The 57,671-nt window shown below is 37.9% G+C and carries 47 protein-coding genes and 1 pseudogene (1 of these 48 only partly in view); 30 read left to right on the forward strand and 18 right to left on the reverse strand.

The window, feature by feature from the left end; all coding sequences use genetic code 11:
• Positions 1-527: 527 nt before the first annotated feature.
• The 3 genes and pseudogenes from A6E06_RS03875 to A6E06_RS03885 all read left to right on the forward strand — a co-directional run bounded on the left by A6E06_RS03875 (position 528) and on the right by A6E06_RS03885 (position 8,719).
• Complete coding sequence (locus tag A6E06_RS03875) at positions 528-2,132, forward strand: BCCT family transporter (RefSeq protein WP_065591721.1); 1,605 nt, start codon at positions 528-530, stop codon at positions 2,130-2,132.
• 132 nt (positions 2,133-2,264) lie between these two features.
• Positions 2,265-2,641 (forward strand): annotated as a pseudogene (locus tag A6E06_RS19935) (type II toxin-antitoxin system HigA family antitoxin).
• Positions 2,642-2,995: 354 nt separating this feature from the next.
• Positions 2,996-8,719, forward strand: a complete 5,724-nt coding sequence (locus tag A6E06_RS03885) for an ATP-binding protein (RefSeq protein ID WP_065591722.1) — start codon at positions 2,996-2,998, stop codon at positions 8,717-8,719.
• Positions 8,720-8,953: 234 nt separating this feature from the next.
• Here A6E06_RS03885 and A6E06_RS03890 read toward each other — a convergent pair whose 3' ends face one another.
• Together A6E06_RS03890 and A6E06_RS03895 are read right to left on the reverse strand one after the other, a co-directional pair.
• Positions 8,954-9,916, reverse strand: coding sequence for a phosphotransferase (locus A6E06_RS03890; RefSeq protein WP_065591723.1), 963 nt, complete (start codon positions 9,914-9,916; stop codon positions 8,954-8,956).
• Between the two features lie 34 nt (positions 9,917-9,950).
• Positions 9,951-10,409, reverse strand: a complete 459-nt coding sequence (locus A6E06_RS03895) for an RNA methyltransferase (protein ID WP_012550001.1) — start codon at positions 10,407-10,409, stop codon at positions 9,951-9,953.
• Between the two features lie 94 nt (positions 10,410-10,503).
• Between A6E06_RS03895 and A6E06_RS03900 the strand changes: the two genes are divergently transcribed.
• Both A6E06_RS03900 and A6E06_RS03905 read left to right on the forward strand, forming a co-directional pair.
• Complete coding sequence (locus A6E06_RS03900) at positions 10,504-10,977, forward strand: NYN domain-containing protein (protein WP_065591724.1); 474 nt, start codon at positions 10,504-10,506, stop codon at positions 10,975-10,977.
• Positions 10,978-11,141: 164 nt separating this feature from the next.
• Positions 11,142-12,524, forward strand: a complete 1,383-nt coding sequence (locus tag A6E06_RS03905) for an alpha-amylase family protein (RefSeq protein ID WP_065591725.1) — start codon at positions 11,142-11,144, stop codon at positions 12,522-12,524.
• A gap of 71 nt (positions 12,525-12,595) precedes the next feature.
• On the opposite strand, the gene A6E06_RS03910 is transcribed toward A6E06_RS03905, so the two are convergent.
• Together A6E06_RS03910 and A6E06_RS03915 are read right to left on the reverse strand one after the other, a co-directional pair.
• Positions 12,596-13,618, reverse strand: a complete 1,023-nt coding sequence (locus tag A6E06_RS03910) for an OmpA family protein (protein WP_065591726.1) — start codon at positions 13,616-13,618, stop codon at positions 12,596-12,598.
• 121 nt (positions 13,619-13,739) lie between these two features.
• Complete coding sequence (locus A6E06_RS03915; protein WP_065591727.1) at positions 13,740-15,731, reverse strand: methyl-accepting chemotaxis protein; 1,992 nt, start codon at positions 15,729-15,731, stop codon at positions 13,740-13,742.
• Positions 15,732-16,036: 305 nt separating this feature from the next.
• Here A6E06_RS03915 and hinT point away from each other — a divergent pair, with 305 nt between their 5' ends.
• The 5 genes from hinT (at position 16,037) to A6E06_RS03940 (ending at position 19,382) form a co-directional block, all read left to right on the forward strand.
• Entirely contained in the window at positions 16,037-16,387 is a 351-nt protein-coding gene (gene hinT, locus A6E06_RS03920; RefSeq protein WP_065591728.1) for a purine nucleoside phosphoramidase, read from the forward strand.
• Between the two features lie 65 nt (positions 16,388-16,452).
• Complete coding sequence (locus A6E06_RS03925) at positions 16,453-17,850, forward strand: COG3014 family protein (protein WP_065591729.1); 1,398 nt, start codon at positions 16,453-16,455, stop codon at positions 17,848-17,850.
• A complete protein-coding gene (locus A6E06_RS03930) occupies positions 17,850-18,239 on the forward strand; it encodes a YcfL family protein (protein ID WP_065591730.1) in 390 nt (129 codons plus the stop codon). The genes A6E06_RS03925 and A6E06_RS03930 overlap by 1 nt, the downstream gene beginning before the upstream one ends.
• Positions 18,240-18,297: 58 nt before the next feature.
• A complete protein-coding gene (gene lpoB, locus A6E06_RS03935; protein WP_065591731.1) occupies positions 18,298-18,888 on the forward strand; it encodes a penicillin-binding protein activator LpoB in 591 nt (196 codons plus the stop codon).
• 155 nt (positions 18,889-19,043) lie between these two features.
• Complete coding sequence (locus tag A6E06_RS03940; RefSeq protein ID WP_065591732.1) at positions 19,044-19,382, forward strand: YggL family protein; 339 nt, start codon at positions 19,044-19,046, stop codon at positions 19,380-19,382.
• 85 nt (positions 19,383-19,467) lie between these two features.
• Here A6E06_RS03940 and A6E06_RS03945 read toward each other — a convergent pair whose 3' ends face one another.
• The gene (locus A6E06_RS03945; protein ID WP_065591733.1) at positions 19,468-20,211 is read right to left on the reverse strand and encodes a class I SAM-dependent methyltransferase; all 744 of its coding nucleotides are present in this window, start codon (positions 20,209-20,211) and stop codon (positions 19,468-19,470) included.
• A 281-nt stretch (positions 20,212-20,492) separates the two neighbouring features.
• On the opposite strand from A6E06_RS03945, the gene A6E06_RS03950 reads away from it, so the two are divergent.
• From A6E06_RS03950 to A6E06_RS03970, 5 genes are all read left to right on the forward strand, one after another.
• Positions 20,493-21,329, forward strand: a complete 837-nt coding sequence (locus A6E06_RS03950; RefSeq protein ID WP_065591734.1) for a phosphotransferase — start codon at positions 20,493-20,495, stop codon at positions 21,327-21,329.
• 119 nt (positions 21,330-21,448) lie between these two features.
• Entirely contained in the window at positions 21,449-22,000 is a 552-nt protein-coding gene (ycfP, locus tag A6E06_RS03955) for an alpha/beta hydrolase YcfP (RefSeq protein WP_065591735.1), read from the forward strand.
• Between the two features lie 381 nt (positions 22,001-22,381).
• Positions 22,382-23,671 carry an NAD(P)/FAD-dependent oxidoreductase gene (locus tag A6E06_RS03960; protein ID WP_065591736.1) on the forward strand — a complete coding sequence of 430 codons (1,290 nt, stop codon included), beginning with the start codon at positions 22,382-22,384 and terminating at the stop codon, positions 23,669-23,671.
• A gap of 173 nt (positions 23,672-23,844) precedes the next feature.
• A complete protein-coding gene (locus A6E06_RS03965) occupies positions 23,845-25,149 on the forward strand; it encodes a DEAD/DEAH box helicase (protein WP_065591737.1) in 1,305 nt (434 codons plus the stop codon).
• 9 nt (positions 25,150-25,158) lie between these two features.
• Positions 25,159-25,608 carry an exoribonuclease R gene (locus A6E06_RS03970; RefSeq protein WP_065591738.1) on the forward strand — a complete coding sequence of 150 codons (450 nt, stop codon included), beginning with the start codon at positions 25,159-25,161 and terminating at the stop codon, positions 25,606-25,608.
• A 135-nt stretch (positions 25,609-25,743) separates the two neighbouring features.
• On the opposite strand, the gene A6E06_RS03975 is transcribed toward A6E06_RS03970, so the two are convergent.
• The 3 genes from A6E06_RS03975 to A6E06_RS03985 form a co-directional block, all read right to left on the reverse strand.
• The gene (locus A6E06_RS03975; protein ID WP_065591739.1) at positions 25,744-27,210 is read right to left on the reverse strand and encodes a carbon starvation protein A; all 1,467 of its coding nucleotides are present in this window, start codon (positions 27,208-27,210) and stop codon (positions 25,744-25,746) included.
• A gap of 181 nt (positions 27,211-27,391) precedes the next feature.
• Entirely contained in the window at positions 27,392-28,108 is a 717-nt protein-coding gene (btsR, locus tag A6E06_RS03980) for a two-component system response regulator BtsR (RefSeq protein ID WP_065591740.1), read from the reverse strand.
• On the reverse strand, positions 28,101-29,783 hold the full coding sequence (locus tag A6E06_RS03985; RefSeq protein ID WP_065591741.1) for a sensor histidine kinase: 1,683 nt from the start codon (positions 29,781-29,783) through the stop codon (positions 28,101-28,103). The genes btsR and A6E06_RS03985 overlap by 8 nt, the downstream gene beginning before the upstream one ends.
• Positions 29,784-30,028: 245 nt before the next feature.
• Here A6E06_RS03985 and A6E06_RS03990 point away from each other — a divergent pair, with 245 nt between their 5' ends.
• On the forward strand, positions 30,029-30,619 hold the full coding sequence (locus tag A6E06_RS03990; RefSeq protein WP_065591742.1) for a GPR1/FUN34/YaaH family transporter: 591 nt from the start codon (positions 30,029-30,031) through the stop codon (positions 30,617-30,619).
• Positions 30,620-30,694: 75 nt separating this feature from the next.
• Here the strand turns inward: A6E06_RS03990 and A6E06_RS19515 are convergent, their stop codons facing one another.
• Positions 30,695-30,856: a heat-shock protein HtpX gene (locus tag A6E06_RS19515; protein ID WP_083190273.1), complete on the reverse strand. Its 162-nt coding sequence runs from the start codon at positions 30,854-30,856 to the stop codon at positions 30,695-30,697.
• A 306-nt stretch (positions 30,857-31,162) separates the two neighbouring features.
• Here A6E06_RS19515 and htpX point away from each other — a divergent pair, with 306 nt between their 5' ends.
• Together htpX and A6E06_RS04000 are read left to right on the forward strand one after the other, a co-directional pair.
• A complete protein-coding gene (htpX, locus tag A6E06_RS03995) occupies positions 31,163-32,038 on the forward strand; it encodes a protease HtpX (protein WP_065591743.1) in 876 nt (291 codons plus the stop codon).
• A gap of 141 nt (positions 32,039-32,179) precedes the next feature.
• Positions 32,180-32,674: a DUF1456 family protein gene (locus A6E06_RS04000; protein ID WP_065591744.1), complete on the forward strand. Its 495-nt coding sequence runs from the start codon at positions 32,180-32,182 to the stop codon at positions 32,672-32,674.
• Positions 32,675-32,863: 189 nt separating this feature from the next.
• Here the strand turns inward: A6E06_RS04000 and A6E06_RS04005 are convergent, their stop codons facing one another.
• Together A6E06_RS04005 and A6E06_RS04010 are read right to left on the reverse strand one after the other, a co-directional pair.
• Entirely contained in the window at positions 32,864-33,376 is a 513-nt protein-coding gene (locus A6E06_RS04005; RefSeq protein WP_065591745.1) for a hypothetical protein, read from the reverse strand.
• 114 nt (positions 33,377-33,490) lie between these two features.
• Positions 33,491-34,774, reverse strand: a complete 1,284-nt coding sequence (locus tag A6E06_RS04010) for a dicarboxylate/amino acid:cation symporter (protein WP_065591746.1) — start codon at positions 34,772-34,774, stop codon at positions 33,491-33,493.
• A 392-nt stretch (positions 34,775-35,166) separates the two neighbouring features.
• Here A6E06_RS04010 and A6E06_RS04015 point away from each other — a divergent pair, with 392 nt between their 5' ends.
• The 3 genes from A6E06_RS04015 to A6E06_RS04025 all read left to right on the forward strand — a co-directional run bounded on the left by A6E06_RS04015 (position 35,167) and on the right by A6E06_RS04025 (position 38,988).
• Positions 35,167-36,576, forward strand: a complete 1,410-nt coding sequence (locus A6E06_RS04015) for an amidohydrolase (protein ID WP_065591747.1) — start codon at positions 35,167-35,169, stop codon at positions 36,574-36,576.
• 142 nt (positions 36,577-36,718) lie between these two features.
• On the forward strand, positions 36,719-38,260 hold the full coding sequence (locus A6E06_RS04020) for a murein L,D-transpeptidase (RefSeq protein ID WP_065591830.1): 1,542 nt from the start codon (positions 36,719-36,721) through the stop codon (positions 38,258-38,260).
• Positions 38,261-38,454: 194 nt separating this feature from the next.
• Positions 38,455-38,988: a YcbK family protein gene (locus A6E06_RS04025; protein ID WP_255310644.1), complete on the forward strand. Its 534-nt coding sequence runs from the start codon at positions 38,455-38,457 to the stop codon at positions 38,986-38,988.
• A gap of 122 nt (positions 38,989-39,110) precedes the next feature.
• On the opposite strand, the gene asnS is transcribed toward A6E06_RS04025, so the two are convergent.
• Complete coding sequence (asnS, locus tag A6E06_RS04030; RefSeq protein ID WP_065591749.1) at positions 39,111-40,511, reverse strand: asparagine--tRNA ligase; 1,401 nt, start codon at positions 40,509-40,511, stop codon at positions 39,111-39,113.
• A 267-nt stretch (positions 40,512-40,778) separates the two neighbouring features.
• On the opposite strand from asnS, the gene queD reads away from it, so the two are divergent.
• Positions 40,779-41,141: a 6-carboxytetrahydropterin synthase QueD gene (queD, locus tag A6E06_RS04035; RefSeq protein ID WP_065591750.1), complete on the forward strand. Its 363-nt coding sequence runs from the start codon at positions 40,779-40,781 to the stop codon at positions 41,139-41,141.
• Between the two features lie 54 nt (positions 41,142-41,195).
• Here queD and A6E06_RS04040 read toward each other — a convergent pair whose 3' ends face one another.
• Positions 41,196-42,173, reverse strand: coding sequence for an endonuclease/exonuclease/phosphatase family protein (locus A6E06_RS04040; RefSeq protein ID WP_141676886.1), 978 nt, complete (start codon positions 42,171-42,173; stop codon positions 41,196-41,198).
• Positions 42,174-42,396: 223 nt separating this feature from the next.
• On the opposite strand from A6E06_RS04040, the gene sbcD reads away from it, so the two are divergent.
• From sbcD to A6E06_RS04075, 7 genes are all read left to right on the forward strand, one after another.
• On the forward strand, positions 42,397-43,641 hold the full coding sequence (gene sbcD, locus A6E06_RS04045) for an exonuclease subunit SbcD (protein WP_065591752.1): 1,245 nt from the start codon (positions 42,397-42,399) through the stop codon (positions 43,639-43,641).
• A complete protein-coding gene (locus A6E06_RS04050; protein ID WP_065591753.1) occupies positions 43,638-47,318 on the forward strand; it encodes an AAA family ATPase in 3,681 nt (1,226 codons plus the stop codon). Before sbcD ends, A6E06_RS04050 begins: the two co-directional genes overlap by 4 nt.
• A 57-nt stretch (positions 47,319-47,375) precedes the next feature.
• Positions 47,376-47,861: an acyl-CoA thioesterase gene (locus A6E06_RS04055; protein WP_065591754.1), complete on the forward strand. Its 486-nt coding sequence runs from the start codon at positions 47,376-47,378 to the stop codon at positions 47,859-47,861.
• Positions 47,862-48,309: 448 nt separating this feature from the next.
• Positions 48,310-49,464: an amino acid permease gene (locus tag A6E06_RS04060; RefSeq protein ID WP_065591755.1), complete on the forward strand. Its 1,155-nt coding sequence runs from the start codon at positions 48,310-48,312 to the stop codon at positions 49,462-49,464.
• A gap of 100 nt (positions 49,465-49,564) precedes the next feature.
• Positions 49,565-50,731: an amino acid permease gene (locus A6E06_RS04065; RefSeq protein WP_065591756.1), complete on the forward strand. Its 1,167-nt coding sequence runs from the start codon at positions 49,565-49,567 to the stop codon at positions 50,729-50,731.
• A gap of 69 nt (positions 50,732-50,800) precedes the next feature.
• Complete coding sequence (locus A6E06_RS04070) at positions 50,801-51,160, forward strand: DUF2799 domain-containing protein (RefSeq protein ID WP_065591757.1); 360 nt, start codon at positions 50,801-50,803, stop codon at positions 51,158-51,160.
• A gap of 49 nt (positions 51,161-51,209) precedes the next feature.
• Entirely contained in the window at positions 51,210-51,569 is a 360-nt protein-coding gene (locus tag A6E06_RS04075; RefSeq protein WP_065591758.1) for a DUF2799 domain-containing protein, read from the forward strand.
• A 68-nt stretch (positions 51,570-51,637) separates the two neighbouring features.
• On the opposite strand, the gene A6E06_RS04080 is transcribed toward A6E06_RS04075, so the two are convergent.
• The 5 genes from A6E06_RS04080 to pabB form a co-directional block, all read right to left on the reverse strand.
• Positions 51,638-52,189 (reverse strand): hypothetical protein, encoded by a 552-nt coding sequence (locus A6E06_RS04080; RefSeq protein ID WP_141676880.1) that lies wholly within the window; start codon positions 52,187-52,189, stop codon positions 51,638-51,640.
• A 176-nt stretch (positions 52,190-52,365) separates the two neighbouring features.
• The gene (locus tag A6E06_RS04085) at positions 52,366-53,727 is read right to left on the reverse strand and encodes an L-serine ammonia-lyase (RefSeq protein ID WP_065591759.1); all 1,362 of its coding nucleotides are present in this window, start codon (positions 53,725-53,727) and stop codon (positions 52,366-52,368) included.
• A 97-nt stretch (positions 53,728-53,824) separates the two neighbouring features.
• Positions 53,825-55,075, reverse strand: a complete 1,251-nt coding sequence (locus A6E06_RS04090) for an aromatic amino acid transport family protein (protein ID WP_065591760.1) — start codon at positions 55,073-55,075, stop codon at positions 53,825-53,827.
• 191 nt (positions 55,076-55,266) lie between these two features.
• Positions 55,267-55,848 carry a CoA pyrophosphatase gene (locus A6E06_RS04095; RefSeq protein ID WP_065591761.1) on the reverse strand — a complete coding sequence of 194 codons (582 nt, stop codon included), beginning with the start codon at positions 55,846-55,848 and terminating at the stop codon, positions 55,267-55,269.
• A 28-nt stretch (positions 55,849-55,876) separates the two neighbouring features.
• Positions 55,877-57,247, reverse strand: coding sequence for an aminodeoxychorismate synthase component I (gene pabB, locus A6E06_RS04100; RefSeq protein WP_065591832.1), 1,371 nt, complete (start codon positions 57,245-57,247; stop codon positions 55,877-55,879).
• 171 nt (positions 57,248-57,418) lie between these two features.
• On the opposite strand from pabB, the gene A6E06_RS04105 reads away from it, so the two are divergent.
• Positions 57,419-57,671 carry the beginning of a fumarate hydratase gene (locus A6E06_RS04105; RefSeq protein WP_065591762.1) on the forward strand. The gene runs 1,292 nt beyond the window's last position, so only the first 253 of its 1,545 coding nucleotides appear in the window; the start codon lies at positions 57,419-57,421; its stop codon lies beyond the right edge, outside the window.

Here is a 57,671-nt window from a genome sequence, read left to right on the forward strand (position 1 = left end):
TAAATAGTTTAATAATTAACCATTAGGTAAATCTAATTTAATCGCTTAATTAAGTGTCTTATAGGTTAAGTAGGTTGCTGAAATATTGGAATATAATATTAATCGTGTGGTTTATTTGTATTTACGCGTAATAAAAAGCATTAGATTTACTAATCAATGGTGGTTGTTTTTTAATGCGTATCAAGGTCGAGTGCTGCTAGCATAAGGTTTGGGTATTTAGAGTGAGATAGATATTCATTAACTTGCCGCTTTTTTGATGCCATAATTTGGTCATACCAATTGACCAGAAGCCATGATTCTAGCCTTAGCACCGTCCACTAAGATGCTCTAATCACCAATTACGACCTCATTTGTGCTACAATACGTCGCTTGGGATTGAGAAAAAGAGCAATTAATCACCTACAGTGGTGATTCTTATCATGTTTATTTATATGGTACCGCTACTCAATCAAACAGTAATTGGATAAGGAGTTGTCCTTATATTCGTCTAGCTGTTCGCTTAGCCGGATATGTGAACATTATCGTTTATGAGTTTTAAATCAAAAAAATACAGTATTGAATCGACGGATTATGAAGTCGGTCAAGATAACATTAGCAAGTGGGGCATGGATGTCCACAACACCGTTTTTGTAGCCTCAGTCGGCTTATCTCTTCTCTTCATTATCACACTTCTTGCACTACCTCCTACAGACGCAAAAGCCGCCATTGATTCCCTTAAAGGCGCTGTATTATCAAATTTTGACTTCCTCTTTATGTGGGGAGCTAACATATTATTAATTTTAGCCATTATTATCGCGTTTTCACCTTTGGGTAAAATTCGTTTAGGTGGTGAAGGTGCAAAACCTGATTATTCCAAAGCCTCATGGATCTCGATGCTATTTGCAGCCGGTATGGGTATTGGGCTTATTTTCTGGGGTGTTGCAGAGCCAACCGCGTTCTTTACCAACTGGTTTGGAACCCCGCTTAATGTAGAACCTTTCACAGAAGCAGGTCGTGAATTAGCTCTGGGTGCAACAGTCTTTCACTGGGGCTTACATGCGTGGGCTATCTATGGCATGACAGCACTTTGCCTTGCTTATTTTGTTTACAACAAAGGGCTGCCATTATCAATGCGCTCGGTGTTTTATCCACTATTAGGTGATCGCGTGTGGGGTAAAATTGGCGATGTGATTGATATCTTAACCGTATTAGTGACCTTGTTTGGTCTTGCAACGTCTCTTGGTTTAGGCGGCTCGCAAGCGGCGAGTGGTATTAGCCATGTTTTCGGAATGGAAAATAACATCTATCTTCAACAGGCCATTATTGTATTGATAATGGGTTTAGCTATTATCTCTGTTCTACGTGGTATGGATGGGGGCGTTAAGTTTCTTAGTAACCTAAATATGGTTATTGCCTTTATCTTCCTTGGTCTGATTGCTGTTCTGAATTTCACTACCGTATTAGATTCTCTAGTTACTGCGGTAACAGGCTATGTGAAAAACATTATTCCATTAAGTCAAACGTCTGGCCGTGATGATACGACTTGGTTACATGGGTGGACTGTGTTCTATTGGGCATGGTGGGTAGCGTATGCTCCTTTCTTTGGTATGTTTGTTGCTCGTATATCTAAAGGTCGTACCGTTCGTGAATTCCTACTTTGTGTCATGCTTATTCCGACGATGGTAACAACGGCTTGGATGTCAATCTTCGGTGGCGTAGCTATTCAACAAGTAATCGATAAAGTTGGAAAGTTAGGTGCAGATCAAGGCATTACCGATGTCTCTCTAAGCTTGTTCCACATGCTAGATGCTTATCCGTTTGGGGATATTCTATCCTTTATTGCGGTAGCACTGATTATCGTTTTCTTTGTGACAACGTTGGACTCAGGCTCTATCGTTATTGATGGCATGACAGCAGGTGGTAAATTAGAAGTACCTGTTAAACAGAAAGTAGTTTGGGCTGTTATCTCTGGTGCTATCGCTATGATTATGTTGTGGATTGGTGGTACTCAATCAATTCAAGCGCTGCAATCAATCACCATTATTGCAGCAATGCCGTTTACGATTATTCTTTTACTGGGCAGTGTAAGTCTGTTTAAAGGGTTATTGACGGAAGTTGAAAAACCAAAGGTAGCAACTGAGCGAGTTAAGTAATTGCGTTAGCTCGCAGTTAGTTTACGAGTTCGATTTACAATAAAGCTCCCTGGTACTTTGTGCTAGGGAGCTTTTTTTTTTATAGAGTTCACAAGCACTAAACATGCAACAACAGTGCAGAGGTAATAAATTATGAATATTAAGCCAATTAGAACGAAAGATGATTACAAAGCAGCGATGGCTCGTATCAGCGAACTTACTAGCGGCGATCCTGATGCATTACCAGATATTGAGTTTAATGAATTAGACATTTTAACCACTTTAGCTGAAACATACGAAAACGTTCATTATAAAATTGAAGCCCAGATCCAGTAGACGCAATTAAATTTAGAATGGAGCAGTTTGGATTAAGTGATGATGATTTAACACCAATACTAGGCCAACGTAGTCGAGTTACTGAAATCTTGAAAAGAAAGAGATAATTTTCACTCAGCATGATTAGAAATTTAAACTGTAAGTTGAACATTCCACTTGAGAGCCTCATTGGTGAATATCAACTTGCTAAATAATCTGCTAACTACTGGTGATTGCAACTTTAAATTCTCCTATTTTGGGGCGTTTGACGTTAAGTCAAACTAGGAGATGACTTTCTGAATGAATCATAGGAATAGTGGAGGAAGTCATTTTGTTTTCATGATACGTATTTATTACCAAGATGGAGTAATTTCAGGAGGATCAAATTCATTTTTTCCTTTTTTGTGTTTAGGCATGAACAATAGCTCATTTCATCAAGCTGCAATTTAACCAAATTTTTTCATGTATGAAAGATGTTTACATAATCGAATGGACATCACATTGATTATTAAAGACTATTAATCAATGTATAATGTTTTTATTAATTTCAGTAAATCTTAGGAAGTGGCATGTTCGAAGTAAAATCAAGCGCAATAACTTATACAGGATATGAATATCAAACACTGCATGGTGTTAAGTTGTTAGTTAGTTGGTTAAATTCTCCAACTATATACAAGCGCATTGGTTTTGAGGTTGATGACTCTGAAGGTAGCATTCCCCAAGGTATTGATGACATCGTTTGTGAGCGACAAAATTTAAAGCGTGATTATATACAAGTGAAATTCACCCCAAATACTGATAATAATCTGCTTTCTTGGGAGTGGTTACTGAAAAAAAGTGGAAAAACGGAAAGGTCACGAACTTTACTTCAAAAATTTTCAGATGCAATTGATGATATTTCAATTGAAAACACAGAAAACGTTATTTTACTCACGAACAAAATACCAGAAAGGGACGTTGAGTGTGCGTTAAATGATAATCAGATTATGTACGATCTAATACCAATAAAAACACAAGCTGAAATTATAATGCAACTTGGTAGTGAAGAAAGAGCTAGACTCTTATTTTCTGTTCTCGACGTGCATCACAGTGACCTAAGTTATAAAACATTAAATATCGATATAGAAGAATCATTAAGAAAGTTAACCGATGAGGCTGGCGTACATCGCCTAATTAATAAATCTAGAGATTGGTCTAAATTTAAAAACCAGCCGACTGAAGGTGGTTGGATTACGCTCGAAGATATAAGGGGCGTGATATCTACGAAACGTCCAGAACCAATACCTCAAAGTTTTATTATTCCTGAGCACTATGTGTTACCTGATGAAGATTTTCACCAACATTTTCTACAAAAAATCATCCAACTTGAATCTAATATACATGTACTTACAGGTTCCCCTGGTAAGGGTAAAAGCACTTATTTAAGTTATTTCTGTAAGGAATTAAAAGAGCGTAAAATCCCATATGTAAGACACCACTATTTTCTTTCGTTAGACGATCGAACTAATGACCGTCTAAGTCCAAGGATAGTTTCTGAAGATTTGATGACTCAAATTATGAGTAAATATGATGTTGGAGATTTAAATAAATATAAATCGGAAAATTTAAATTTAGCGTTAAAAGAATGTGGCGATTTTAACAAAAAAAATAAAACTCCTTTTGTCGTTATTATTGATGGTTTAGATCATGTGTGGCGAGATAACAATAAAAATAAAAAACCACTTGATGAGTTATTCAATCAGTTAATTCCTATCCATGATAATGTTGTTTTAGTTATAGGTACACAACCTGTAAATGAAACCATGCTGCCAGATTCATTGATTAGAGAATGCCCAAAAAATGAATGGGATGAGTTACCAGCAATGACAGGTAATGCAATAAAATGCTACTTGGAGTATCAATTAAAATCAAATCGTCTTAAGCAAACGTCCCATGAGACAATCAAAAGTGAGGTTTTAAACGAATCTGCTGAAGCTCTCACATCAATTACAAATGGTTATCCACTGCATGTTATATATTCGTGTGAATACTTAATCTCGTCAGGAAAGGGGCTTTCTAAATATGCAATAAAACAGCTTCCTCCATGTGAAGACGGTAAAATTGAAACTTATTACAAATCGATTTGGCGTACATTGAATGCTCCTCAAAAAGATATTTTACACTTATGCTGTGATTTTAAGTTTCTTTGGCCACAAAATTCATTTTCTGATCTGTTAGAAGAGAACCCTCTCAACCCCCCTAGTGTTGATAGCGTTGTACATTTACTTCATGATTCATTATCTGGCTTGAGACCTTTTCATGAAAGTTTAATTGTATTTGTTAAAACCGTTGCTGAACATGAAGCTAGAGTTAATAAGCTCTTGCCCAAAGTATGTCATTGGCTTGAAAATAGTGCTCCAGAACATATTAATGCATGCTGGCTTTGGCTATGTAAAGGACGTTTAGGTGACGAAATACCACTTAGAGAAGGCATAACTAGAACGTGGGCACTTGAACGATTATCTGAAGGTTATGATGACAGTAGTATTTTAAGGTTACTTGAATGCGCGGAGCATTATGCGTTTATGGAGTTTAAGTTCGATGAAGCTTATAGCCATCGTTCTTTAAAAACGCGGTTGATTAATGGTCCAAACTTTCAGATTGAAGACTTATCAAAATTGAAGATAAGCAGTTTAGTTTCTGCTCCTTTGTGTTTGATAAATGAACTAATAGCAATGAAAGCTGAGTATTCACCTAAGATACTGTCTATTTTAGCAATTACCCTTTGGTATCGAGGGGATGAATATAATGCTAAAAAAATTACTGAACTAGCCCTTAGTCGTCACCGTAGTGAATTAGATATATATAGTTCGAGAATGCAAAGCAATAGCCGTTCCGACGATTTACTTCTTATTCAAGCATCTGTGATAACAGAGTGTTTTGATGGAGGATGGTTAAGCAATAATAAATACATACTTAAATGGCCTACCGAATATATAAATGAGTTTATTAATGCTGTAAAAATTAAGGGTGACTTAATATTGCTAATTAAGTTACATAGTAAGGTTCTCAATGAAAACACTAAATGTTTAATTGAAACTGCGGCGATCATGTTAAGTATTGTGGAAGAGGTAGATTTAACAGCTTGGAAAGAATTTAATAATTTCAAACATAGTCACCTATCAATCTTATATAAGGAAGTAGGCAAAGTTAAACAACTACCAATCTCTACAATCTACAGTGTTGGGGGTTTTAACATAACGCCTGAAGTTTCTTACGATGAGTGGTTTTATGAAAGTTTACTTGTTCGATTGAATGCCTGTGGTGACTTCTGCTGGCTTTCTGTAAACGTAGAACGTGAACGAATAGATTTGTCTAAATATTACAAACAACTTTGTATTTTTGCTGATATGTTCTCTGATATTTTGATAGAACACGGAGAGGTAACTTTTGATGACTTATGTTTCATGAGTACTGCTCTAGAAGAAAGCACCTCAAGTGATTGGAACATAAGGCGAGAAGATATTAAATTTAAGCGAGATTGGATACGTATCGCAGCAAATTGTGCTGTAGTGTTCAGTCGAAGTAAGATTGACTATGGCATATTGAAAAATGCATTCGAAATTGATGTATTAGACATTGAATGGTTTAGACTTTGGTACTATAAGAGTGGAGATAACTTACTTACTGATGAAGCTGTAAATCTATTACTTGAAAAAGATATTACTCACCAATCTCATACATTAGAGGATACGAATGTAAGAACAAATAGAAATGTGGAACTAGCTTCAATTGCTTTACGTCATGCTAATTATGATTCGATGAAATGGCACACTAAGCTGTCATGGGATTACGTATTAGGCTATGTACATCATAAAGACATGACGATTAATGATACTATAGAAGCTATAGAATACATTGCGGCTAAAGATCTTGATAAGGCTGTCAATTTATTAGAGCGGGTAGCTCCTTTAGCCTTTAATGTGTGCGAGTTTACTGATGGTGACCATACTCGGTTTGCTGTGTCTGACATTGCTAGGATTAGTGCTAAATACAATATTTCTGCAATAGTTTCAAAATATAATCAAGAAGTTAATGATGGAGAGTGGTATCACGCAGATACTTCTCTTGAATATTTTTTGCAGTACACAGATCTTACATCAATTTTCGCTAAAGCTCTTTCTTTTACTGGTTTAACGGATAGCCAGTTGAAAATAATATCGAGTCGAGCAGGTGATGGGGATTTATCTGCTCAAAATATAGTTGATGAGTTAAGCCGCACTGGTATTGATATTTCCATAGACAAAAATAAAAAAGAAGATGTAGCTAAGGGGGAAATTAAGTTAAATCCTGCTGATTATCTTCCTAGCCAGTTTGGCATTCTGTTAACTTGTCGACCTTCGAAAGAGTTTTATTTAATGTGGTATAACTTCTGGCTTATTAGAGGAGAAGAGTCAGAATTAGTAAATCATCTATATTCTATGTTTTTGGAAAAAGAACTAGAGTTAGGGGATTCTAAATACCTTCTAGATCTTTTATTTGTAAGTTGTAGAAAAATATATGGACCTCGTAAAGCGTTTAACGTGCTGGTGAAGGCCCAAGTCGAAATGCGAGGTTGGTCTTCTTGGTATGAGAGTTCAGATACTTCACTTGATAGACTTAAAAAGGTGGCTAAACATTACCCAAGCAGAGTTAATGAGTTTTTGTTTAAAACTACCGTTCAAATTGATTCTTGGAGCAAAGACTTAGGGGATCTAATTATACCGAATAAAGAATTGGTATTCCTCTTAGCTGAATCGAATAGACTGGATGAAGCTAATTCATTAGCCTTGTCAATGATTGGTGAAATTGAAAAAGAAACTGCGAATCTGCCTTTATTACAACCTAGTTGGTCATGGGTAGTTGGGGATTCCTATGATTTACAAAATGTAAAAATATTAATTAGCCGACTTTCTTGGCCTGTTCCTAAAATTAAATTTCAAGTTGCTAGTAAAATATCTGATTTACTTTGTAATAAATCTCATACAGTTAACATTGAGCAACTATTGCTTAACGAATTAGCAAAAAGAACATTTGAATCAGAAGTCGTTGAAATACTCGTGGTATTCTGGCTAGCAAAGCAGAAAGGCTATGAAGCAAAAGAAAATATAGCTTTTTATATAAAAGCTCGTTCTAGACTTTCAGATATGATTTTAGATGTAATACTGTCGAAAATTGATGGCTATGGTGAATATGTAAAAGAGCCAATACCTGATTTTAGTGATTATGCAAATGATTTTGGCTTTCAGAAAGCGCAAGGAACTGAAGTACCACTAGCTTTCCATTCTGAATTAGAAAATCTAGAAGCAAAAACTGGAATACCTTTCTTGATTTTATATCACTCAGAATGGATAAACAGTTGTGAACGAATAAAACCTCGTTGGGATAATATTGATTATTTCTTAAGTAGTGATCGTAAAAATACTGGTAACTTTTTTACGCGTAATAGTCATCGAGGACGGTCAGCATTTCTCAATGTTCTAAATATAGCTGAAAACGTATTTGATATGCCTCGTGACTATTCAGAATATATCTCAACTCTTGCTTTTCCTATAGAGCCTGTATATGTATCATCTATTCAAAATAAGCCAGATTGGCTACCTAAGTGGGAGTTTGGTAAAGATATAAATGAAAGTAATATACGTAAATATTTAGGTGATTGTATAACTAATTATACCGAGGTTTTGGGTCTTGGGGCGTTGTCGTTTCCTCTTAAGATTGATTCAGATAAGTGGATCGATATAACGATTATTTTAGCGAAAAAAACAAATCACTATGATGTGGATTTTAATATATTACGTGGAGATGTTGGATTTAGTTTGGGAGATAAGCTAAAGACTGATTTAAAGTTTGTGACAAAGCTTAGCTCTTACAGTAAATATCATAACTGCCAGCCATTATTTGGTACTATTCATCCTCTTACAAGGGTAGGATATTGGCAAATTGATCTTGAATCGAGAGGGTTGTATATACCGCTTACTGATGAAGAAATTAGCGCCAGATATAATGATTTTCAAACATCTTTTTTTATGGGAGATAAACCGATTTCAGAATCTATATTTTGGCCTTCAGTACATTCTTTATCTCACCCCCAAAAAATTAAATCGCTATATGGGACATGTACCGTATTCGAACGCAATAATAATGAATGGTTAGAAAGAGAGTTACAGGGTGGGCCAGGTATTTACCTTTGTTCTGTATCAGTTTTAACTCGAGAAAATCACTATGATGATTTCGATATTGATGAATATAATTTTAGTCTCGATCAGTACTAGTTAATTTGGACAAAAGTTTGAAGGCAAACTCATTTTAACATTCAGCTAACTGTACATAACGCAGGTTATCGTTAATCGAGGTGAGGTAATTAGCTAAGCTACCTGCTTTCCTTAAAATATATAATGGGCATTGCCACTGATTTTAAAGTGATCTTAAACTGTTTGTGCCCAAAAATCTGTTAGACGTTAACTCCTTCTAAACACACAAAAAGGTCGCTCCTTTGCGACCTTTCCCTACAACCCCTTCAGCGCTCTTTCTTTAAGCTCTTCCGTATACCCATTAATCTTCCAATGCTCTGGGCTCCAGCCTTTTACAAAACGTTGAAAATCAGTCCAAGCAATGCAAAACAATGGTCGCCACTCTTGCTCAATATCGTTACTTGCTTTTGTGTGGCCTAAACATAATAGGGCGGTGTTAAGCTGCGTAAAGTAATGATCCAATAATTCAGTCTCAAGTTCTGCGCAGTTTTCTGGCAAAACCGCACTGCTGATAAATAAGATCACATCTTTCATCCCGCAGCCTTTTCCTATGTATTGGAAATCAACCGCAGCTGCCTGATTACCATCTTCAGAGAAGCAGAAGTTCGCTAACTTAGCATCACCATGTACCAAGGTTTGATAGCGGCTGTTTTTAAGTGTTTCATCAATCTTAACTGCTGCATGTTTTAATGGTAAATCCGTTAAGGCTTCAAGCTCATCAGGGCGCGTGTCTAAATGCCAATAAGTACCTGTTTGCCATAAGCCATTAGGTTCAACATTAAGATGTGCTGCGTGAAAGTTTGCAAGCCACGTTAAGCAGGCTTTGGTTTCACTTATAGAGGCGTCTGTTTTTACGATTGGAAAACCGCAGGTCGCTAAATCTTCCAGTACTAAGATTAGCTCGTTATCACGCTGCTCTACGTATAAACAGCGCGGCACAGGACAATGGGTAGAAACCGCATTGGCGTAATCTTGATACCAATTGAGTTCAACCTGATAGGAGTCGAGTTTACGTTGGTGTGATAAATCGGTATTCCAACCTCTAGGATGCACTTTAGGCTTGGGTAAGGTGATTTGTTTGATGATGATAGAAGAGGTGGGTGCTTGGGTTAAATGCAAACGCACCAACTCCCCATATCCGCCCCACAAGGTTTGTAGGGTATCGGTTTGGGTAATTGATGCGTTTTCAAAACCCGAAATACGTGACAAATCAAACATGTCGAGTTCCTTTATTTATCTAGCTTAACGTAGATTATTTATGGTTTGAGAAGTTTTCGCCTTTTGCCATGCGATCATACATGATCACGTTCACAGCTGCGGCTAAGTTCATACAGCCATTGGTTGGGACATAAATAGTCTCACGGCAGAAATCAGTGATCTCTTTTTTCAATGTTCCGTCTTCTGGGCCAAAAATGTAAAACGCACGAGGAGGGTGCTTGTAATCTGGTAACGGCTTTGCGCCTTCGATAAGATCGACAGCAACAGGAACACAATCTAAAGGAATGATGTCTTTTAGATCTTCAACGCCGATCAATGGAACGTTAAGATGCTGGCTTTTTGTATCCGTACAAAATTTCTTGGCGATATCGTAACGTCTTCCCGTGTAAAATACCGAGTTTACGCCATAGCAACCTGCCGCTCGCATTACTGAGCCTACATTTTCAGGTGTTTTTGGGTTTACCAATCCAATACAAGAGTAGCCTTTAGTCATTTTACCGTCTTTCCAATACAAAATTTGCGCGAAGTATACCTAAATTAAAGGGATTCATATAGACTCATTGAATAATTTCCTAGGAAGGTGAAATATGAAAACAGTTGCGATTCTCGTTGATGTGCAAAACATCTACTACACTACGCGTGACGTATACCAACGTCATTTTGACTATAATGCATTATGGGCAAAAGTGACTGATGGTCGCAAGGTCATTGGTGCAAACGCGTATGCCATTGCTCGTAGTGATGATAAGCAAAAGCAGTTTCATAATATTCTTCGTGGTATTGGATTTGATGTAAAGTTAAAACCGTTTATTCAACGTAGTGACGGTTCCGCTAAAGGCGATTGGGATGTTGGCATCACTCTTGATGCAATAGAGTTGGCTGAGCAGGCTGATATTGTTGTTATTTTGTCTGGTGATGGTGATTTTGAGTTACTCGTTAAGAGAATTCAGTCACGTTTTAACAAAGAAGTTGAAGTGTATGGTGTTCAGAATTTAACGGCAAATTCATTAATTGATGCAGCCGATCGTTTTATTCCAATTGAAGATAATTTGTTATTATAGAATAAGTTATGAACAGATATCCTTTCTGGTATCGTTGTTAAGCAGTACTTGTTTTGTGATCTACGCCCTACTGCTCCTACTTCATTTTATAGGATAAAGGAGGAGGGAAGCAAAATAAGGACTTTTTATAATTGAATGGTGTTACCTATGAAAGGATAAAAATAATGAGCCAGCAAACACAATGGCACTCAACAAAAGTTCCAACGGTTAGTAATATCATTCTTCATGCTTTTGATTGGACTTATCAAGATGTTGCTGAACAAGCTGAATTGATTGCCAGTTTGGGTTACCGCTCGGTTTTAGTATCTCCTGCGATGAAATCTCTTCGATTGCCATCTGGTACTCAATGGTGGCAGCGATATCAACCACAAGATTACCGTCTTATCGACAATCCATTGGGAGATACCATTGATTTCACTCGTATGGTGTCACGCTTAGCTGAACTTAATATTTGGGTTTACGTTGATGTCGTGTTTAATCACATGGCGAATGAATCAGATATTAGAGCGGACTTAGAATTTCCTAATCAATGGGATAGAGAAGATTACGCTCGTGAACCTAAAAAGTACGAGTCATTAACGTTGTTTGGTGATTTATCTCAGCCACTGTTTTCTGAATCTGATTTTGTAGAAGCGTTCGGTATTGAAAACTGGAACGATAAGTGGGAAGTGCAAAACGGTCGAATTTCAGGTGGGCCGCATGATCCTGGTTTACCGACACTGTCGGATAATGACCATGTTGTGGCTCAGCAAAGAGCCTATTTAAAAGCGTTGAAACAGATTGGTGTGAAAGGATTCCGTATCGATGCGGCAAAACACATGACGCTTGAGCACTTGAATAAAGTGTGGGATGAAGAAATTACCCAAGATGTGCATATCTTTGGTGAGATAATTACCGACGGTGGTGCGACAAAAGAAGAATATGAGACGTTTTTGAATCCTTATCTGCAAGGAACGACATTGGGAGCGTATGATTTCCCCTTGTTTAATTCTTTGTATCAGACCTTAGAAAATAAAGGCTCGTTTAAGTCATTAATTGATCCTTATTGCTACGGCATGGCATTGTCTCCACTACGCGCAATTACGTTTGCCATTACTCACGATATTCCAAATAACGATGTGTTTAAAGATTTAGTCATGAGTGAATCGAATGAATGGCTCGCTTATGCTTATTTGTTTGGTCGAGAGGGCGGAATACCATTAGTGTATTCAGAGCTTGAAACCAGTGGGATTAAAAATAAGCACAATCAACCACGTTGGAAGGAAGAGTGGAAAAGTGCTCGTATGATTGCGCTAATGGCATTTCATAACCAGATGTATGGGCAAGAACAACGACTGGTTGAGGCCAGTGATGATCACTTGATTTTTGCAAGAGGAGACAGTGGTATCGTGGCGTTAAATAAATCGGATCATAATATTGAAGTAAATATGAGTGTTGGATCTGATGTTGTTTGGTTAGAAAGAGGGTCTAATTCTTACTATGCACCGCAGCAGGGTAATCTTAGATTTTTTATACCGGCACATTCATATATGTTGTTTTCGCGGTAATCATTATTTTTAGTTTAAATAAAAAAAGGTGGATAATTTATCCACCTTTTTTATTCTATTTTTTAAAAGTATTAATACTCAAAGTTAGGAATATCAATATCTACACGACGATTAGCACTTCGTCCTTCTGCTGTTTTATTGGTGGCAATAGGATTAGATTCACCTTCACCTGACGCATTGATTTGGCTTTCTTTTACCCCTTTATCTTGTAGGTAGTCAGACACTGCGTTTGCTCTATCTTCTGATATTTTTTGGTTGTAAGCTTCTGATCCTGATGAGTCGGTATGACCTACAATGTTCACATTTGCTTGTGGATGTTCAACTAGGATTGCGGCAATTGAATCAAGTTCAGCATGACTTTCTGGTGCGAGCTCAGAACCATTATTTTTAAATAGGTTTTGATGTGATTGAGCCTTGTCTTGTTTTACGACCGGCTCCATTGGTTTATTTTCCATTGGCTCTTCAATAGGCTCTGCCATTTGCTTCTCTGGCTCTGGTTCTTGTATTACTTCTTCCGCTACTACAGCTGCTGGTGCTGCTGCTTTTGAAGCACTACCGAAGGTATAGGTCAAACCCAGGGAGATGAAATGTGATGATAAATCATAGATGTAACTATCATCAATATCGTCAAAGTATTGGTATTCTAGACGTAAGGCTAGGCTTTCACTAAGCGCGAGTTCACTGCCTAAACCCGCTGTAAATACCGTGTCATTTGCACTGCTATAATCCATGTAAGCGGCACCAGCTTTGAGGAATATATCGATGGTATCAGTAGCAGAAAAAGTATAACGAGGAGCTAGAGAAAGGGCGGTAAGACGGCTATCAACATATTTTGTTGTCCCGTTATAAGAATGACTAGATTCAAACTCGCCAATAGAATCGAATCCAAGCTCTAATCCCCAGCGTTCAGTGAAATGATAACCACCGTATGCACCGTATCCAAATGCATCATCGTCACAGGGACCAGAGGCGGAACAGGCGTCATCAAGAAGGCCTAAGCCTAATTTACCACCGACGTACACCTCTGCAAGTAGAGAAGAGGAGAAGCCTACAGTAGTTAGAGCAACAGCAACAAGTAAAGATGATCTTTTCATATTTCAGTCCTTTAGTTAGAAACACATCATTGTTAGCGATCTATTTATAGCGTAGAACATGAATCAGTACTTCTGTAGGAATTTGCTAATATTTTTATGTTATTGCGTATTGAATCATGAATTAAACCTTAAATTGATGCACGATATCACTTTGTTGATGTGCTAATTCATTCAATGTAGAACTGACATTAGCAATATCATTCATTGCGGTTTGGTTCTCTTCTGCAATGTGGCTGATGTCCTCTAAACTGCGTGCAATTTCTGTGGTGGTTGCACTTTGTTCATTTGCAGCTTGAGAAATGTGGTTGCTCATGTGGCTTATTTCATCTATTAAATTTTGGATCATCACCATTGCAGTATTAGCCTCATTTGTTTGGCTTACACTTTGCTGCATATCTGAAACACAGCTTTCGATAACCACTGTGGTTGTTTTTGAGCTTGATTGAAGGTTTGCAATCATAGCCTCGATTTCTGAGGTTGATTCAGCGGTACGTTTTGCAAGAACTCGGACTTCATCGGCAACGACGGCAAAGCCTCGACCTTGCTCACCAGCGCGAGCGGCTTCTATTGCGGCATTCAAGGCGAGTAAGTTGGTTTGTTCTGCAATTTTATTAATTACGTCCAAAATAGATCCAATCTCACTGCTGACTTTTTGTAAATTACCAACTGCTTGTACAGATTCATCAAGGCGACGTGATAGTTGTTCAATGGTTTGTAAGTTACTTTTCATTACTTTTTGGCCATGCTCTGAGGCCGCTTCAACTTCTTGAACTTTAAGTAGAGAGCTTTCTGAACTTGATGCAACTTCAACAACAGAGTGCTCCATTTGTGTCATTGCGGCTGCAACACTTGTTGTTTGTTCGCGTTGGTTTAGTAGTTGTTGTTTTGCTCTTTCTGCAGTCGAGCTATTGTTTTGAGCAACGGTGGTTAACTCATCTGAGGCACGGCTTAGTTGCAGCAGGACTTTCTGTAAATTGTCTGCGACGGTATTGATATGGCGAGATACTCGGCTAAATTCAGTATTATGTTTTGTTTCAATACGTTGAGTCATATCTCCAGACGTCAGAGATTCTAAAATTTTCAGCATGTTTTGAAGTGGTGTTCTTACAGATGATGCTAGGTGAAAACCGATGATAGTTGCAAATAGAGAAACCACAACGCCTAACGCGAGCGCTTTATATACACTTTGCTGATAAATAACCTCGGCTTGTTTTAATGATTGTTGTAGACCTTGATTTGCTAATTCATTAAATGAGGTTAATACCATTAATGCACGATCAATTTGGTTAGCGAGGCTAGAAATGTTGTTGTAAAGTGTATTTTTAGCATTTAGATAAACGAAATGGGTGTTTAATATCCCTTCTTTTTGTCCAACTTCGGCACTGAATTGACTTACCGGTTTATCGAACGTTTCTTTTAGCTGAGGTAACTGATTAACCAAACCACGGTAAGCATAATTTAAATGAGTGACGGCTTTCTTATTTTGATTGACTGCTTTTTTTACAAATTCAATGTTGTTACTTGCGAGTGCATCGGAAGTAATTAGCTCGGCATCTTCAAGTTTTACAAAATAGCTTTTTGCTATCATTTTAATGGCAATGCTTTCTTGGTCATTAACGTATTCTTTCATCCGAACGCTGAGTTCAGTATATAAACGTTGAAAGTTGCGAGTCGCTTTTTGCTTCTCGTCATCAGCCAGTAATAGCTCTTGATAATTGTCCATGGCTATTTTTGCTTCGTTGAAATAACTTTCTTTGATTTTAGATAGCTCTGATTGTTGTTGAGAACCTGTGTTTTGTTGTTCTGCGACATTAATTAAACGCTGATAAATTTTATTAAATGCAGCTTCGGTTTCAGTAAAGGCTTGTCGTGCTTGTTGCATTTGAGCGGGGTCATTGGTTGTTAAGAAATCTTTAAATGATTTATCTGCAGCAAGAAGGGTTACGCTTGTTTCATTTGATAAGCTAACAAGAGGTAAGGAATCAGAAGAGACTGATTTCATTTGATTGTGGATATTACTCGTTCCGTTGAGCATAAGGATAACCGTCGTAATAAACAAGATCACGATAAGTGAAAAACCTGCATACATTCGACGTACTACCGAACTATTCATGTACTTACTCTCTATATAGTATTAATTTAATTAAAACCAGTGCTTAAATGTGTAATTGGCACTCTGTCTTAATTTGGAGATAATAAGTGGATATATTATGATTATTTATCATCACCTGTTGTGACAATATCTATAAAATCAGCAATACATAAGGAGAGGTGACTCTCATTTTTTTAAGGGTTTTTTATATAAAGAGAATGAGTTTGTCGTGAAGTTATGATTCAAGTGATTGTTTTCGAGAAAATTGTGACGCATACTAGGGCTAATGGAAAATAAAAAAAACTGTGTTTTATTGGAGATGAGTCATGGCTGAAGAAACTATTTTTAGCAAAATTATTCGTAAAGAAATCCCTGCGGATGTTGTTTATCAAGATGATTTAGTTACAGCGTTTCGTGATATTAATCCACGCGCACCAAGTCACATATTAATTATTCCAAATAAACTTATCCCAACGACTAATGATGTAGAAGTTGAAGATGAATTGATCATGGGGCGTCTGTTTACAGCAGCTAAGAAAATAGCAATAGAAGAAGGCATTGCAGAAGAAGGTTATCGTTTGATTGTAAATTGTAATCCTCATGGCGGCCAAGAAGTGTATCATATTCATATGCACCTTGTGGGCGGGCGTCCACTGGGGCCAATGCTATTAAGTTAATAGATCTCAAATAAGGCTCCCCTGTAGTGGAGCCTTATTTTTTTAACTGAGAGTTTTCTATTTTAATGACATCGATATTGAAAAAATCCATTGTACTTTCGTTTACCTTGTTATTATCAGGGTGTGCAAACCTGTCTGTTGGTAATTTATTTAGCCATTACTCTGCCCAGACGGATGATACTTATCAGTTGGTAAAAAATGGCGATGCCAAGCAAGCATACAGTGAAGAGGCTCCTGAAGTCGGAGGCCCCATTCTTGATAATCTAGAGCGTGGTCGAGTTGCTTTATTGAGTGAGCAATACGCAGAAAGTAAAGCGGATTTTGAGGGGGCAGAACAAGCGGCCAGAATACAAAGTGACCAAGCTGTTATCTCTGTTTCAGATTCTGCAAACCAAGTTGGTTCTTTAGTGACTAACGATAATTTAATTGATTATAAACCAGCGGATTATGAGTTGGGTTATTTGCATCTTTATCTTTCATTAAATTATTTAAAAAATAATGATTTGGAAGGCGCTTTGATTGAGGTTAGAAAGGCAAACTACATTCAAGAACAAGCGAAGAAAGATAGAGAGAAAGAGTTACGATCTGCCGAGAAAGAAGCAAAGAAACAAGGTGTGGATGCGAACGTTGGTGCGATTTTAGCTAATTACCCAGATGTAGGGGATCAATTGGCAGCGGTTCAAAACGGCTACTTATTCTATTATTCTGGTTTATTGTTTGAAACCAATCGTAACTATAATGATGCATACATTGACTATAAGCGAGCATTGGCTGTCGCCCCAAATAATAAAACAGTAATTGAATCTGTTCAGCGTTTGGCTCGTCGACTTAGTATGCGCAATGATATCAAAATACTAGAGAAGAAATATGGTACTTATCAAGTACCAAGTCGCTCTGAAAGCCGTGTCATCATCATTGATGAGCAAGGTATTTTGCCTCAGCTTTCTGATTGGCGATTACGATTACCGATGTGGGACAGTCAAGGTAATTTTGTCCAATATAATTTAGCTTTACCATATTACAAAAAAATAAATCGAGATGTTTTTCCGCCTCTAAAAGTAAACAATAAAACGTTAATCTCAGATGAACTTGCCGATGTTACTTTGATGGCTAAAAATGATCTGAATGAGCGTATACCTGCTATGGTTATTCGACAGGCACTACGTGTTGTTGCTAAAGATGAATTGCGTAAAACATCAAGAAATAGCAAAGAAGAAGATTTGGCTAATGCTGTACTCACTATATTTAACTCGTTAACAGAACAACCAGACACACGTAGTTGGCAAACGTTGCCATCCATTATCAGTGTGACGAGTATGGATGTTAAAGCGGGTAATAATAAGATTCAATATCTAGGGAATGAACTAGACTTTACAATTAAAGAAGGTCATACCGTTGTAGTCTGGGTATCAAGGCAAGGAAACGCCGTCACATGGTGGCATAAACAATTAGGAGAAATATAATGAAAAAATGGCTTATCGTTTTGCTACTACCGTTGGCATTAGCAGCTTGTAGTTCAAGTCAAACTGCCGGTATTAGTGTTGATAGCAGTACTCAAAAAGTACTTTTTGGCGATAATGTACTTGGCAGCCGTTTATCTGTAGAGCAAATCAGTACTCAAGATAACAATGGCTTGGTCCGTGGTATCGTGTCAGTGACAAGTAAATTCACTGGGGACCAACAGCTTCAATATCGCTTTTATTGGTATGACGCTCAAGGTTTAGAAGTTAATGGGTCGGATTCACCTTGGCGTACGTTTATTGTTCGTGGTTTAGATACGATGAGTATTCAAGGCGTAGCAATGAAACCAGAGGCAACTCAATTCCGTGTTCAAATTCGTACACTGGAATAATATCTTTCTATATATTGGTATTATTTGAGATAAAACATTCACTAGAGGTAAATGAAAAATGAATAAAAGTGTTATTGCGTTATTAAGCTTAGCTGTATTACTCGGTGGCTGTTCTAACAAGGTAAGTTACGGCGATGCTCAAGCAGTTGAAACGACAACGGTAGATTTTGGTTCAACAGACCTACAGAAAATTGCGGGTGAAATGACAGAAAGTATGTTGTCTTCTGGTGCTGTTGCTCAAATTACTCAAGGTAATCGTCCAATTGTTTTTGTTGAAAGCATTAAAAACAAAACAAGTGAACATATTGATACAGAATCAGTGACTGATTCTATCAGTACTAAATTACTTAATTCGGGTAAATTCCGTTTCGTTGATATGGATCGTGTAGAAGCGGTTCGTTCACAACTAGATTTCCAAAACAATGATGAATTAGTAAATCAAAATACGGCGATTCAATTTGGTAAAATGGTCGGTGCTCAGTACATGCTTTATGGCAACCTTTCTAGCATCGTAAAAAATGCAGGTAGCGACAAAGATGTTTACTATAAAATGACAATGCGTCTAATGGATTTAGAAACTGGCTTAATCGAATGGGCTGATGAAACAGAAATCCGTAAGCAACAAGAGAAAAGTTTATTAGGTTGGTAATCACCCAAATCTAATTGAAATAAGAAAAGCCAGAGTAGGAAGCTACTCTGGCTTTTTTGTAGGTGAAAACTTATTTATTTTCTTTCAATCAACGCTTGGGAAAAGCGAAGGAAAGGAGTATAACTAAGGGTAGATAAATCAAAGAGAGAAATACTATGAAACCGAACAAATTAGAGAATAAAAACCGCCGTATTCGTAAAAAATTGTACCTAGGCGAGTTTGCGCTTCTTGGTTTTGAAGTAAGCTGTACGACTGAATTTAAAGATTTTGACCAGTATGATGTATTCGTAGACGAGTTTATTGATTACATCAACAGCATTGATTTATGTTTCTGCGGTGGTGGTCTTGAGTTATTTGAAGGTTTTGTATGCTCAACTGAGCGTTACCGTTCAGCAACAGCAGAAGAGCAGCTATTGGTTGCTAATTGGTTAGACAGCCGTGCAGAAGTAAGCAAAGTAGAGATCAGCGAATTAGTTGACGCTAACTACTTATAATTTTGTATTGCAGATATTTTGCATCAGAATATAAATGAAAAATCCGCCCTTAGTTGGCGGATTTTTTGTATTCAATACGTACAGATTATTTTTTTACACAGACAACGATAGCGTTACCTGAATCTTTATTTAACGGAGTGATCTTTTCATAATCATGTTCAAATAAATGAACGTCAAAATACGGTTCTAACAGTGTTTTTAGCTGGTCAAAATCTACCGCCACCATTGGGTGTTTATCATCCCAAATTTCAGTTACACCATTTGTCGTTTTCTCAATTTTCAGAAGCAGATGTTGGCTATCACCTTGCCCACAATAATTCCAACCTGATTGAAACGTAAATTGACTGCCTTCATGTTCCGCAGGGTGCTTTACAAATGAGCGGTTATCAATCTTATTTCTCGCTACCGAGTTAAAACAAAATACACCATCTGAGTTTAATGCGGCATGAACGCTTGCAATACACTCTGCTAGCTTTTCAATATTTGCATTGTAATGAATTGAATAAAGAAAGCAGGTGATTAAATCCAAAGGTTCATCAACGGTAAAATTACTCATATCATGCAAAATAAATTCGGCATCAGGGTTTCGGAGTTTTGCAAGATCAAGCATAGGTTGGTTAATGTCTAAGCCTTTTGCTTGATATCCGTAATTAATAAAATGTTTAACGTGCGGCCCTGTGCCACAAGCTAAATCAAGATAATCTCTTCCATGATTACCAAAGATTTGATGTATACGACGAACAAAATTACTTTGCTCTTGATAGTCGATATCAGCGCACATTAAATCGTAATAGCCAGATAAATCAGTATATAAAGCGTTAGAGGACATCTCTCGATCCTAAATAACACCAGTCTACTTTAAGTGTTTGATTAACCGCTTATTTGGATAGGTATGTAATAAGTGCGTCAAATGAGAAACAGTATAATAGTTAATCCCGAAGAGACACGTAGGGCGCGGATAGTAATCGAAAAAATTAAATTTGAATAGATATAATTAATAAGAATGTAAAATCAATTTATAATGCAAATTTGAGACGAAATGAAACGAAATTTTTGATTGTGATAGACTGACGCAACGCTATGTTATTAATGAGTTTTATAGGGTAAACAATGGAAATGGATTTTACAGGTTTTAGATTAAACATAAATAAAGTGTCATTACTTTCTGGTGGGTTAACTAATGCCTGTTTAAAAGTGGAAGCGCAAGAAGGAACGTTTGTTTGGCGACCAGTGTCAGAACAAGCCACATTACTCGGTGCAGATAGAAATAAAGAGCGTGAGATTTTAACCGTATTATACGACTGCCCATTCGCACCAAGAGTGCATAACTTCAATGAGCATGGCCTATTAGTTGAATGGTTTGATGGGGAGGTGATTGCTCTTGACGCTGCACAAGACGTCGCAGTGGATTTATTAGTAAAAGTACATCAACTTCCACTCGATGCGTTTGAACGTTCAATGAAGCAAGATGTGATGAGTGTAAAGTCACGTATCTTGGATTATTGGTCATCATTGTTGCCAGAAAATCAGACAGAAGAAATGCAAGCCTACATTGATTACTTTTCACAAAGAGAAGATCGTGCTTTGTTTTCCACCTGTCTATGCCATAACGATATTGGTGCTTATAACATAATAAAAACAACAAATGGGTATGGTTTGATTGATTGGGAGTTTGCATCAATGGGGGATCCAAGCCAAGACTTAACTTTAATGATTGTTGCAAACCAGTTTGATATTGATGAGGTTATTCATGGTTACTGCTTACAGCGTGGTTTTGATGAGGCGGAATGGAAGAGAGCAGTAAAACATTGGACTCCATGGGTTTGCTTTATGGGGGCTTTATGGTTTTCGCTAGGGCATCAATTACTTAAAGATGCCTGTTATCAAGAGTTAGCTGAGCGAGAAATGATAAAATTAAAAGGATTGCTACCACTTAATTTTAAATAACCTAGGGTAGATCACTGTTCTCATTATTGTTAACGTTAAGAGCTTTAAAACCTTAATTTTCATGGTAGATTAAATTAACTTATTATGGAAAATTCTTATTCAAGAAACAGGGGGAATACATGATTATTTATCTTCACGGCTTCGACTCAACAAGCCCTGGTAATCATGAGAAAGTGAGACAACTTCAGTTTATCGACGAAGATGTCCGTTTCATTAATTACAGTACTTTGCATCCTAAGCATGATATGCAGCACTTATTAAAAGAAGTGTATAAGGTGATTGAGCAAGCGGGTGATCCAAACCCTATTATTTGTGGTGTTGGTCTTGGTGGCTTTTGGGCTGAACGTATTGGATTCTTATGTGGGATACGTCAGGTTATGTTTAACCCGAACCTACATCCAGAAGTTAATATGGAAGGTCGAATTGATCGTCCTGAAGAATATGCAGATATTGCGACTAAGTGTGTAGAGAAATTCCGTCAGAAAAATAAAGAACATTGTCTCTGTATTTTGTCTAAGAATGATGAAATTCGAGATAACAAAGGCAGTGCGGCTGAACTTTCTCCTTATTACCAAATTATTTGGGATGAAAATGAGAGCCATAAGTTTCAGAAAATCTCTCAGCACTTACAAGCAATGAAAGTATTCAAAGAGGCTGAAACGTTAATTTAACGTTTTTTTGTAAATGCAATTTAAGAATAAAAACCAGTCGTAACATAATAAAAACCTCACAATACTGTGAGGTTTCTTGATCTAAACCAAAGAAATTACTCCTCGTTACAAAATAAAACAAACTACCTATTTATTTTACACATCAAAAGAAATCTTCTGCATAACATCTATATCTGCTTGATAACATCCGAAAGCGCGGGATATAATGCAAAAAATAACGAAAAGAAGCATAAATTGCTCAATATTGCCTAACGTGAAGGCTGTTCCTCAAGACTTGCTATTTTTCTTACTCATTGGGAGTGTAGAAGCGTGGTAAGCACATATTTTTTGATCCGATAAACTCGGGTCAATCCCCGTTTTACTTTTTAGAGGAAGATTGTAATGACTAAGATTGTTATTGTTGGTGGTGGAGCTGGTGGTTTAGAGCTTGCTACTAAATTTGGTCGTACACTGGGTCGTAAAGGTCGTGCTGAGGTTGTACTGGTTGACCGCAAAACTAGCCATTTATGGAAACCATTGTTACATGAAGTAGCAACAGGTTCTTTAGATGAAGGTGTTGATGCTATCAGCTATCGCGCACATGCAAAAAATCACTCTTTTGATTTTCAAATGGGAAGCTTGTGCGATATTAATCGTGAACGTAAATTTATTACTTTAGCTGAAATTAATGACGAACACGGTGAACTAATTATTCCTACACGAGAAATCGAATACGATTATTTGATCCTTGCTATTGGTTCAACATCGAATGATTTCAATACTCCAGGTGTTCGTGAAAATTGTATTTTTCTTGATAGCCCTGAGCAAGCGCATCGTTTCCGTACTGAAATGAATAATCAGTTCTTAAAATTGCACGCTCACCCAACTCAAAAAACCGTTGATATCGCAATTGTTGGTGCTGGTGCAACGGGTGTAGAATTGTCGGCTGAACTTCACAACGCAGTTAAAGAGTTACGTTCATACGGTTTTGGTGATTTAGATTCAAGTAAATTGAATGTAAGTTTAGTGGAAGCGGGGGAGCGTATTCTTCCAGCTCTTCCTCCTCGCATATCGGCTTCTGCACACAGTGAACTGACAAAGCTTGGTGTTAATGTTCGTACCGCTACGATGGTAACAAAGGCCGATTCTGAAGGTTTACATACTAAAGATGGTGACGTTATTCCGGCACAAATTATGGTATGGGCTGCGGGCATTAAAGCGCCTGATTTTATGAAAGAGATCGCAGGTCTTGAAACAAATAGAATCAATCAATTGGTAGTTAAACCGACATTACAAACCACGCGTGATGATTGTATTTTTGTTATTGGTGATTTGGCGTCATGCCAACAAGAAGACGGTAGTTTTGTTCCGCCTCGTGCTCAGTCGGCTCATCAAATGGCAAGTCATGCATTCAAAAATATCGTTGCTAAGATGACTAATCGCGATATGAAGCCCTATATTTATAAAGACCATGGTTCTTTAGTGTCATTAAGTAACTTCTCAACCGTTGGAAGCTTAATGGGTAACTTAACTAAAGGCTCAATGATGATTGAAGGTCGTATTGCACGAGTTGTGTATATTTCACTTTATCGTATGCACCAAGTGGCATTGCATGGTGTCTTTAAAACAGCACTTATCATGCTTGTTGGTCGTATCAACCGAGTGTTACGTCCAAATTTAAAACTTCATTAATAACGTCGTTTTAAAAGAAAATAAATTAAAAGGCAGAAATACTTTGGTGTTTCTGCCTTTTTTCACGATTGAATAATAAATAATGTGCGCTAACTCACCATAAATCATTTATAATGCGCGGCTAAATTATATATTACAGAATACATAGACTGTTCGCTTAAGGAATCCACTTTATGTCATTTTCATCTCAAGGTTTTGCACCTGAAGTCGTAAAAGCATTAACTGAATGTGGTTATCAGAAATTAACTCCAATCCAGCAAAAGGCAATTCCTTTAGCACGTAAAGGTCATGATATTCTTGCGAATGCTCAAACCGGTACTGGTAAAACCGCCGCGTTTGCATTACCTGTTATTCAACGATTACTTGATTCTAAAAAATCGGCAACACGCCGCTCAGCTCGTGCTTTAATTTTGGCTCCAACTCGTGAATTAGCAGAGCAAATTGCGGTAAATATTGCTTCTTATACGAAGTACACATCATTATCTGTGGCTGCTGTATTTGGTGGTAAAAAAATGTCATCTCAAGAGAGAGCATTAGACCCAGGTGTTGATATCTTAGTAGCGACTCCTGGTCGTCTTCAAGAACACATCGAAGAAGGCAATATATCAATCGCTAACCTTGAATTTTTAGTATTCGATGAAGCTGACCGTATGCTAGATATGGGTTTTGTTAATGCTATCCGTAATATCATGATGGAGGTGAACTCTGCACCTCAAATCATGTTGTTCTCGGCGACGTCTTCAGCACAAATGAACAAATTAGCGAGTGATATTCTACGTAGACCAAAACGTGTATCGGTTGATCGTGAAAATATGACAGCATCAACGATTTCTCACGTTGTTTACCCTGTAGATGAAGAGCGTAAAACGGAATTACTATCAGAATTGATTGGCCGTAAAAACTGGCAACAAGTTCTGGTATTTGTAAACTACAAAGAAACGGCAAATAACATCGTTAAAGAGCTTAAGCTTGATGGAATTAAAGCGGTTATTTGTCATGGTGATAAAGCTCAAAGTGCTCGTCGCCGTGCATTAGAAGAGTTTAAAGAAGGTAAAGCTCGCGTAATGGTAGCGACAGATGTTGCTGCTCGTGGTCTTGATATTGCTGACCTTCCTCACGTTATTAACTATGATATGCCTTTCTTAGCTGAAGATTATGTTCACCGTATTGGTCGTACTGGCCGTGCTGGTAAAAAAGGTCATGCGATCTCTTTTGTTAGCCGTGAAGAAGAGCTAACGGTAGTTCAAGTTGAAACGCTAATTCAACAACGTATTCACCGTGTAGAACAACCGGGTTATGAGCCTAAGAGCCGTGATGCATACATAGAAAAAGTGAATACTAAAGTAGGATTTAAAGATCGTAAAGGTCGTACGAATAATGCGACCAACGCGAACGTAGATCAATCATCTGCTGAGCGCCGTATGCGTCTGAAAAATGCAATTCAGAAGAAAGCCGGCATTACTAAGCTTAAGAAATAGGATTACAGAATGGAACGTGATTATACTTTTTCTTGTTTAGTAACTATGCCACGTCATGACCTTGAAGAATTCAGTCATCGCGTAATTAGTCGTATGGTTCCTGAAGAGACAATAAAAGAAATATTTACTTTTGAACAAGAAGAAACAGCAGATCAAGATCGTATGCAAACGGCTCAATTAGATGCCATGCTTCGTCTGGCTGCCGTTGCTCTTGGTGAAGTGACTCACGCATTTTCTGACTCTGACAATTCACAACAAAATAGTCTTCGTATGATGCGTCTTGTTTTGTGGCATGCTTATGCAATGTTATTTAATCTAGAAGAAGCAGTTTCGTTAGAAGAGCATTGTGAATTAGTTGAGCAAATCTTGGCGAAACCACCAACGGATGCGTTGAACTGGTTACCGATTTTATCAAAATTGTTGAGTGATTATGCCGCAATAGCCGCTAAGCAAAAGTAACGGCTTACAGAAAAATAAATTATAAAAACGCCAGTGGTTACACTGGCGTTTTTTTATGCCTAAATAAAAAAACCGAATCACAAGAAGTGATCCGGTTTGAGTCTAAAGTTATAGGGGGAAGGTTATAACATTAGTTTAAGACTGAAGACTTTCTTCTTCTGAATCAATCTCGCCTTTTCCTTTTGACTTAACAATGACTAAACCTGCAATAACAAACGAAGAAACAACGCCAGTAATGGTTGATAGTGTCATTGGTAGACCGAAGCCAAGTTGATGATTACTTAAAATAAACGTAATACAAACACTTGTCATAAAGATAGCAGGGACAGTACTTACCCAATGCAGTTTATTGTGACGAAGTAGGTAAGCTGAGGCTGTCCATAACATCATTACTGCGGTTGTTTGGTTAGCAAAACCGAAGTAGCGCCAGATAATACCGAAGTCAACTTGAGTTAAAACAGCACCAAGAACGAATAATGGAAGCGCCATTAATAGGCGGTTACGAAGCGTTTTTTGTTCCATGTTGAAATATTCAGCAAGGATTAAACGGCTTGAGCGGAATGCAGTGTCACCAGACGTAATTGGTAGAATAACCACACCTAAGAACGCTAAGATGCCGCCAAAGGTACCTAAAAGGCCAAATGATGATGCATAAACCACGTTACCAGGACCGCCGTTTGCTACTGCTGCTTGAAGTGCTTCAATACCATCAAAGAAAGACAGAGCGATCGCACACCAGATAAGAGCGATAATACCTTCACCAATCATTGCTCCATAGAATACGAAGCGACCATTTTTTTCATTTTCCATACAGCGCGCCATCAATGGTGATTGCGTAGCGTGGAAGCCTGAAATGGCACCGCAAGCGATAGTAATAAATAGAGCGGGCCATAATGGTAAATCGTTCGGGTTCATGTTGGTAAACATTTCACTTGGTTCATAACTACCAAGTACTGAATGGTCACTTGATAATGCAATGGCAGAAATTAAGCCAACGGACATGAAGATGAGTAACGCGCCAAATAATGGGTAAAAACGTCCAATGATTTTATCAACAGGAACAATCGTGGCTAAAATGTAGTAACCAAAAATGATAACTACCATTGATGTCATCGTGACACCTAAATCAAATTGGTCATTCAGCAGGTTAGTTAGCATACTTGCTGGAGCAGATACAAATACGACACCAACAAGAAGCAATAGAACAATCGCAAACACGTTCATGAAGTGTTTGGCGCCATTGCCTAAATATTTGCCTGTAATGGTAGGAACAGAAGCTCCTCCATTACGAATGGACAGCATGCCTGAAAAGTAATCGTGTACTGCACCTGCAAAAATACAACCAAGAACAATCCATAACATAGCTGCAGGGCCGTAAAGGGCACCCATGATTGGGCCAAAAATTGGGCCGACACCTGCAATGTTTAAAAGTTGAACTAGGTAGACTCGTGGTGTAGACATTGGAACAAAGTCAACGCCATCTGTTTTTGTGTAAGCGGGGGTTTTGCGATCTTCTTTAATACCGAAAATCTTTTCAATAAATGCGCCGTAGATAAAGTAGCCACCAATCAGTGCTGCAACGCAAGTTAGAAACCAAACCATAATTCATTCCTTGTAAAGTTGTCTAATGTAATAAGTAAATTAATATGTTGGGTATCATACTGATGGGCGTAAAGAATTCACGCCCCAAAAAGGTGAGTGGTGGTACTGAGAGGTTAAGCGGTACTATTTAATGTTAAGCGGTTTTAAACGATATTAAGCCGTTATCGTTAATGAAATGTCGCTAATGTTGAATACCAAGACGTTCTTTGATTTCCTTTAAGTAACGACGGCTGACTTGAGCGACATGACCGCTTTGCGTCACAATATCACTGGTTCCATTTTCGTGCAGTTTAATCTCTCGAATAAAATGCGGATTGATTAAAAATTGACGATGACAGCGGATTAAGGGTGTTTTTTCTTCTAACATTTTTAATGTTAATTGCGTACAAGCTTTTTCTGTTTTTGTCAGTAGCTGGACACCTGAAGCTTGAATGCTTGCCACTTCAAGATCTTGTGCGGGTAAAAGAAGGATTCTATTGTGTCCTGAGCAAGGGATAAGCTCGATCTCCGTTTGTGCGATAGGTGATAAATCTTGTTTGGTTTCTGCGGCTAATAATCGCTTTACTGTTTTTTTAAGACGACAAGGGTCGATGGGTTTTAAAAGGTAATCAAACGCATTATCGTCAAAGGCTTTTATGGCAAATTCATCATAAGCCGTGACAAAAACAACATTGGGCATCGTATCAGGATCTAACATACTGATAAGGTCCATCCCTGTGATCTTCGGCATTTGAATATCCAGAAAGACAACATCGGGTTTGAGTAGGTTAATTTGTTTTAAACCATCAATGGCATTACCACATTCTGCAATAACCTTAATGTGACCAATTTCATTCAATTGTTCGATTAATTCTTCACGAGCAAATAATTCGTCGTCAATGACAATGGCTTTAAGCATGAATAATACTCTCTAGTGGTAAATAAATAGTGGCTTTTGTTTGTTGGTTCTCGATGCAGGACATTGTTAACCCAAAGGCATCACCAAATTGATTTTTTAAACGTTTATCTACGATGGCAGTACCTAACCCATCATTACTTTCTTGTTCTACATATAAACCAGCATTATCGATAACTTCTAAAATGACGTGATCATGAGAGAGGTAGGCCTTAATGGTAATGTTTCCCTCTTCAAACATATTAGAGGTTCCGTGTTTAATGGCATTCTCGACAAGAGGCTGCAATGTAAACGTAGGGAGTATTAATGAATATAAACGTTCATCAATATCCATTTTTACAGTTAATCGATCCGCAAAGCGTGCTAATTCTATTTCTAAGTAAGATTGTACGTGATGCAACTCTTCTTTTAAGGTGACTTGCTCAAAGTTCTGCTTTAAATTGCGGCGAAAAAATTGAGAAAGGTGTTGAATGAGCTCTCTGGCTCGATTTGGGTCTCGACGGATCACAGCACTGATTGTGTTTAATGCATTAAATAAAAAGTGGGGGTTTACTTGAGCTTGCAATAAACGCAATTCAGCTTGAGTTAATAAGGTTTGTTGTTGTAAATATCGACCCGCTAAAATTTGGTTAGACAACAACTTTGCAATACCTTCACCTAAGGTGAGGTTGATATAGGAAAATAGCTTTCGTTTTGGTTCATAGAGTTTAATGGTACCAATCACTTCATTATTTACACCTATTAATGGAATAACCAGAGCTGAACCAAGTTTACACTTATCATCAATAGAACATTGATAAGGAAATTCATCACCATCAATGTACATTACTTTGCTCTGTGTTATTGCTTCTCTTGTGTAATCCGAAGCGATAGGAGTTCCAGGTAAATGGTGATTATCTCCAATACCAATAAAGGCTAATATCTTTTCTTTATCTGTAATTGAAACCGCACCAACGCCCGTTTCTTCATAAATTATTTTTGCAATTTGTTCACTGTTTTCTTGGTTAAACCCTTGGCTTAATATTCCAACAGAGCGTTGGGCAATATTCAGAGCTTTATTTGAAAAAGCAGCAGAATACTTTTCATAAATAGTTTTTCTATCTTGGATGATGCTCATGAATAAGGCAGCACCGATAGAGTTGGCAACGGTCATAGGTAAAATAATAGAAGACACGAGAACATAAGCTTGATCAAAGGGTTTAGCAACAATAAGAATGATGGTCATTTGCAGTAATTCAGCAATAAAAGCAATCATCAGGACAGTCCTTGGTCGAAATAATTGTTCTATTTTGTTCTTTCTTACAAAATACAAATGAAACAAACCACCAAGTAAGCCCTCCGCCGTAGTCGAAATAGCACAAGCGAGATCGGTGAATCCTCCCATTGAGTAGCGATGTAATCCTCCTGTTAACCCAACAAAGAAACCAACTAAAGGCCCCCCAAGAACGCCTCCCATTACCGCACCAATTGCTCGAGTGTTGGCTATTGCATCTTGAATAGCAAGACCAAAATAAGTGCCTAAAATACAGAAGCCAGAAAATATGATGTAGCAGAGGAATCGATGGCTCCACCGACCAGAAATGGTGGTAATAGGCAAAAATAAGGGAGTTTTACTTAATAGGTAGGCGAGCACGAGGTAAACGCTTAATTGTTGCAATAGGGAAAAGACCAGTTCCATGGAGACTCTCTATAAATGAAGCAAGATAAAGTAGTGTAATGGTAAATCTATAGAGAGTCTAAAAGATAAGTTATGGTTGAAAGATTTATTGTTATCAATAAGTAAATAGGAGAGTAATTGTGATAGTTATAAAAATGGAATGTAAGATTTCATAATTGGTAGTTGTGATATTTCGTACTCGTAAATAGAATGCGCGTCGTTCTAAACACTTTTTTAATCATTACACTTTTTTTTGAGGCTTCGGCATGTCAAACAAACTTGCAAATCCAGCACCATTAGGCCTAATGGCTTTTGGTATGACAACTGTGCTACTAAACCTACATAATGCGGGTTTCTTTCCTTTAAATACTGCGATCTTATCGATGGGTATTTTTTACGGTGGTCTTGCGCAAGTAATTGCAGGCATCATGGAGTATAAAAAAGGTAACACATTTGGTACAACAGCGTTTACTTCTTATGGTTTCTTCTGGTTATCTCTTGTTGGTTTAATCATTATGCCAGAAATGGGCCTAGGTCAAGCGACGTCAGCAGAATTTATGGGTTGGTATTTAGCAATGTGGGGCGTATTAACGTTCTTCTTATTCTTAGGTACATTTAACTACCCACGCGCTAAACAAGTAGTATTCGGTAGCTTAACTATTCTATTCGCATTGCTTTCAGCTCGCGATTTCACAGGTAGCGTATTTATCGGCCACATGGCGGGTTACGTTGGTCTATTCTGTGGTTTCAGTGCAATGTACTTCTCTATGGCTCAAGTAATTAACGGTGAATACGGTCGTACTGTTTTACCTGTTGGTGAAATGAAAGCGAAAGAAGCAGCAACAGTTACTGCATAAACATCGATTTATAAAATAATAAAAGGCAGCTTACTAATAATTAGTAAGCTGCCTTTTTTATGTATGCTGCTTTTATTAACGATATAAATTCATCAACGCTTCTTGAGTATCTGCAATCTGACTTTCAATATGAGTTTGTGACTCAATACCTAACTGTTCCTTTGCTTCTTCTTTTGATAACCCTAAGTGACAGCAAAGCATATCAATAGCCATTAAGTAAGTCTGTTGTTCTGCCATGTTCTATCCTTGATATATTCATTCGTAATTACTCTTGATTCACAAAGTAAAATGAATCACTTACTTTGGCAATACGACCAAAGTCTAAGGGGCAATTTTTATCTAGAGTTCAAGTAAAGTTGAACTGAAAAAGAATAGAAAGATGAATAGTTAAAAGAAAGTGTATCAAAGTACGTCAAACCCTTGTATTTATGGGAAATGACATTATCTTATGCGTATACCTATTAAACGTGCTAGATACGTTTAATGCCTACTCAAAAAAATAAAATCAATGAGTAGAATGAAATTATCAATTGGAGAAAATAAATGAAGCGTATTGCGCTGTTTTTAGCAACAAACTTAGCGGTAATGATCGTATTCAGTATTGTACTGAATATCGTTTATTCGGTTACGGGGATCCAACAGGGTAGTCTATCTGGTCTACTGGTTATGGCGGTATTATTTGGTTTTGGTGGTTCGTTAGTTTCTTTAATGATGTCAAAATCAATGGCATTACGCTCGGTTGGTGGGGAAGTGATTGAGCAACCACGTAATGAAACAGAACACTGGTTGATGGAAACGGTATCTCGTCAAGCACAACAAGTGGGCATTGGCATGCCAACGGTTGCTATTTACGATTCACCAGACATGAATGCATTTGCAACAGGTGCTAAGCGTGACGATTCATTAGTCGCAGTATCAACGGGTTTATTGCATAACATGACGCGTGATGAAGCTGAAGCGGTATTAGCGCATGAAGTGAGCCACATTGCGAATGGCGATATGATAACAATGACGTTAATGCAAGGTGTTGTGAATACCTTCGTTATTTTCTTGTCTCGTATGATTGCAAACGCGGTAAGTGGCTTTACGTCAAGCGATGAAGAAGGTGAGGGTGAAGGCGGTAGTTTCATGACTTATTTCATCGTTTCTACTATTCTTGAAATTGCATTTGGTTTCTTAGCAAGCTTCTTAACGATGTGGTTTAGTCGTCATCGTGAATTCCATGCTGATGCAGGTGCTGCACAGTTGGTTGGTAAAGAGAAAATGATCGCGGCATTAGAGCGCTTACGTACGGGACAAGAGTCTCAACTAGAAGGTTCTATGATGGCTTTTGGTATTAATGGTAAGCACACGTTAATGGAATTATTAATGAGTCACCCACCATTAGACAAGCGTATTAATGCATTGCGTCAAATGTAATTAAGAAAGATTATAAGTAATTCAATAAACCCGGGGTAATTCTCGGGTTTTTTATGTTTGGAGATCACATAAATCTTTTACCTATGGGCATTAAGAGTTATAGTCTGCCCCTAATTCAAATTAAGACATTTAGGATCTACCTTGACTAATAACGACGTTCTACGACGCATTCGCTATACTTTTGATTTTGACGATACAAAAATGATCGCACTGTTTGGCGCTGCTGATCTTAAAGTAACTCGTGAAGAAGTATGTAACTGGTTAAAAGCGGATGACGATAAAGACTATAAGAGTTGTCAAGATGTTCAATTAGCAACGTTTCTAAATGGTTTCATTAATGACCGTCGTGGTAAGCGTGAAGGCGATCAACCAACGCCTGAGCAAAAACTAACGAATAACATTATTCTTAAAAAATTACAGATTGCTTTGAATTTGAAAGCGGATGAAGTATTAGACTTAATGAAGTTAGTAAACTTCCGTCTAAGCAAGCACGAACTTAGTGCATTTTTCCGTAAACCAGATCACAAACATTACCGCATTTGTAAAGATCAAGTTCTACGTAACTTTTTACAAGGCGTTCAATTTGATTTACGTGGTGAAGTAACTGAAGAAGAAAACGAAAGCGAAAGCGAGTAAGTATTTCTTTTTTCACCATAATAAAAAACCACGATTATCATCTAATGAGTCGTGGTTTTTTTATATTTGTTGTGTATACCAATCGTAGTAAATAACTGCTCATCCTAGCGGGTTAAAATGCTTAATAACAGCGTTGAAATTTTTGATTGGTATTAATGTATTAATATCGTAAATAGCGCTGTTATTAAGTTAGAAACTCCATTGCATGCTCATAACGAGAATGCCTGGAAGAATAAATCCCGCCTCTACACCAAAGTAATCAGTTAGATTATATTGTGCTGCGTGGTAGATATAAGGTGCAAAACCGACGCCAAATTTCTCTTTTGAGGTTTTATAAATTCCGCCATCACCACAGTTTTCAAACGCATCAACAAAGAACTCACCCGCATAAGAGTAAACCCCTTTTATGACTACGTTATCACTTATTTGATACCAATCTTTTCGCACACCAATTAGCATACAACGATTAGCTTGGCTATTTAAAAAAGTACCTAACATAAAGCTGTAATCTGAATCTTCAGAAAATTTACGCTCTATGGAAAAGTACTCATTACCAAAGTATTGATGAGAGTCAGGATCGTAAGGTACCAAGTGATAGAGGAATGAACCTGTATTCATGGAATAAAGAGAAAGGGATTCGGCATTACTTTTAAAAGGTGATAGAAAAAGAAAAAGTAAAGCGGTAAAAAAATAAGGCTTCATAGCTCAAAAGATGTGAAAAAAATGTAGATGCATTATAAATGCTTTATGTCTGAATATAAAGAGAGGGCATGGGTAGCTCTCTCTTTTATATTGATATTAATGCTAAATATAGAGCTAGCCGTTTACTTTTTCAGTAAATACTTCCTCTTCTGTAACCTCTACCTTACCTATCTCACCTTCAGAGGTCGCAACGATAGTATTTACCGCGGTATCACCAACTACATTTGAAGAGGTGCAGAACATATCATTGATACGGTCAACAGCAGCTACGATAGCAAGCCCTTCAGGTGGAAGACCGAGTTGGTGCAAGATTACACCGACCATAACAACACCGCCACCAGGGACGCCACCCGCACCAATTGAGAGTAATAAAATAGTGAATCCTAAGGTAAAAAGATCCGCGGTATTGATGGGTTGACCAAAAGCATTTGCAACAAAGATAGCAGCAAGTGCAATGTAAATGGATACGCCTGACATATTCATCGTTGCCCCTAATGGAACCCCAAAACCTGCGACAGATTTAGAAACATTGAGCTTCTCAGTTAAGGTACGCATTGTTACGGGGATCGTAGCATTTGAACTTGCAGTCGAAAGCGAAAATAAAATCTGTTCACGTACTGCTCGTAAAAATGTTTTTGGGGAAATGCCTGTTGTTAGGCCAACCATGATTGGATAGAAAACAAAAATCCAGAAAACAAGCATTGAAACAACAAGAGCCACGTAACCTGCAACCGACATTAAGGTATTTGCATCTAACGTCGCACCTAATTGAATCATGAGAGCAAAAACACCATAAGGAGCAAGGCTCATCACTAGGCTAATTAGCTTCATCATGATTTCATTAGCAACTTTAAATGTTTTAATCGCGGGTCCACCACGGTGATCTAATGCTTGAATTGCAAGACCCGTTAAAATTGCCATAAAGATGATTTGTAGCATATTGCCACTAGCAAAAGCTTCTACTGGGTTACTAGGAACGATATTCGTAATTAATGAGAATATATCAGGAGTTTCAGTCGCTTTAAGCTCTATTGAGCCAGCCACTACGGTTCCTGCTAAATTCGCGCCAGCACCAGGTGCGAAAATCATTCCCACAGTTAATGCAGCAGCAATCGCAATGATGGTGTTAATAAGGTATAGAGCAAAAGTTTTTCCACCAAGGCGACCAAATGAAGCAATGTCTTTTAGTTCAACGATACCGCAAACGATAGAAACGTAAACTAGAGGAACAACGAGTAGCTTAATAAGTGAAACAAACATTCCACCAACGCCTTCAGCCGCACCTAAAAGAAACGAGTCAAAAAATGCGACACCATTAAACATATATTGAATGGCTGTACCGATTAATAGGCCAGCGAATAAACCTATAAAAATTCTACTTGAAAGTGACTTTTTCATAATGTACCTGTTCTTTAGAATATTATCCTCACTAATAGGTGAGAGCTATAATGTTTCTCTATTGATTGAGAAATCAGCAGAATGTTTACATATTGTTAATATAATTAAAAGGGTTAATAACGGGGGGTAGGTTTACGTATTTATAGATATATCACTTGTTGTCATTGATGGCATTAACATTTTTAAACCATATAAACCAATTGCTTAACAGGGTATCGTTTGCGGTCTATCATGTTGTTACATTGTATTAATGAGTCGTACTGGACTTCTCGAAATATGAACTTGATCACTACTTTGAATTAATGTCACATATACCTAATGACAATTATCTTGATAAAAATATATTAACGTATACCATCCCTGCGAATTCTTCTTACTTTTCGAGTTAGTCCATGTATTTAAAAAAGACCCTATTAGCCGCGGCAATTGCGGCAAATGCTTTTGTTACTTTTTCAACCCTTGCTGCTCAACAAGTTGATTTGTTGATTACAGATGCAACGTTATTAACCATGAATGAATCTAAACAAACATTCGAAAATGGCGTTGTTGCAATTAAAGGTAATAAAATTGTTGCAGTGGGTGACCAAAGCATCGCAAAAAACTACACGGCAAAAATAGTGTTGGATGTGGACGGAGACATTGTTTTACCCGGTTTAATCAACACGCATACCCATGCTTCAATGACGGTGTTTCGTTCATTAGGTGATGATGTTCCTGATCGTTTGCATCGTTATATTTTTCCTCTAGAGAAAAAACTAGTGTCACGCGATATGGTTCGCATTGGTGCTAACTTAGGTAATGTAGAGATGGTTAAGGGTGGGGTAACCACTTATGCGGATATGTATTATTTTGAAGATGAAGTTGCAAAGACCGTCGACAAAATTGGCATGCGCGCTATTTTAGGTGAAAGCGTTATTAAATTCCCAGTTGCCGATGCAGCAAATGCAGACGAGGGGATTCAGTACGCACTAAACTTTATCGAAGAATATAAAGATCATCCTCGTATCACACCAGCATTTGCTCCTCATGCTCCATATACAAATACAACGGAGACGCTACAAAAAATTGCAAAACTATCATTAGAGCTAGACGTTCCAGTAATGATCCACCTAGCTGAATCTCATCGTGAAGAAGAAGTGATCGCTGAGCGTGCAAACGGCATGTCTCCTGTTGAATACATGCATAGTATTGGTGCGCTAAATAAAAACCTTATTGGTGCACACATGATCCTTGTTGATGATAAAGACATTGAATTAGTAAAAGAATCAGACATGGGTGTTGCTCATAACATGAGCGCAAACATTAAATCAGCGAAAGGCGTTTCTCCAGCGCTTAAAATGTATGATGAAAATGTGCGTATTGGTTTAGGTACCGATGGTCCAATGTCAGGCAATACATTAAGTATCATTGATGAGTTTAACCAAGTTGCTAAAGTACATAAGCTAGTAAATAAAGACCGTGCGGCTATGCCTCCAATCAAGGTGATTGATATGGCAACAATGGGCGCAGCAAAAGCACTTCATATGGAAGATAAAATTGGTTCTATTGAAGTGGGTAAATTAGCGGATATCATTGTTGTTGATACTAAGGCACCCAATATGTTGCCGGTATATAACCCATATTCAGCATTGGTTTATTCTGCAAATTCAGGCAATGTTCGTCATACGATTGTTGATGGCAATATCTTAATGAAAGATCGTGAGATGCTGACGGTTGATGAAGAACAAATCAGACAAGAAGTCATTGAGTTTACAAAAATAGTACGTAAGACTGTTGTTGAAAGCGGTGAAGTTGTTCAATAATTATCTGATTTAAAGTGATTAATAATGTTAAGAGTCGATTTTTCGGCTCTTTTTTTTCGCCTCTAATTAATTGGCTGTAACTTGATATTCATTTATTGAAGACTAGTATCAAAGTAATAGTATGTTTTTATTAGGGGACTTCATGAACAGATTGAATGTTTTACTTACTACTTGTTTAGTGTGTGCGTCTTTTGGCGTGTATGCATCTAAGAGTGTAAAGAATCACATTGATGAATATGAATCTCAATTGTTTTATCCTGAAATAATTTCTGATTTTTATCCTAAATCCCAACTTAAATGGCAATTAGTTAAAGACAGAAAAGAATTAAAAAACCAATTAGGCTTACTTGTGTTAGCTGATGTGAATGATGATCTCCAAGAGAGATATGATCTTTTGCAAAACACACAAGGATTAGAATTTGATATTTTAGCGACAGATACGTTGTTATACCTTTCGGTATATAAAGAGTTGGTATCTAAACATGGAACTAAATGGTTATTTGGAGGGCGGTTAAATGGAAGTATTGGCCAACCATCAACTCTTGCTGTCGAGACGATGACTCAACACTTTGAAAAAAATAATTTATCTCAATTAGTCGTACAACTACAGCCACAGTCTGAACAGTATGAAGAATTATATGAGCAGTTATACTATTATTATGACCCAGATAATCAAGAATCACCTAAACTTTACACCTCTCGATTATTAAAACCAAATCTATTAATACCTTATAAATCACTGATTTATAGATTGATCGTGTCGGGTGATTTAAGTGAAGAACAGGCTGAATATTTCTTAAAAAAAGACAGTGATGTTTATAATGAAGAACTCGTTGTTGTGGTGAAAGCTTTTCAAAAAAGACATGGTTTAGTTGTCGATGGCATTATAGGAAAAAAAACACTTTATTGGCTAAACATGAGTTCGAATGAAAGAGTTCGGATTATGGCACTTAATATTCAACGATTACGTTTATGGGAAGAGAAGAGTAATCGATTTGTATTGGTAAACATACCGTCTTATGAAATGGGGTACTTTCAAGAAGGTGAATTAATTTTTAAAAGTAAAGTGATTGTAGGTAAACCAGCCAGAAGAACGCCTTTATTTACCACTAGATTAGATTCGATTGTCTTTAATCCAAAATGGAAAGTACCGACTAAGATCATGAGGGAAGATATATTACCTAAAGCATTTGATGATAAAGAGTATCTTACAGAGCATAATTTTGAAGTACTCCCGTCATGGTTAAGTAATAACGTAATACCTTTTGAAAATATTGAATGGGAAGGAATGACCGCAGATAACTTTCCATATAAATTAAGACAAAAGGCGGGAGGTTCGAATGCATTAGGTCGTTATAAATTTAATACGCCGAATAGAAATGCTATTTATTTACATGACACGCCAACAAGGTCATTGTTTAAAAAACAGCATAGAGCATATAGCTCAGGCTGTATTAGAGTAGAAAAAGCGTCAGAATTTGCTCAGCTATTAATGAAAGAATCTAATTTTACTGCGAAAGATTACACGAAATATCATCGATTACCAAAAACAAATACGGTAGGGCTATCACAAAAAATAGCGGTATATACTATTTATCAGACTTCGTGGATTGATGATAAAAATACCATTCAGTTTAGAAATGACATCTATAAATACGATGAATGGAGTAAGAGTAAAAATTGACCTATTTTTGACATAGGTTAAAACGTGACACAAACTCTTTGTTGTTCAATAAGTAAGCGCTTTTCTGGGGGTATAACCTTAATTATTCGCTTGTACAATATTTGACCATGCCACTTCAAGTGTGTATCTTTGCGCTCAGTTATTGATTCTTCTATCTGTAAGTGAGTTATTTATACATGTCTGAGTTTGATTCTATGCGTCGTAAAATACTGCTTGGTGGCGTTGCTACTGCAGGTTTAAGTTTATTTCCATCAATTTCTTTTGCATCACAATTTGCGGAATCACCAAGAGAATTAGCATTCCAAAATTTACATACTGGTGAGAAACTACAAAGCGAGTATTTTAATGGACGACGATATTCAAACTCAGAATTACTTAAATTAAATCATTTATGCCGAGATTTTCGTCGAAATGAAAGTATTGAAATGGACACTGGGCTGTTTGACCAACTGTCAGCGATTCAAAAAGTCATTGGATGTGACACTCAGGTACAAATAATATCTGGCTATCGTTCACCGGCAACCAATGAAATGCTGCGTGGTAAATCACATGGTGGAGTGGCTAAGAAAAGCATGCACATGTTAGGAAAAGCAATGGATTTCCGCCTAGAAGGTGTGCCGTTGGATGAAGTAAGAAAAGCCGCGTTATCATTAAAAGCGGGCGGAGTAGGATATTATCCTGGCAGTAACTTTGTTCATATCGACACGGGACGAGTTCGTTTCTGGTAATTCCTCGGTATTTAAAAATAACAAACATAAAAAATGGCGACCATAATGGTCGCCATTTTTGTATTCATTACTATCTACTTAATCTATTCTTACAGAGCTAATGCTCTATAAGAATAAGCCAATTAGAAGTTAGCTGAACGTGGAGTACGTGGGAACGGGATAACGTCACGAACGTTGCCCATACCAGTTACGTAAGACACTAGACGCTCAAAGCCAAGACCGAAGCCAGCGTGAGGCACAGTACCGTAACGACGTAAATCGCGGTACCAAGTCATGTGTTCAGGGTCGATACCCATTTCAATCATACGTGCATCAAGAACGTCTAAACGCTCTTCACGTTGAGAACCACCGATGATCTCACCAATGCCTGGTGCAAGAACATCCATCGCAGCAACCGTCTTACCATCGTCATTTTGACGCATGTAGAATGCTTTAATGTCTTTAGGGTAGTTTTTAACGATAACAGGTGCTTTGAAATGTTCTTCAGCAAGGAAACGCTCATGCTCAGAAGACATATCGATGCCCCACTCAACGTCGAATTCAAATTTCTTACCAGAGTCGATAAGGATTTGGATTGCGTCAGTGTAATCAACTTGTGCAAAATCAGAGCTTACAAATTGTTCTAGACGAGTGATTGCTTCTTTATCAATGCGAGAAGCAAAGAATTCTAAGTCATCACGACGCTCAGCAAGAACCGCTTCGAATACATATTTAAGCATGTCTTCAGCCAGTTTAGCTACATCATCAAGAGTAGCAAAAGCAACTTCAGGTTCAACCATCCAGAATTCAGCTAGGTGGCGACTTGTGTGTGAGTTTTCAGCACGGAAAGTCGGACCAAATGTGTATACTTTGCTTAATGCACAAGCGTAAGTTTCCGCATTTAATTGACCAGAAACAGTAAGGAATGTTTCTTTACCAAAGAAATCTTTGTCGTAATCAACATTGCCTTTGTCATCAAGAGGAACGTTCGCGTGATCTAATGTAGAAACGCGGAACATCTCACCAGCACCTTCAGCATCAGATGATGTGATTAGTGGTGCAGACATCCATAAGTAACCTTGTTCGTGGTAGAAGCGGTGAATCGCTTGAGACAAACAGTTACGAACACGTGCAACCGCGCCAATCACGTTAGTACGTGGGCGAAGGTGAGCAACTTCTCGTAAATACTCAATTGAGTGACGAGTTTTCGCCATTGGGTATGTATCTGGGTCTTCAACTAAACCAACTACTTTTACTGCTGTTGCAGCAAGCTCAAAATCTTGGCCTTTAGCAGGAGATGCAACGATAGTACCTGTAACTTCAACAGAACAACCTGTTGTTAGTTTTAGGACTTCTTCATTGTAATTATTTAAGTCATTAGGAACTACGGCCTGAATCGGATCGAAACAAGAACCGTCATAAATAGCTAGGAATGAGATCCCAGCTTTAGAGTCGCGACGTGAACGGATCCAACCGCGAACAGTGACTTCACTGTCAACCGCTAGTTTGCCGCTTAATACGTCTGTTACAGGCGCGTAAGTCATGTTAATTACATTCTCCATTGTTGTGCTACGTGCACGAATATTTTTTATTTCAGAAAGACATATTACCTTTCTTATTAATAGCTTCAAGTGTTGTTATGCGATAAAGATAAAAATTCCGGATTAGAATCAATTTTCGGCATGAATTAGCCGAAAAAACCACCAATATTACACGCTTATAGGGAACTTACTGGTTGTGAGTCTTGTTGTTTAGTAGGGAAGTAGAGTACTATCCCTGCTTCATAATATAGGTAATAGAGATTTTAACTAATGACAACTGAACTATATAAAGACTTCATGTTTGAAGCAGCACACCATTTACCACATGTACCAGAAGGTCATAAATGCGGTCGTCTTCATGGTCACTCTTTTTTAGTTCGTTTGTATGTTGAAGGTGAAGTAGACCAACATACGGGTTGGGTAATTGATTTCTCTGAAATTAAAGCCGCATTTAAACCAACGTATGATCGCCTTGATCACTATTACTTAAACGACATTGAAGGGTTAGAAAACCCAACAAGTGAAGTATTAGCTAAGTGGATTTGGAACGAAGTGAAACCAACACTTCCATTGCTAAGCAAAATTGAAATTAAAGAAACCTGTACGGCGGGTTGTACTTACCGCGGTCAGTAATCAAATGTGGTTTTAAGCCAATAATTAGAAGGCGTCTATTATCAGACGCCTTTTTTACGCCTGTCGTATACGTGCAGTAATAGAAACCAAAGCATGATCGGTACTGAATTGGTCAATCTCGAATCTTGGATTCACAATGTGCTGGTCTGTTACTGTGTAATCAACAACTTCTAAAATATTGCCCGAAAATGAGCTATCAAATTCGTTAGATAACAAGATGTAATCCAATACCGAGCCTTTTGCTCCGTAATAATGGGTACTTACTCGCTCTTCCAATAAATCTGCGCCCTTTAACCCACAGTAAATATCCCAACTGTCTTTAAGCTGAAATCGAGTTAAATAATCAGTACTAAATTTATCAAACCGTAACTCATGAGACAGTAGTCCTTTAAATTCATCATGAAACAAAGGCTTATTAAAATCACCCATCATAATCACGGGTTGGTTTGATTCTTTACGTTGTTGAATTATATGATTATGTAAGATATTCGCTTCTAGTCCACGCTGAACAGTCGAAAGCCAAGAGCCTAACTGTTCATCATGAAGTTGATGAAGAGGAGAGCTGTTTACTTTATCCGTTTCGTTATTCTCTTCTGGCTCTTTAGGACGCTGAGACTTGAAATGCACCACATAACAGTCAGTAATACCAAGATGAGGCAGTTCAATAGAGGCATGGACAGGCACACGATTAAATTCAAATTCAATCCCAAAACGTTTTAATTGTTCTGGTTCTGCAATCACTGGTTGAGCATTTAGAATTGGATAACGCGAAGCAAAGGCAACAACAGGGGAGTTGAAAACATAGCCATCTTCAGATTTTGGCTCATCGACAGTAGCAAAATATGAATAGCCAAGTTCGTTAACTAAAGCCTCTAAAGCGCTTGGACTAAAGACTTCTTGAAACCCAATCACATCAGAGTTTAATGCCGTGATCTTATCCTTAAACCAGCCCTGTTTTTTCAGCCATTCATCTTGAGTTAGTATATTTTCAAAATCGTAATACGCATTAGGCGGCTCAACAAAGTTGAACATATTGATGGTGGTAAACGTTAGGCTTTCAGGAGATGGCAAATTAGATACTCATGTTGTGGTTATCGATGGAATCGACGTTTATTAAATAAAGTATAACAGCATGAAGTAAGGTCAACACCTGCTAATAGTTTTAAGTTTAAACGCTTATAAAAGTACATAGTTTCTCTCCCAGATGGTATAAAAGGGGTATCGTCTTCTCTATCCATCAAACAAGTTGATATATATGCGTATTTTACATACTTCTGATTGGCACCTAGGTCAAAACTTCTTTACTAAAAGTCGCCGTAATGAGCATCAAAAATTCATTAGCTGGCTACTTGAACAAGTTCAAGAAAATGCCATTAATGCGGTGATCATTGCAGGAGATGTGTTTGATACGGGCGCGCCACCAAGTTACGCGCGTGAAATGTATAACCAATTTGTGGTGGAGATGAACAAAGTAAACTGCGAATTGATCGTGCTTGGTGGTAATCATGATTCTGTGTCGACACTCAATGAATCAAAACAACTGTTAGCACATTTAAACGCACGAGTAATTGCGAATACTAATGATGATTTATCGACTCAATTATTAACACTTCCAAACAGTGACGGTTCTGTCGGTGCTATTTTATGTGCGGTTCCGTTTATACGGCCACGTGACGTTGTCACTAGTGTGGCGGGCTCAACGGGGGTAGAGAAGCAACAAGCACTCGGCGAAGCGATCAAGCAACACTATCATCAACTGTATCAAAAAGCGCTAGAGTTAAGATCTGAGTTAGATCTTGATGTTCCGATTATTGCTACGGGTCATTTAACGGCATTAGGCGTTAAACAATCAGATTCAGTTCGTGATATCTACATTGGCACATTGGATGGGTTTGCTGCCGATGGTTTCCCGCCTGTAGATTACATCGCGTTGGGTCATATTCACCGACCTCAACTTGTGGCTAAATCTGATCATATTCGTTATTCAGGTTCACCAATCCCATTAAGTTTTGATGAGTTAAAATCTCAAAAACAAGTGGTGATGGTGGAGTTTGATAAAGCAAGCGTAACTCAAATCTCTCAAATTAATGTGCCTATGTTTCAACAAATGAAAGCATTAAAAGGCGATTTAGAAACGATTGAACAAGAGTTAGCACAATTCAAAGAGTGCGAGGAAACGACTTGGCTCTGTATTGAAGTGGAAGTACAAGATTACTTATCCGATCTACAACAACGCATTCAAGCACTAACTCAAGATCTTAACGTTGAAGTGTTGCAACTGCGCCGTGCGAGAAACCGCAGTGAACAAACCCTAGCACAAGAAAAAACAGAAACGTTAGCGGAATTAACGCCGTTTGATGTGTTTACCAAGCGGATAGAGCAAGAGACGTTTGAAACAGAAAAAGAGCAGCAACGCGCAGAAAGAATGACAACCAAATTTAAACAGATTTTGTCAGAAGTAGAACATAAAGATACCGATTTACAAGAAGGTGATGCATGAGAATTTTAAGCCTAAGTTTTTCAAATTTAAACTCATTAAAAGGTGAGTGGAAAATTGATTTCTCAGCGTCGCCTTTTGCTGAAAACGGATTGTTTGCGATTACAGGCCCAACAGGTGCAGGTAAAACGACGATTTTAGATGCGATCTGTTTGGCGCTTTATCATAAGACCCCTCGACTGGGTGGTATCTCAACATCAAGCAATGAGATCATGACGCGTGGTACAGCGGAGTGTTCGGCGGAAGTCGAGTTTGAAGTGAAAGGCAAAGCGTATCGTGCATTTTGGAGTCAACGTCGTTCTCGTGGCAAAGTGGATGGCAATTTACAATCAGCCACCGTTGAGCTTGCAGAAGTGGATTCTGAAAAAGTATTAGCAACGCAAGTTAAAAAGAAAGATGAGCTAATCAACTCAATTACAGGATTAGATTTCTCTCGATTTACAAAATCCATGATGCTTTCTCAAGGTCAATTTGCAGCGTTTTTAAATGCGGATGCGAATGATCGGGCCGGTTTATTAGAAGAGCTGACAGGCACTGAGATTTACGGTCAGATCTCTGAAAAAGTGCATGAGCATTACACCGCATCAAAGCAGAAATTAGCAGAGCTTAAAGCGAAAGCAGAAGGGGTTGAGCTGCTTTCTGAAGAAGATAAGCAAGCCTTAATCGACGAGCAAGCTGAACTGCAAACGAACCAAAAACAGCAACAAGCTCAACTTTCAAATTGGCAAGCGCATGTTGAGTGGTGGATTGCAGATGCGAAAAATCAACAGCAGTGGCAGCAAGCGGTTGATAATAATCAATTAGCATTAGATAAAGAAAAACAAGCCAGCGAACAATTACATCGCTTAGCGCAAAGTGAACCTGCTGAAAAACTGCGTGCACCGTATCAATTATGGCAAGAAGCACAAACTCGCTTTGAAGAGTTGGCTAAAGAACTAACACTGACGGAGCAATTACATCAGAAAACGTCTACTGAGAAAGAAGCAATTGAGCTAACTGTTACGCAATTAAAACAACAATTTGATAGCGTTAAGGTTGAGAGTAAATCGTTAGAAGTATTGATTAATGATTCAGTGCAACCGCTAGATACTGCGATTGCACAGTTAACTCAACAATCGCAAGAAAAGCAGCAACAGCTCACGCAAGTGAATACTCGTCTTCAAGATGGCAGTAATAAACAACAACGATTAGAGGCGTCATTAACAGAGTTAACCTCTAAATTAGCAGTACTAAATAGCTACGTAGACACACATCAATCAGATTTAAATTTAGAGCGTTATTTAGGTCAATGGAAGACTCAAGTTAGTTATATTTTACAGCAAGATAAAGAAACTGCATCTTTAGTTAATAAAGTTGAGCAAGCTAATAAAATAGTCGCAACCTTACTTGAGAGCGTAAATCAAAAAGAAGCGGAATTAACACAAGTTCAAAGCACATTAAATAATGAAACAGAAGCAACGAAAAACGCTGAACTCGTATTTAAACAGCAACAAGAAAATGGCACTGAAACGGAGTTAACAGAGCAAATCAATGCACTTAATACTCGTCATCATTACCGTGTAGAGTTGAATCATACTAATAATGAGTTTTTACGTGCTAAAAAAGAGCAACAGACGTTAAGCGAAGCTCAAAAAGCGCAAAGTGAAGCGATTCTAAAATTAGAAGCTCAGCGTGCTGATCTTGTTATTGCGTGTAAGCAGCAAGATCAACAAATCTTAGATTTAACGACGCTAATTGAGCAAGAAGGTGATTTGGTTAAGTATCGTGCTCTATTAGAAAAAGATCATGATTGTCCGTTGTGTGGTTCAACGCATCATCCGTTATTAGAAAAAGCGCAAACATTAGATATTAATGTAACGATACAGCGTAAAAAAGAGGCAGAACAAAAGCGAGTTGAGATTGTAGAGCAAGGTCAATTGGTGCGTGAGAAGCTAGATTCATTAAAAGTAAAACAAGAACACACCCAAACGCAATTAACTCAATGGCAGCAAACGGCAAAAATAACCAAGCAACAATGGTCATCATTAATGGAAGTAACGCAACTCACTTTAGCGTTGGGGGATACCAATGGTATTGCTCAATTTATTACTGAATGTGAAGCGTCGTTACTTACTTTAAATGGGCAGATAAAACAATTACGCCAAGCAGATGAAAAGCGCCGAGCTCAACAAACTCAATTACAACAAGTTCAGCATCGTCTTGATACGTTAACTAAAGATCTTAATTACGATCGTCAATCACACCAAGCTGCAACTCAGCAACTGCAAGATGACAATCAAAAATTAGTACAGTTACAACAACATCAAACAGAATTGAATCAACAGTTAACCACAGAGATTGAGCAAACAGGGTTTACTGCCCCAGAGTTTACTCAAATTCAATCTTGGTTTGTGCAAAAAGAACAAGATTTACAGCAAATTCAGCAGCAAGTTGAAAATCGTCAAGCTTTGCTTCAGCAGCAGCAACAAGTACAAAGTGACCAGGTTCATCTAGCAGAACAGTTAGAAGAGCTAAACTCCCAACAGCAAGTGTCTCAAACTGAAGTGCAAAGATTGGCGAGTGAGTTGGAACAACACCAGCAAAAACGAGTTGAGTTATTTGGTACACAAGAGATCAGAACAGCGCGTACTCTCATGGCTGAAAAACTGACGGTATCAGAGAAAAATTATCAAGCGGAAGAACAAAAATCACAAACATTGATACAAGATCTTGCGACTTTAAAGGGCAAGCTAAATAGCCTTAAAGAGAGTCATGTAAGCAGTGAAAAGCTATCGATAGATCGTTCTGATTTATGGAAAGAAGCTTTAGTGCAAAGCCCGTTTGAAACGCTTGGGTTATTCCAATCGGCATTGATTTCAGAAGAAGATCGTCAACAGCTACTCAGCTTAAAAACTGAAATACAACAAGCGATTGAGCGAACTGGCGCTTTGCTAGAGAGTGCACTGCAAATCAAAGAACAACACCACCAAGAACCAAAAGCGGCAGAATGGCAATTAATGCCAAAAGAAACGGTTGAGGCTGAATTAGCTCAAGTGAAATCTCAATCCGAAACATTAGTGAAGCGCGAAGGTGAAATAGCCCAAGCATTACGTTCAGATGGTGAGCGTAAAACCAATCAAAAAGCCTTATTTGAAGCGATTGAAGCGTATCAATCTGAGTATGATGATATTCAATATCTGCATTCATTAATTGGCTCGCAAAAGGGCGATAAATTCCGTAGATTTGCTCAAGGATTAACGCTAGAGAATCTTGTCTATTTAGCCAATAAGCAGCTTACTCGCTTACATGGTCGCTATGAACTTAAACGTAAAGCCAGCGATGGTTTAGAACTTCAAGTTGTCGATACATGGCAGGGTGATGTGGTTCGTGATACTAAAACCTTATCAGGCGGTGAGAGCTTCCTTGTTAGTTTAGCTCTCGCTTTGGCGCTTTCTGATTTAGTGAGTCACAAAACAAGCATTGATTCACTGTTCTTAGATGAAGGTTTTGGTACGCTAGACAGTGAAACGTTAGACATGGCGCTTGATGCGTTAGATAACTTAAACGCCTCAGGAAAAATGATTGGTGTGATAAGCCACATCGAAGCGATGAAAGAACGTATTCCAGTCCAAATAAAAGTCACCAAACGCAGTGGTTTAGGCGTGAGTGAACTAGAAAAACAATATAAAAAAGTCGGTTAATTTTATTGCTCGTTACATTATTAGAAAAATGATAATACAGATTAAAAGGAAGTAAGAATGGGAAAGAATAAGCGCGAAGTGACACTACGTTTTCTTGCAGAACCAGGAGATGTGAACTTTGGTGGTAAAGTTCACGGTGGTGCGGTAATGAAATGGGTCGATTTAGCGGCCTATGCGTGCTCTGCTGGATGGAGTGGTAAATATTGTATTACCGCTTATGCTGGTGGTATTCGATTTGTTCAGCCTATTCATGTCGGTAATCTTGTTGAGGTGACGGGTAAGGTTATTTATACCGGGAAATCATCAATGCACATTGCTATTGATGTGCAAGCCAGTGATCCAAAAGAGTTAGAAAATAGATTAACGACTCACTGTATTGTCATTATGGTTGCCGTTGATGAACATGGTAAACCAACAGAAGTACCTGAGTGGATCCCTCAAACCAAAGAAGATATTCATTTACGCGAATCAGCCATCCGATTGATGAATATGCGTAAAGAGATTGGCGAAGAGATGGAAGCACATGTTAAGTATTTGAAATGATAAATAATAGAAATAGAGAAAAACTTATCGTCTAAAGGGTTGCATTGAAAGCTTCATTATATAGAATGGATCGAGCTATCGTATTGGTAGTTCGGTCAGTAAAGGACTTACTGGCGTTTTATTAAATGGAATGTGACTAATTAGGATGTACACATGATTTTTCAATTAACATCAGGCCCATTATTGGAGCCTACAGAAGGTTCACCACACGCTATCTGCTCTGCATCGACAGCAATAACTTCTTCACGCTTCCTTTCTGCTCAGTTTCTTGCGTTTCGCTTCCTCTCGTATTTTCGATTCCTCCGTTTTTATTCGTAATTAATCAGCTCTAACTTCAACCGTTTACCCTCATTTGTGGTGTATTTTTGCGCGTGTTGAATTTGAAAAGCTAAAACTAAAAATAAACTAGAACTAAAGTTCAAACTCGAATAAAAACGAAGGAACAATTATGAATTTAAAATTAATCGGCAGCTCTCTTATTATTTCAGGTACCGCACTGGGTGCTGGTATGCTTGCAATCCCTATGGTTTTGGCTCAATTTGGCCTGCTGTGGGGAACTGCGCTAATGTTGCTTATCTTTATTGGTACAACATATGCTGCCTTATTACTATTAGAAGCAAGTATTAATGTGGGTGGTGGTTTAGGAATGAATACCATCGCTCGTAAAAGTTTAGGTAAAGGAGGACAGCTAGTTACTAACGGTTTGCTGTATGCTTTACTGATCTGTCTCTTAATGGCTTATATCCTTGGGGCAGGGGATCTATTGAATAAATTATTACGTAATATTGGTTTTGATTTATCTCTAGTACAAAGCCAAATAGCATTCACATTAATTGCAGGGGTGATCGTTGCCTCGGGAACGGCAGTGATTGATAAGATTAATCGCGTTTTATTTGCCATCATGTTGTTGATGCTTTTACTTACGCTTGTCTTCTTGGTTCCAGGAATTTCATTAGATAACTTAACTCAAGTATCAAACTCAAACCCATCAGAACTGATACAAACCAGTGCGATTATTTTTACTAGCTTTGGTTTTATGGTTGTTATTCCTTCATTAGTTTCTTATAACCATGAAGCAACACCTAAGCAGTTGAGAAACATGGTTATTGTTGGTTCTTCTATTCCTTTAGTTTGTTATCTAGTGTGGCTATATGCGGTGGTTGGTAACTTAACCCCTGAGCAAATTACGCACTTCTCTAATGTGTCAGAACTGATTTCAGTATTTAGTGCTGATCATGCATTTATTAATGCAGTACTTTCTAGTTTTACTGGTCTTGCATTATTAACGTCTTTCTTAGGTGTGGCGATGGCTTTGTTTACTCAAAATGAAGACACGTTTAAACAAAATAAAGTAGTGACTTACGTTATTAGCTTTATCCTACCTTTATTGGGTGCCGTTTTCGCAGCAGATCAGTTTTTATCTGTATTAAGCTATGCAGGTATTATCTTAGTGTTCCTAGCCGTTTTTGTTCCTCTAGCTATGGTTGTTAAGCTAAGACAAATAGAAAATCAAGACAGAAGTTATGTCGCAGAAGGGGGGGCAGCAATGCTTATTTTCTCTTTTGTTTTTGGTACTTTTTTATTGGTTTCTCAAATTATTTAGTAACCTATTCTAAAGCGAATACACTTGTGCCCTATGTTACAGGTAGGGTGCATACTTTTACTCTTTATGAGTAATTATTTTCATGAAATAAGAATACACGATGAATTTTAAATTATTTGGCAGTGCATTAATCCTTTCAGGTACTGCTCTTGGCGCTGGAATGCTAGCTATTCCAATGGTATTGGCGCAATTTGGATTATTTTATAGCACTTTGTTAATGTTGGTTATTTGTGCAGGAACAACGTATTCAGCACTATTACTTACAGAGGCGTGTTCAAAAACTGAGTTAGCATTTGGTATTAATACCGTTGCAAATAGAACACTGGGTAAAGGTGGGCAGATTATTACGAATGCCTTATTTTATTTGCTGCTTATTTGTATGTTGATTGCCTATATTTTAGGTGCGGCTGACTTAATTAAGCGTATATTCTCAATGTTTGCTATTGAGATGAGTATAGAAACGGCACAAATTGGTTTCACATTAATAGCGAGTGTATTTGTTGTCTGCGGAACTCAAATTATTGATAAACTAAATCGTGTTTTGTTTTTGTTTATGGTTTCAATGCTTGCGATTACCTTAGTGATCTTAGTTCCTGGTATCTCATCAGATAATTTAATGCAGGTAACGAATACAGATACAGGAATGTTATTTAATACAAGTACTATCTTGTTTACTAGTTTTGCTTCAATGCCAGTCATCCCATCACTTGTTGCTTACAATAAAGAAGCGACAAGTAAACAGCTAAGAAATATGATTATCTTAGGTTCTATTATTCCTCTGATCTGTTATTTAGTTTGGCTATATGCAGTTGTTGGGAACCTAAATGCTGATGAATTGACTCACTTTTCTAATATTTCAGATCTAATTCAAACCTTTAGTGCGAAAAATGAATACATTGAAATAATTCTTTCAGTTTTTACTTCATTAGCGTTGCTGACATCATTTCTTGGTGTGGCAATGGCACTTTACAATCAAAATAAAGACATGATCTCACATAATAAAGTAGTGGCTTATGTAAGTACGTTTATTCTACCGTTATTAGGTGCAGGTCTTGCTGCTGATCAGTTTCTATCCGTGCTTGGTTATGCCGGCGTAATCCTTGTTTTCTTAGCTATTTTCATCCCATTAGCAATGGTGGTAGCGTTAAGAAAGAAAGCCAACAATACGGCTGAATTATCTATTCATATTTATGAAGCGGAAGGTGGAAAAGTAGCCTTAGGAATGACATTACTATTTGGTCTTTTGCTATTAATGAGTCAAATTTAATAGAATTTATGATCTAATCCTCTACACTTAACGTAAAAGGTAATGTGTTATTTGTAGAGGGTCAGCAAAATGAAAATTTTAATAATCAGTATCGCTGCTTTATTACTTGCAGCATGTTCAAGTACACCGCCACCAACATCAAACGTAGACAGTGATTGGAATGCCTTTGGTTATGAAAGGGCAATGAAAGGGTGGATTGTTCAATCTGAATCAAAATTGACTAAATTATCCGAAGGTAAGATGGTTAGTGATGCGAACTACCAAGCATACATTGCCGGTTATAATAAAGGGCAGGAAGAGTACTGTGATCAAAGTGCTTATATGCTAGGTGTTGTTGGGAAGCAGTATAACGGTATATGTGATAATACTGATCCGTTCTTCCGTCAAGATTACAACAGTGGAAGGTATTCAACGGCTGGTGGAATGTAATTTAGTTACTTTATAATATTGGATAAATATATAATAAGAGGGTAGTGACATGAGAACGATATTAATTGCTGTAGTTTCACTTTTTCTAGCAGCTTGTTCAAGTACTGCACCACTAACGTCAACACAAGACAGTGACTGGGGTACTTATGGTTTAGAAAGAGGTGAAAAAGGGTGGAACTTTGAATCGAAAGAACAAATAACCGGTCTTTTAGATGGTAAAGAATTGATAGCATCTAATTATGATGCGTATCAAGCTGGATATAAAACAGGGTTACAAGAGTATTGCAGTCAAGACGCGTTTGAATTGGGAACCAAAGGAGGCGTTTATACTGGCGTTTGTGATGGTATAAATAAAGAGTTTAAATATGAGTATTTACGAGGGTCTAATTCGACTAAAAGAGGGATGTAATCTCTTCCTTGTTACTTGTAGATACATAAAAAATGACGGATTATAATCCGTCTTTTTTTGTATGCAATTTAGATAACTTTAACAATATTAAAACGACCCATTTTTTTCAAAATTGGTAAAAATTCTTTGTTTACTTCAAGCATTACTTTTTTTGCTTTGCTGTAAGCACTTAATTTATCATTTCCGTTACCATGGGAGAATAAACGGCTTTTGGGCTTATATTCGCCATCGACCAACTCTTTCCATCGGACAATATAATAATCAGTGGTACGAACTTCTCCAGAATGCAGAGTGCGTTTTTTTGTAATAATGTCAGGTTCAAGATTATGTGGCAGTCTTTCAAACAGACTTGGTGTATTTAAAACGGCATTCCAGCAGTTTCCCCATAATTCCTTACCTACTTTATTTCTTTGTTTAACGGCTTCTTTTAGGGCTTTTTCTCTGCCTTCTTTTAAACAACCAATAGAGCGGTTATACATACCATCATCTGGTGTATGTATATGAATTTTCACGCAATTGAATGAATGGGAAATAAAGCGGTAATCACTTTCCATACCTGTCCACTCAGCTCTTAATTGCTGTGCTCTTAGGGAAAGCGTATGTTTTTTCTTATTTATCATAGGAATATACTAATTATTTGCATAGGGTTATTATTACAGTAATTGATTCATTTGTTAATAGGGTAGATGATTAATTCATCAATTAATTGCATATAGCTAGTATAGGGTATGTAAAAGAAAGGAGGCAATAAAAAAGGGCGATATACGCCCTTAAAATGTAACTTAAGTATTTCTGATTAACAGATAACTTTAATCGCTAGACCACCTTGAGAAGTCTCACGGTATTTTGCGTTCATGTCCTTGCCTGTTTCAAGCATTGTTTCGATAACTTTGTCTAAAGAAACACGAGGATCAGACGAACGACGAAGTGCCATACGAGTTGAGTTGATTGCTTTTACAGAAGCAATACCATTACGTTCAATACAAGGAACTTGTACTTGTCCTGCAACAGGATCACACGTTAACCCAAGGTTATGCTCCATGCCAATTTCAGCAGCCATACAAACCTGCTCAGGGCTTCCACCCATTAATTCAGCAAGACCAGCAGCAGCCATTGAACAAGCAACGCCTACTTCACCCTGACAACCAACTTCTGCACCAGAGATAGACGCATTTTGCTTATATAAGCCGCCAATCGCACCAGATGCTGCGAAATAACGAATGTAATCTTTCTCTGTTACTGTTTGGATAAACTTGTCGTAATAAGCCAATACAGCAGGGATGATGCCACATGCGCCATTTGTTGGTGCTGTAACAACACGTCCACCAGCGGCGTTTTCTTCATTTACAGCGAATGCAAACATATTAACCCAATCGAGTACTTCCATTGGATCTGTCGATGTTTTTTCTGATGTAAGCAACTGTTGACGAAGCGCGGCTGCACGACGAGGAACACGTAGAGGTCCAGGAAGAAGCCCTTCAGTATTCATGCCTTTTTCCATGCAATCACGCATGGTTTTCCAAATTTTCGCGAAATAAGTACGAACTTCATCTTCTGCGAGAATTGCATGTTCGTTCTTCATTACTAGGGCACTAATAGATAATCCATGTTCTTTACATAGGCTAACTAGTTCGTCTGCGCTATTAAAGGCATAAGGAACCTTGATTGATGATTCTACTTCTTTACCAAAGTGTTCTTCATCAACAATAAAACCACCACCGATAGAGTAGTAAGTTTTAGAATAAACAACGTCACCATCAATCCACGCATGGATTTGCATACCATTTTCGTGAAGTGAAAGATTAGAAGTGTGGAAATTCATCCCACCGTCTTTTGGAAATTCGACTGTGTGGCAATGCATGCCAACGGGTAGTCGTTCTGTTTCTTCAACGCGAGCAATAAAGCCTGGAATTGAGTCAATATCTACGTGTTCTGGCGTGTTGCCTGCCAGACCCATAATAATAGCTATATCAGTATGGTGACCTTTCCCTGTCAGTGATAACGAACCGTAAACATCAACAGTGATTTTAGTGATATCACGCAGTTTGCCCATGCCACGTAAATCGTCGATAAACTCTTTACCTGCTTTCATTGGACCAACAGTGTGAGAGCTGGATGGACCAACTCCAATTTTGTAGATATCAAAAACACTAATCATGTTGTTACCTCGAATAAGCCCCCATTAATAGGGGGCTTTTATTATCATTATTTTTACTTCGAATAATCGATGTCTATATCAGCATATAGAATGACGATTAAAGAGCGCCGTAGATTACAGAAGTAATCGCTGCAACACCACATAATGCTGTGAAGATTTGCACAGGTGCTGAAGTTTTGTACTTCGCCATTGCTGGTACTTTACGCATTGCGAATACAGGCATTAGGAATAGGATAGCGGCAATCATTGGCGCGCCCATTGTCTCAATCATGCCCAAGATGCTTGGGTTAACGATAGAAACGATCCATGTTGTCACAACGATGAAGATTAAAGACCCTTTCTCAACAGTAGCAATAGGTGCTTTTGTATGAGACTTAGTTAAACCTACAAGGCCTTCATGAGCACCAAGGAAGTGACCGAAGTAGCTTGAAGTAATCGCAGCAAATGCAACGATAGGGCCCATGATAGAAATCATTGGAGATTCGTGAACGTTAGCTAGGTAAGAAAGAACTGAGATGTTTTGTGCTTGTGCTTGTGCTAGTTGCTCTGGAGATAAAGAAAGAACTACAGAGAAAACGAAGAACATTACAAAGCTCATTAGCATCATAGCTGCACCGCCAGTGATCATGTCAGTTTTAGCAACTGCATCTTCACCGTATACGCGACGCTGTTCTTTAGAGAACTGGCTAATCACAGGGCTGTGGTTGAAAGAGAAAACAATGATAGGAATTGCTAACCAAACAACTGAAGGCATTGAGCTCCAATCTGGGTCAACAGAAACCATTGAAGTGTTCCAACCAGGAATTAGGTAGATAGATAATGCCATTAGGATGAATACTAGTGGGTATACCATTGCTGATGTCGCTTTCAGCATTAGTTCTTTACCAAATACAACACCACATGTCATCAGAGTGATAAGCACACCAGACAGTAACCAGCGTGGAATAGATTCCATACCAAGTTGGTTTACCATGAAAGAGTCTACTGTGTTTGTAATACCAACACCGTAAATAAGTACAATTGGGTAAATCGCAAAAAAGTAAGCAAAAGTGATTAGGTTTGCGCCAGTTTTACCAAAATGTTCTTCTACCGTATCGGTAATATCTGCGTCTGGGTTCTTTGCAGAAAGAACAAAACGAGCCAAACTTTTGTGTGCAAACCAAGTCATTGGTGCCGCGATTAAAGCAAGAATAACAAGAGGCCAAAAACCACCCGCACCAGCTTTAATTGGAAGGAATAAAACACCAGCACCTACTGCAGTACCGAAAAGAGAAAGACACCAAGTGAAGTCTTTATAAGTCCACTTTGCTTTTTTTGCACCAGTCGATGCAGTCGTTGTTGTTTGCATAGTAATTATACTCTTTAATTTTCTTAGAACAGGAATTTTGGGAACGGCGCTATTGTCGTTATTTTGACGAAAAAAACTTTGACCCAGATCGACAAATGAAAAAATATGAATGAAGAACTGAAAATAATTGATAACAATCACAGTAGGAAGGGCTTTGTCATTAGAAAAACTTATCGTTACTGGTAATTTTTCTAAGTTGAAATGTGATTCATTGAATGAATGATTTCGGCGGTAATTCCCCAAATGAGTCTTTTCTCAAACGGAATAAAAATTAGCTCATAAGTGTATTTTTTGTTAAAAACTTGGTGTTTTGTCGTATTTTTAGGGTTAAGTAGATGGATAATCGGTGCTTCAAATGTGCTACTAACTTCACCGTAATCGATTGCGGTAGTGTAATTAGCATCAATAAGTGCAACAATAGGGGTTACTTTATAGCCGGATGTTGTTGGTATTGTGTTAAGTTTTACTAATGGTTTAATCTGCGAAGGTAGGATGCCTATCTCTTCATTTGTTTCACGAATAGCGGTATGAATAAGGGATAAATCAGAGGGTTCGACCTTGCCTCCAGGGAAGCTAATTTGACTTGGATGGTGACGTAAATGTGACGCTCTTTGCGTTAAAATTAAATGCAAACCAGAGGGTCTTTTAACCAGAGGAACGAGCACAGCAGCAGGCTTGAAATTGTCATTTTCAAAGCGAGGATGTTGTAATAGTGCGTCACTATAAGAATTCGGCTTATTGAGTAGTAATTGAGGGAGTAAATATCTATCCATAAGCCAAATCCTTTCGTTAAAGTAACCATTATAAAATAGGCAGGATTTTGCCTAATTTATGCAATGTCTCTTCATATTCTAGTTCAACTTTGCTATCAGCAACAATTCCACCGCCAGCTGAGGCGTATAAAGTGTCTTTATAAGCAATTAATGTTCTTATCGTAATACTCGTATCCATTGTTCCACAGCGGCTGATGTAGCCAATACTGCCACAATATAAATTGCGACGGTGTGGTTCAAGTTCTTCAATTATTTCCATTGCTCTAATTTTGGGCGCGCCAGTAATTGAACCTCCAGGAAATGAGGCTTTAAGCAGATCATAAGCAGAATATTCTGTCTTTAACTCGCCAGTAATGGTACTTACGAGGTGATGAACAGCAGGGAAAGACTCTATATCAAATAATTTAGGGACTTTTACTGAGCCAGGTATAGCAACACGGCCAATATCATTACGTAGTAAATCGACAATCATCAGATTTTCAGAGCGATCTTTAGGGCTGTTACGTAAAATATCAGCTTCTTTAGCATCGGCTATTGGGTCATTGGATCGGGGGCGAGTGCCTTTAATGGGCTTCGTTTCAATCTGTTTATCTTTCACTTGTAAAAAACGTTCAGGAGAAACAGAGAGAATAGCTAATTCAGGTGTCCTAATAAACGCCGAAAAAGGAGCCCCGTTATTGACCGCTAGCTTTTTATAAGCCAACCATTCAGAACCTTCGTAACTTGCATTAAAGCGCTGAGCAAGGTTGATCTGATAACAATCACCAGATTGTAAATAGTCATGAATAACCTCAAATTTTGCAGTGTATTCGGCTTGAGTCATGTTTGATGACCAAGGCGAAACGAGAGCAAAAGGAGATTTATCTTCTTCAATGGATAAAAATTGCTCTAACCAGTGAGTACGGTCACTATTTTGTGGTTGAATAAGCGTGATTGTTTTCTTTTTATGATCAGCAATTAGGGCCCAATCATAAATACCTATCGCCATTTCTGCGGTTGGAATGTCATTTTTTGAAATGTCAGGTATTGATTCAACTCGACGGCCTAGATCATAACTAAAATACCCCAAAGCTCCGCCAATAAACGGAAGATCTTCAATTGGATTATGTTTAGGAAGTAATCGTTCTTGATAATGAGCAAGTAACTGAAAAGGACAAGCCTTACTCGTGATAGGATCTTGCCCTTTTATATGAATAGACGTTACTTGACCATGTGTTTCCAATGTTGCTATCGGGTCAGAAACGACAATATCATAACGATTGTCTATATGATCAATAGCAGAAGAATGTAACAACATAGACCATGGCTGATCCTCAATAGCCGAAAATAAATTCATCAAAGAGTCAGATTGATAATCAAGTCGTATAATTTGTAATTTTGTGTCTAATTGATTGTTCATTTTGAATTTTTTATGACCAGAATGTGATGAGCAGCGATAGCCTTGGATGGAGAGCAAGAGTATCATACTGCAAGTTCTAAAAGAAAAATAATAGATGATGATTGTTCACATCATCAATAATTAGAACATTACTTAACCATTGCTATGGAAGCGTATACATAAGAGGGCCCTATGACGAACGTTAATAAAGAGATGGCTGTCCAACAAGACACCATCATTCGTAATGAAGATGTGATCAGCTCAGTTGCTGATGCACTGCAGTATATTTCTTACTATCACCCACTTGATTTCGTTCAAGCGCTTGAAAAAGCCTACCATAGAGAACAAAGCCAAGCAGCGAAAGATGCGATAGCTCAGATCCTGATAAACTCAAGAATGTCAGCAGAAGGACGTCGTCCTATTTGCCAAGATACCGGGATTGTGA

It is taken from the genome of Aliivibrio sp. 1S175 (assembly GCF_001690985.1).
GTDB lineage: Bacteria > Pseudomonadota > Gammaproteobacteria > Enterobacterales > Vibrionaceae > Aliivibrio.

What these genes read in the sequence shown, in the direction of transcription:
- A6E06_RS03875 (WP_065591721.1), top strand. Translation starts at nt 528, where the DNA reads ATGAGTTTTAAATCAAAAAAATACAGTATTGAATCGACGGATTATGAA.
- A6E06_RS03885 (WP_065591722.1), top strand. Translation starts at nt 2,996, where the DNA reads ATGTTCGAAGTAAAATCAAGCGCAATAACTTATACAGGATATGAATAT.
- A6E06_RS03890 (WP_065591723.1), bottom strand. Translation starts at nt 9,916, where the DNA reads ATGTTTGATTTGTCACGTATTTCGGGTTTTGAAAACGCATCAATTACC.
- A6E06_RS03895 (WP_012550001.1), bottom strand. Translation starts at nt 10,409, where the DNA reads ATGACTAAAGGCTACTCTTGTATTGGATTGGTAAACCCAAAAACACCT.
- A6E06_RS03900 (WP_065591724.1), top strand. Translation starts at nt 10,504, where the DNA reads ATGAAAACAGTTGCGATTCTCGTTGATGTGCAAAACATCTACTACACT.
- A6E06_RS03905 (WP_065591725.1), top strand. Translation starts at nt 11,142, where the DNA reads ATGAGCCAGCAAACACAATGGCACTCAACAAAAGTTCCAACGGTTAGT.
- A6E06_RS03910 (WP_065591726.1), bottom strand. Translation starts at nt 13,618, where the DNA reads ATGAAAAGATCATCTTTACTTGTTGCTGTTGCTCTAACTACTGTAGGC.
- A6E06_RS03915 (WP_065591727.1), bottom strand. Translation starts at nt 15,731, where the DNA reads ATGAATAGTTCGGTAGTACGTCGAATGTATGCAGGTTTTTCACTTATC.
- hinT (WP_065591728.1), top strand. Translation starts at nt 16,037, where the DNA reads ATGGCTGAAGAAACTATTTTTAGCAAAATTATTCGTAAAGAAATCCCT.
- A6E06_RS03925 (WP_065591729.1), top strand. Translation starts at nt 16,453, where the DNA reads ATGACATCGATATTGAAAAAATCCATTGTACTTTCGTTTACCTTGTTA.
- A6E06_RS03930 (WP_065591730.1), top strand. Translation starts at nt 17,850, where the DNA reads ATGAAAAAATGGCTTATCGTTTTGCTACTACCGTTGGCATTAGCAGCT.
- lpoB (WP_065591731.1), top strand. Translation starts at nt 18,298, where the DNA reads ATGAATAAAAGTGTTATTGCGTTATTAAGCTTAGCTGTATTACTCGGT.
- A6E06_RS03940 (WP_065591732.1), top strand. Translation starts at nt 19,044, where the DNA reads ATGAAACCGAACAAATTAGAGAATAAAAACCGCCGTATTCGTAAAAAA.
- A6E06_RS03945 (WP_065591733.1), bottom strand. Translation starts at nt 20,211, where the DNA reads ATGTCCTCTAACGCTTTATATACTGATTTATCTGGCTATTACGATTTA.
- A6E06_RS03950 (WP_065591734.1), top strand. Translation starts at nt 20,493, where the DNA reads ATGGAAATGGATTTTACAGGTTTTAGATTAAACATAAATAAAGTGTCA.
- ycfP (WP_065591735.1), top strand. Translation starts at nt 21,449, where the DNA reads ATGATTATTTATCTTCACGGCTTCGACTCAACAAGCCCTGGTAATCAT.
- A6E06_RS03960 (WP_065591736.1), top strand. Translation starts at nt 22,382, where the DNA reads ATGACTAAGATTGTTATTGTTGGTGGTGGAGCTGGTGGTTTAGAGCTT.
- A6E06_RS03965 (WP_065591737.1), top strand. Translation starts at nt 23,845, where the DNA reads ATGTCATTTTCATCTCAAGGTTTTGCACCTGAAGTCGTAAAAGCATTA.
- A6E06_RS03970 (WP_065591738.1), top strand. Translation starts at nt 25,159, where the DNA reads ATGGAACGTGATTATACTTTTTCTTGTTTAGTAACTATGCCACGTCAT.
- A6E06_RS03975 (WP_065591739.1), bottom strand. Translation starts at nt 27,210, where the DNA reads ATGGTTTGGTTTCTAACTTGCGTTGCAGCACTGATTGGTGGCTACTTT.
- btsR (WP_065591740.1), bottom strand. Translation starts at nt 28,108, where the DNA reads ATGCTTAAAGCCATTGTCATTGACGACGAATTATTTGCTCGTGAAGAA.
- A6E06_RS03985 (WP_065591741.1), bottom strand. Translation starts at nt 29,783, where the DNA reads ATGGAACTGGTCTTTTCCCTATTGCAACAATTAAGCGTTTACCTCGTG.
- A6E06_RS03990 (WP_065591742.1), top strand. Translation starts at nt 30,029, where the DNA reads ATGTCAAACAAACTTGCAAATCCAGCACCATTAGGCCTAATGGCTTTT.
- A6E06_RS19515 (WP_083190273.1), bottom strand. Translation starts at nt 30,856, where the DNA reads ATGGCAGAACAACAGACTTACTTAATGGCTATTGATATGCTTTGCTGT.
- htpX (WP_065591743.1), top strand. Translation starts at nt 31,163, where the DNA reads ATGAAGCGTATTGCGCTGTTTTTAGCAACAAACTTAGCGGTAATGATC.
- A6E06_RS04005 (WP_065591745.1), bottom strand. Translation starts at nt 33,376, where the DNA reads ATGAAGCCTTATTTTTTTACCGCTTTACTTTTTCTTTTTCTATCACCT.
- A6E06_RS04010 (WP_065591746.1), bottom strand. Translation starts at nt 34,774, where the DNA reads ATGAAAAAGTCACTTTCAAGTAGAATTTTTATAGGTTTATTCGCTGGC.
- A6E06_RS04015 (WP_065591747.1), top strand. Translation starts at nt 35,167, where the DNA reads ATGTATTTAAAAAAGACCCTATTAGCCGCGGCAATTGCGGCAAATGCT.
- A6E06_RS04020 (WP_065591830.1), top strand. Translation starts at nt 36,719, where the DNA reads ATGAACAGATTGAATGTTTTACTTACTACTTGTTTAGTGTGTGCGTCT.
- A6E06_RS04025 (WP_255310644.1), top strand. Translation starts at nt 38,455, where the DNA reads ATGCGTCGTAAAATACTGCTTGGTGGCGTTGCTACTGCAGGTTTAAGT.
- asnS (WP_065591749.1), bottom strand. Translation starts at nt 40,511, where the DNA reads ATGACTTACGCGCCTGTAACAGACGTATTAAGCGGCAAACTAGCGGTT.
- queD (WP_065591750.1), top strand. Translation starts at nt 40,779, where the DNA reads ATGACAACTGAACTATATAAAGACTTCATGTTTGAAGCAGCACACCAT.
- A6E06_RS04040 (WP_141676886.1), bottom strand. Translation starts at nt 42,173, where the DNA reads ATGTTCAACTTTGTTGAGCCGCCTAATGCGTATTACGATTTTGAAAAT.
- sbcD (WP_065591752.1), top strand. Translation starts at nt 42,397, where the DNA reads ATGCGTATTTTACATACTTCTGATTGGCACCTAGGTCAAAACTTCTTT.
- A6E06_RS04050 (WP_065591753.1), top strand. Translation starts at nt 43,638, where the DNA reads ATGAGAATTTTAAGCCTAAGTTTTTCAAATTTAAACTCATTAAAAGGT.
- A6E06_RS04055 (WP_065591754.1), top strand. Translation starts at nt 47,376, where the DNA reads ATGGGAAAGAATAAGCGCGAAGTGACACTACGTTTTCTTGCAGAACCA.
- A6E06_RS04060 (WP_065591755.1), top strand. Translation starts at nt 48,310, where the DNA reads ATGAATTTAAAATTAATCGGCAGCTCTCTTATTATTTCAGGTACCGCA.
- A6E06_RS04065 (WP_065591756.1), top strand. Translation starts at nt 49,565, where the DNA reads ATGAATTTTAAATTATTTGGCAGTGCATTAATCCTTTCAGGTACTGCT.
- A6E06_RS04070 (WP_065591757.1), top strand. Translation starts at nt 50,801, where the DNA reads ATGAAAATTTTAATAATCAGTATCGCTGCTTTATTACTTGCAGCATGT.
- A6E06_RS04075 (WP_065591758.1), top strand. Translation starts at nt 51,210, where the DNA reads ATGAGAACGATATTAATTGCTGTAGTTTCACTTTTTCTAGCAGCTTGT.
- A6E06_RS04080 (WP_141676880.1), bottom strand. Translation starts at nt 52,189, where the DNA reads ATGATAAATAAGAAAAAACATACGCTTTCCCTAAGAGCACAGCAATTA.
- A6E06_RS04085 (WP_065591759.1), bottom strand. Translation starts at nt 53,727, where the DNA reads ATGATTAGTGTTTTTGATATCTACAAAATTGGAGTTGGTCCATCCAGC.
- A6E06_RS04090 (WP_065591760.1), bottom strand. Translation starts at nt 55,075, where the DNA reads ATGCAAACAACAACGACTGCATCGACTGGTGCAAAAAAAGCAAAGTGG.
- A6E06_RS04095 (WP_065591761.1), bottom strand. Translation starts at nt 55,848, where the DNA reads ATGGATAGATATTTACTCCCTCAATTACTACTCAATAAGCCGAATTCT.
- pabB (WP_065591832.1), bottom strand. Translation starts at nt 57,247, where the DNA reads ATGAACAATCAATTAGACACAAAATTACAAATTATACGACTTGATTAT.